Source organism: Devosia sp. (assembly GCF_039927955.1).
GTDB lineage: Bacteria > Pseudomonadota > Alphaproteobacteria > Rhizobiales > Devosiaceae > Devosia.
The window spans coordinates 1-56,265 of record NZ_JBDSUA010000004.1 but is presented as its reverse complement, the minus strand read 5'-3'; the positions used below and the strand labels follow the sequence as shown (position 1 = coordinate 56,265).

The following is a 56,265-nucleotide window of genomic DNA, read 5'->3' as shown; positions in this document are numbered from 1 at the left end:
CAGGAAGGCCTCAAGGGCATAAAGGGGGATGTCCCAGAGGGTCATGCGCGGGTCCCAAAATTGAAGCGGTCAATATAGGCGCAGATCGTGGCGGGACAAAGGGCCGCGCTATTCATGGCCGTCAGTGCGCTCGCCTTTGCGGAACGGAGTGAACTGGTCGAGCATTTCCTGCTGCCGTTCGACAGATGCCCGTTCCTGCTCCAGATAGTCGGCGATGGCCCGGCGTAGCCCAGCATGGGCGATCCAGTGGTTGGAATAGGTGGTGGACGGGGCATAGCCACGAGCCAGCTTGTGTTCGCCCTGCGCGCCTGCTTCGACGACGGCCAGCTTATGTTCGATGGCGAAATCGATAGCCTGGTAATAGCACAGCTCGAAATGCAGGAACGGCACTTCGCGGACCGCTCCCCAGTTGCGACCATAGAGCCGGTCCTTGCCGAGGAAGTTGATGGCGCCGGCTATCGGGGTCGGGCCATCATAGGCCAGCATCAGCACGATCCGGTCGGCCATGGTCTGGTTGAGCAGCGAGAAGAATTTGCGATTGAGGTAGGGCTGGCCCCATTTGCGGGCGCCGGTGTCTTCGTAAAATTCGTAGAAGGCATCCCAATGGTGTTCGCGCAGATCGGCGCCGGTCAGCCATTGCACCGTCAACCCATCGGCGAGCGCATCGCGGCGTTCCCGGCGGATCGCCTTGCGCTTGCGCGAGGCAAGGGTTTCGAGGAAGTCGTCAAAGCTTGCATAGCCGTCGTTGTGCCAGTGAAACTGGGTATCGAGGCGCTGCAGCCAGCCGGTGGCTTCGATGAGCCTGGCCTGATCCTCGGGCACGAAGGTGGCGTGGACCGATGAGGCGTTGCGTTGCAGGGCGAGTTCCTGGGCGGCGGTGAGCAGGGCGGCGGTGATTTCCAGATCCCCACCGGGCACCAGCAGTTTTGGGGCGGTCACCGGGGTAAAGGGCACCGAGCATTGCAGCTTGGGATAATAGCTGCCGCCAGCCTGTTGATAGGCGTTGGCCCAGCCATGATCAAAGACATATTCGCCCATCGAATGGGATTTCAGGAACATTGGCATCAGTCCCAAAGGCGTGCCGGTATCATCCTGCAGCAGGATGTGCTGCGGTTGCCAGCCGGTGCGCTTGTCGGCGCAGCCGGATTGTTCCAGCGCCAGGAAGAAGGCGTGGTCAAGGAACGGGTTATCGGGTTTTCCTGCGGTGGACGGGACAAGACTGTTCCAGACGTCCGCCGGGATATCGGCGGTCGCGGTGTGGATGACGGCCCTGAGGGTATTGGCGGAAGTCACAGCGTTCCGGACGGTTCAGCAATGCTCGTAGAAATAGGCCGCATTGCCCGGCATTGAAAGACCGCGGTCGCGCCTGATCACAGAGATTTGCCTGCCGCGGATGGCGCAGGCGGTGATGAAATCCGGAGCTGGCGTGTCGGTGTATTCGATTTCAAGCACGTGGCGGCCGTATGGGCCGGTATAGGCGTCGCATTCATCGTAAGTCTGGCACGATTCCACGATGGCGAAATCAAAGCCGATGTCGCGGCCCCTTTGGCCGAGTTCCGCGCCGTTCTTCTGGCCAAAGGCCAGACCAAGCGCATGGGCCCGGTCGATGAGCGATTCAGCAAAGGCGAGGTTTTCGGCGATGGTCAGCGCACCATCCGAGCGGGAATAGGTATCGAGATTGTCGGCTTCGATGGCGCTGAACCCATCCTGCGCGCATTGGTCGATCCAGGCGCCAACAATGGCGGTGAGCGCGGCCCGCTTGGTGGCAGTGCTGGTATCGAGCAGGATTTCCCCGGGCCAGTTGGTGTCTTCCAGCCAGTTTCCGGAGCGTTGTTTGAGTAGCAAATCTGGATGATTGGCCTTCCACCAGGCCGCTTCCTGCGGCTGGGTCTGGAAGGCATTGACATAGCAGATGGAGTAGCCGCCCTTGAATGGCGGGTTGCTGCGGTCGCGGCTGACGATGGTGGTTCCGGCAGAGGGCGCGTAGGCGCCGGCGAGCTGGGGGTCATACTGGCCGCCTGCGGGCGGTAGCGCGATATCTGTCGCCAGCGCGGGACCGACCAACAATAGCAGCGCCGCCGCCCAGCCAAGCCGCATCAAGCGGCAAACCCCTCGAAGACGATCTGGTCGGCCTGACCCAGCGCACTTTGCGCCTCTTCGGCCGAGCGGATGGTCCAGGCGGTGATCGGCTTGCCGAGCGCGCGCCAGAAATTGACTGCGGGCAGGTTGAGCGCCGACTTGTCACAGGAGATGAAATCGAACTGGGTTTCGTGCCAGTGCAGCAAATGGCGCAGGGTGTAGCGCTGAGCTTCGGTGAGGCCGGTGTCCTCGTCTGGATCGGCATAGTCGTAGGCGATGATGCCGCGCGGACCAGTGAAGCCGAACTGGCGGATCTGGGTGATCAGGTTGGGATCGAACGATTCGATGGTCGCCGGGCCGGTGTAGGATTTCAGCGCCTCGGCGGTGGCGCGGGCGAGGAACTGGGTGTTGGTGGCGTCGCGCTGGTGCTTGAGTTCGATCTGCAGCAACACCCGGCCATCGACTTGGGCCAGGAACTCGGTGAGGCGTTGCGGACGATCACCAGCAGCGCTGCCGAGCAGGGGTAAAGTGTTGATTTCAGAAGAGGAAATGTCGGCTACAAGGCCGTCGCGGCCGAGCAGGCGCTGCATGTCATCGTCGTGGAAGACGACCGGTACGCCGTCGCTGGTGATCTGCAGATCGCACTCGATGGCGTAGTTGCCGGCGATGGCGCCGGCAAAGGCTGAGGCGCTGTTTTCGATGATTCCAGCGGCGCGATTGTGCAAGCCGCGGTGCGCGATGGGACGAGGGAACAGGGCGTCGGTCATGGCATTGGCCTCGTTTGTTGTGCGCACTGAATGACAGCGCAATGTGACGAAACGGTAACCGATGGTTAGCGCCGAGGTAGCATTAGACCTCGAAAACAGCCTCAATCTCGACGGCCGCGCCAAAGGGCAGGGCGGCGACGCCGAACGCCGCGCGGGCGTGTTTGCCCTTGTCACCCAGAATGCCGACCAGCAGATTGGAGGCGCCATTGGCGACCAGATGCTGCTCGAAAAACTCGGGGGTGGAGGCGACCAGCACGGTCAGCTTGACGATGCGCTTGACCTCGGAGAGCGGGATGCCGGCGCTGTAAACGACATGAGCCAGCACGTTGAGAACGGCGAGTTCGGCGGCATTGCCACCCTGAACCACGTTCATGTTGTCACCCAAAAGGCCAGCAACGACGCCTTGTTCATTGCTGGAAATCTGGCCGGAGACGAACAGCAGGTTGCCGGTGCGCACGACGGGCACGTAGCTGGCGACCGGCGGCTTGGGCGCTGGCAGTTCATAGCCATATTCGCGGAGCTTTTCGATCGGGTTGGTCATCGTGTCTTACCTTCGGTTTCGTCATCAGGTGTGGCCGGCCTCGCCGCTTCGGGCTTGGGCCGGTAGAGTTTGCCGCGAACCACCGCCTCGCGCCCAAAGCGGGTGCGGACGCGGTCCATGGCCCGTTCGGCGGCCGCCTTGCGGGCAATCGCCGGCTCCAGCAGATCGGATGGATCCTCGCCGGTGGCGGCATCGATACCCGAAACGCCGATTCCCAGCAGCCGAAAAGCCGTGCCGTCAATTTCGCGGGCCAGCAGATACTGACCTGTCTCATACAGCGTATTGGCCAATTGTGTCGGGATCATCAAATGCCGCGCCCGGGTGCGCAAGCGAAAATCGGTGGATTTGAGTTTTAGCGTCACCGTGTCGCCGACAATGTTCTTGGCCTTGAGCCGTTCGGACAGCCGTTCGGAGAGCCGCAGCAATTCAACCGAGAGCTGGTCGAAGTCCTTGATGTCGGTATTGAAGGTGGTTTCCGAGGAGACGGATTTTTCTTCGCGGTTGCTGGAAATCGAGCGCGCGTCTTCGCCGCGCGACAGGCGGGCGAGGCGGGCGCCGGTTTCGCCATAGCGGCGCATCAGGTCTTCGGGTGGATGCTGTTGCAACTGGCCGATCGTGGTGAAGCCATCCTTGCGCAGGGTTTCGGTGAAGACCTTGCCGACGCCATAGATCAGGCTGATCGGGCGCGGCGCGAGAAAGCCGAGCGTTTCCGCAGCGCCGATGATGGCAAAGCCACGTGGCTTGTCGAGATCGGAGGCGATCTTGGCAAGGAACTTGTTGTGGCTGAGGCCAACCGAAACGGTGATGCCCAGTTCGGTCTCGATGCGCCTCGCGAGGCGTGCCAGCACGACGGCAGGGGCGGCACGGTGCAGCGCCTGAGTGCCGGAGAGATCGAGGAACGCTTCATCGATCGACAGCGGCTCAACCAGAGGCGTCAGCGTATCCATCAGGGCGCGAATCTGCCGGCTGACACCGACATATTTGGCCATGTTCGGCTTGATGATCACCGCATTGGGGCAGAGTTCGCGGGCCTTGAACATCGGCATGGCCGAACGGACGCCGCTTTGGCGGGCGATGTAGCAACAGGTGGAAACCACCCCCCGCACACCGCCGCCGATGATCAGCGGCTTGTCGGCCAGCGTGGGATCATCGCGCTTTTCGACCGAGGCGTAGAAGGCGTCGCAATCGATATGGGCGATATCGAGCGTGAACAGTTCAGCATGACTGATGATGCGGGGCGAGCCGCATTGCGGGCAACGCGAAGGGGCATGGGCCGCGGTGCCGCTGGCGATGCAGTCCCGGCAGAGGTAGCCCAGCGCTGCCATGGTTCAGCCTGCGGGATTGAGCTTGTGCCAGACGCGCATGAAGGATTCGGGCTTGAGCTGCGCGTTCGCGCACAAAGCGAGTAGAATCGTTTCATTTGAGGCAAAGTAGTCGATGAGCCCGTTGCTGAGCTGCGTGCTGCCCATGGCGGCGCGCAAGGCAGCGGGATCATAGCCGGCGTAGCCCATGAAACTCACCAGTTCCGCAGGGTTTTCGGCAAGGTAGCCCATGCACAATTCGGCCAGTGAGGCGGGCTGCAATTCGGATCGGTCGGGGGTCTTCAAACCGCTCTCATTTCAGGTTTTGTAACGGATTGCATGCTAGCTGAAACAGTCGGCAAAGCGAAGTGCCGGCAGCGCCAGGACGGCGCAAGCGAGGACCAATGCCCAAGACCGTCATGATCGTTGAAGACAATGAGCTGAACATGAAGCTCTTCAACGATCTGCTCGAATCGCGCGGTTATTCGGTGATTCAGACCCGCAGCGGGCTGGAAGCACTCGATCTGGCCAAGGCGCATCATCCCGACTTGATCCTGATGGATATCCAGCTTCCCGAAGTCTCGGGCCTGGTGGTGACCAAATGGCTCAAGGACGATGACGAGGTGGCCCATATTCCGGTTATCGCCGTCACCGCGTTTGCGATGAAGGGCGACGAAGAGCGCATTTTGCAAGGCGGCTGTGAGGGTTACATCTCCAAGCCGATCTCGGTGCATCACTTTTTGGAAACCATTGCGCGATATATTGGGCCAGCCTGAGCGTCAGCGGATTTCGGTTTTGCGAGCTGATGTGGTTGCCCGTTGGGACGGGTCGCTGGTGTATCTCTGCGCAATAGTGGACGAGGCCGATAGTGACAGCGCGTGTTTTGATCGTTGACGATATTCCGACCAATGTGCGGCTGCTCGAAGCGCGGTTGACCGCTGAATATTTCGACGTGGTTACGGCAAGCTCGGGCCAGCAGGCGCTCGACATCTGCAACACCTCCGACGTCGATATCGTGCTGCTTGACGTGATGATGCCGGAAATGGACGGCTTCGAAGTCTGCAAGCGGCTCAAGGCCAGTTCCAAGACGCACCATATTCCCGTGCTGATGATCACGGCGCTCGACCAGCCTTCGGACCGGGTCAAAGGGCTCGAAGTCGGTGCCGACGACTTCTTGACCAAACCTGTCGATGACGTGCAGCTGATGGCCCGCGTGAAGAGCCTGGTGCGGCTGAAGGCGCTGACCGACGAACTGCGTGCTCGTGCGCTCACCGGCCAGCAGATCGCTATCGAAGACGCCATTCGCGCCATGGACAAGATCAGCGCCGAAGGTGGCTCGATCCTGATCGTGGATACCGATGCGCGGCATGCCGAGCGCATCAAGAATTATCTGGGCACGACCCATAAGGTGGATGTGCTGACCCAGCCGGCCGATGCGGTGTTCCAGGTGACTGGTGCGCATTACGAGTTGGCGCTGGTGTCGATGGCGCTGGAAGATTTCGATCCGCTGCGGGTCTGTTCGCAAATTCGCACACTGGAGCACACTCGCACGCTGCCGATCATCTTGATGGCGGACGAGGCGGATCGTCCGCGCGTGGTGCGAGCGCTTGACCTCGGCGTCAACGATTTCATCTCCCGTCCCGTAGAGCGCAATGAGTTGGCGGCGCGGGTGAAGACCCAGATTCGCCGGCAGCGCTATGCCATGGAACTGCGCGAAAGCGTCAACAGCACTATGGCCATGGCGGTCACCGACGATCTGACCGGGCTGTATAACCGGCGCTATTTCGACCGGCATCTGGCGATGATGCTGGGCAAGTCGCAGAGCCAGGATCGCGATATGGCGGTGATGATGCTCGATATCGACCATTTCAAATCGGTCAATGATGCCCATGGGCACGATGTTGGCGATGCGGTGCTGCGCGAATTCGCGCTGCGGGTGAAACGCAATATCCGTGGCGTGGATCTGGCCTGCCGGTTTGGCGGCGAAGAATTTGTGGTGTTGATGCCCGATACCGATTTCCGCCAGGCGGAGAGCGTGGCGGAACGTGTGCGCGCGGCCGTTGCCGATCACGGGTTCGACATCGCACCGGGCAAGGCACTGGGCGTGACCGTGTCGCTGGGCGTAACGCTCAATGAGAGCCTGTCCGATACGCCGGAGAGCTTGCTGAAGCGGGCCGATGTGGCGCTGTATCGGGCCAAGCGCGAAGGCCGCAACCGCGTGGTGTTCGACGCCGCCTAAGCAGATGACCGCACGAGATTGCCGTCTCGGCGTTAGGGTTATTTCTTATACTTAACAAGTGATTAGCCGCCGCAAAGGGCTGGATTTGCTTGTGTTTGCGGGCTGCCGGAGTAGGGTCTTTTCAACGGACAGCGGAAAATACTCAGGCCGATGTCCAAAAGTTCCCTACGGCTTTACCCAGGTCCGCCGCAACGCCTGGGTCCGTAGGGCGGCTGATCCGGCAGTGGACAGAGTGGCCTCTTCGACATGCCACTTCGGATCAGCCACTCATTGCCGTGCTTACGTCACCCCAACGCCCGTTCCGCTTTCGCGGTGCGGGCGTTGGCGTTTTGATGGCTGATGTTTGCGCCAGCACTGCCAAGCACGCGATGTCATCGAGGGTGGGGATGATTCATCGAAAATCTCGAGCGTTTTGGATCGAGCAAAAGAAAATCCCCGCGTCAGGGACGCGGGGATAAAATTCTCAGAACTCGAAAGGCGCTAGATTACTTGATCTTGGCTTCCTTGAATTCGACGTGCTTGCGCACAACCGGATCATACTTCTTGTACGAAAGCTTTTCGGTCTGGGTGCGGGCGTTCTTCTTGGTGACGTAGTAGAAGCCAGTATCAGCCGTCGACACGAGCTTGATCTTGACGGAAGCGGCTTTGGCCATCTTGGTATCCTCTAAACAGCAACAAGCGCGGCGAAATCCGCAGCGCTGGAATTTGGGCGCAACCTACGGATTTGGCGCCGATTGTCAACTCATAGTTGAACAGGAACCGGCTTGCTGAGAAAGCGCGAGCCCACCTGGCAGAAGCGCCAGGGAAGCTCGGCAGCCTTGGTGATACCAATGCGGGCGCTGGTGACGAAAGGATGGGCTGCCGACGGGAGCGTGAGGCTGAATGGCACCTGATCGAGCCGCAGGCCATCGTGGGATTTATCGATTCCCATCGCCTGGGCCAGCTTGCCGGGGCCGCTGGCGAGCGCGCGGATCGGTTCGAGGTTGCGCCGCAGGCGCATGGTGCCGACGCCCGAGGTGGGTTCGATGGCGCGGATCAGCACCGCGTCGCCACGGCGGCACACCATGTTGAAGCACCAGTGCAGGCCATGGGAGCGGTAGACGTAGGCGTGGCCGACCGGGCCGAACATCGAGGCATTGCGGGTGGTGGGGCCTTTGAAGGCATGCGAGGCGGGTTCGAGGCTCGAATAGGCTTCGGTTTCGACAATGATGCCGCCAATGCCGTCGACCAGCAGTGTCACCCCGATCAGGTCGCGGGCGACTTCGAGCACGTCGCGGTCGAAGAAGGCTGGTTCCAGCATCAGCCCCGATGGGCTGGATCGAAACCGAACATGCGGTTGGCCCATTGCAGGCCGACAATGGCGCCCTTGACCGACGGCAGCATGGCCAGCGGCAGGATGACGGCCAGCGGCACCAGCGTGTAGAGATAAACCTGCGGGTTGACGTGCCAGACCATTTCCAGATGCAGCATCAGGCCGATCAGCAGGTGACCGACGATCATGATGACGACGTAGGGTGGCAGGTCATCAGCGCGGTGATGCGACAGCACCTCGCCGCAATTGTCGCACTCGTCGGCAACCTTGAGATAGGCGCGGAACATGTGGCCCTTGCCGCAATGCGGGCATTTGAGTGACGCACCGCGCCACATCGCCTGGCCAACTTCGCGAACTTCAAGGGTTTTCACCTTTACGCCCATCACGTCACCTCTTTTTGCGGCCACGCGGGCCGTAGGACACAGGTGGGCGCTTTCCGCCCCGTCTTGAAGATGACGGATTGACGCGGCTGCCCTCGGACAGCAGTTCAAACCGCAGCGCACCAGCCACGGGCGCCGCTTCAAGCAGCCGCACCTGGACATTGTCGCCCAGCGCGAACTTCTCGCCGGTCTTGTCCCCGATCATCGCCTGCTGTTCCTCAACATAGCGATAATAATCCTGGCCCAAAGTGGAGGCCGGGATGAAACCGTCGGCACCGGTTTCGCGCAACCGCACGAACAGGCCGGAACGGGTAACGCCGGAAATGCGGCCTTCGAAGCGCGCGCCGATCTGGCTGGCGAGAAACTGCGCCAGCAGCCGGTCCGAGGTTTCGCGCTCAGCGATCATGGCACGGCGTTCGGTGGATGAGATGTGCTGGGCGATGCCCGGCAGTTTCAACGCTTCGTTGTCGCTCAGGCCATCGTCGCCAAAGCCAAGCGCCTTGACCAGAGCGCGGTGTACGATCAGATCGGCATAGCGGCGGATGGGCGAGGTGAAGTGGGCATAGCGGTCCAGGTTGAGGCCGAAATGGCCATAGTTCTCAGCCGAATATTCGGCCTGCGCCTGCGAGCGCAGCACCATTTCGGAGACCTGCTGGGCGTTTCCGGCCTTTTTGGCCTGCGCCAGAATGCCGTTGAAATCGCTGGGTCGCACCGAGTCGGACTTCTTGACTGAGATGTCGAGCGAGCCAAGAAATTCTCGCAGCGCCATCAGCTTTTCGCTGCTGGGGGCATCATGGGTGCGATAGAGCAGGGGTGTGGACTTCTGCTCCAGCGTTTCGGCGGCGGCGACGTTGGCGGCGATCATCATTTCTTCGATCAGCCGGTGGGCATCGAGCCGTTCGGGAATATGGACGCGGGCGACCATGCCCTTGTCATCAAGGATGATCTTGCGTTCGGGCAGGTCCAGATCGAGTGGGCCACGCTGATCGCGGGCCTTGGCCATGGCGCCATAGGCCTTCCACAGCGGCTTCAGGATCGGTTCGAGCAGCGGGCCGGTCTTGTCGTCGGCCATGCCATCGATGGCGGCCTGGGCCTGTTGATAGCTAAGCTTGGCGGCGGAGCGGATCAGCACACGGTGGAAGGTGTGGGATTTCTTGTGGCCGCCGGCATCGAAGACCATGCGTACCGCCAGCGAGGCGCGAGCAACCCCTTCCTTGAGCGAACACAGATCATTGGAAATGCGCTCGGGCAACATCGGCACGACCCGGTCCGGGAAATACACCGAATTACCGCGGAGGTAGGCTTCGCGGTCCAGCGCGGTGCCGGGGCGGATATAGGCGGCCACGTCGGCGATGGCGACATAGACGATATAGCCGCGCTCATTGGCCGGATCAGTGTCCGGTTCGGCATAGACGGCGTCGTCATGGTCCTTGGCATCGGCCGGATCGATGGTGACAAAGGGCACGTCGCGCCAGTCTTCGCGGCCCTTGAGCGTGGCGTCCTTGGCCTCTTCGGCCTCGCGCTCGACGGCAGCGGGGAAGCGATACGGAATTTCCAGATTGTGGATGGCGATCATGCTGACCGCGCCTTCCGACATCGGATTGCCGATGACGCCGATGACCTTGGCGCGCGGAATCATCAGGCGGCCGGAGAGCTTGACCTCGACTTCGACCAGATCGCCATCCTTGGCTTCCAGCAGATCGCCAAGGGGGATGCGCATTTCCTTGCCCTTGCGATCCACCGGGATCAGGCGGGCGCCATCGTCGTCCATGCGGACAATGCCGATCTGGCCGCGCCGGGGCTTGTCGAGGATTTTCATCGCCCGGCCGGTATAATGCGGCACGGCGCCTTCGCCGGGGTCAACGCGCGCGAGGATACGATCACCGGGGCCGGGGGCGACGCGGGCGTCCTTGCCCTGCAGTATGGTGACGCGCGGGCGTTCGCCTTCTTCCTCGTTCCACTGGGCAGGGAAGGCGTGCAGGTTTTCCGGATCGGCATCCGAGGGAATATCGAGCACGGTGACGGCGGGCAGGGTGGCGGTGCGGCGCAGGGCCTTGCGGGTGCGGGTGATGATGCCCTCGCCCTCAAGCTCCTTCAGCATGGTCTTGAACGCAGTGCGCTGATCGCCGCGGATGCCAAAAATCTTGGCCAGGTCGCGCTTGCCCTTGATATCGGGCTGAGTCGCCATGGCTTCGAGCAATTGTTCGCGCGTCGGCAATTCGCCGCCATTGGCAATGCGCGGGCGGCGCGGGCCGGAAGTATTGCGGGATTTGACGGGCGTTTTGGGATTGAGCGGTTTTTTAGCGGGCATGTTGACTAGATAGGGCATCCGGGGCGGATTCGCCAATTTTGGTGGAATCGAGGTTGCGGCGGTGAACCCCCAACCCTCGATCCCTCCCCACAAGGGGATCAAGGGTGGGGGTGGGGCGGCAGACACCTGGGTTTGTGTATAGTTCAGCTTTGTCGATTCCCGCACCAGGCAGGCCTGATGACCCCTATTCCCTTCTTCGATGGCCACAACGATACGTTGCTCAAACTGCTGGAGGCCCAGGGCCCGAACCAGGAGCGCCTGTTTATCGATGGGATGAGCGGGGCGCATATCGATTTGCCGCGCGCGAGAAGCGCCGGCATGGCTGGCGGATTTTTCGCAATTTTTCCACCGCCACTGAAGGGTAATCTGAGTTCGGTGATCGCCGGTGCCGGGCAGGCGTCGCCACTGCCGCCGGATCTGGCGCTGGCCGACGCTCAGGCGGTGACTTTGGGGATGGCGTCGATCCTGATGCGGATCGAAAAGGCCGGCGGCGTGGCGATCTGCCGGGATGCAGCGGCGGTGCGGGCGTCAATCGCCAGTGGCGTGTTGGCCGCAATCCTGCATATCGAGGGTGCCGAGGCGATCGATACGGAGTTTCGGTCGCTCGATGTGCTTTATGCCGCAGGCCTCCGCTCCATCGGCCTCGTCTGGAGCCGCGCCAATGCCTTCGGCACCGGCGTGCCGTTTCGTCACAATGTCGATCCCGATATCGGGCCCGGACTGAGCGATGCCGGCAAGCACCTGGTGCGGGCGTGCAATAGCATGGGCGTGATGCTGGATCTGTCGCATCTCAATGCCGCGGGGTTCCGCGACGTGGCAGCGATCAGCGACAAGCCGCTGGTGGCGACGCACTCCAATGTGCATGCGATCAGTCCGCACGCGCGCAATCTGACCGCATGGCAGCTGGCGGCGATTGCCGAGAGTAAAGGGATGGTCGGGCTGAATTTTGCCACCGGGTTTTTGCGGCCGGACGGGGTGATGCGGGCCGATACCGAGATCGAGCTGATGGTGCGGCACATCGATGCGCTGGTGGGGGCGCTGGGCGAGGATGGCGTCGGGCTGGGATCGGATTTCGACGGAGCGATGGTGCCGGCGGCGATTGCCGATGTCACCGGGGTGCCCAAGCTGCTGCAGGCTTTGCTCGACAAGGGCTATGGTGAGGCGCTGGTGCGCAAGATTGCGCTGGAGAACTGGGTTTCGGTGTTTGAACGGACGGTGGGGTGATCGCGCAGGGCTGAAAGTGGCCCTCGGGTCGAGCCCGAGGGAACGCGGTGGGGGTGGCGACGTACAGGCTAGAAGGGGACGTCTTCGTCGGCGACGGCTTTTTTTGCTGGAGCCTTTTTGGCTGCCGGTTTTTTCGCTGCGGTGGTTTTTGAGGCCGGCTTTTTAACTGCCGTTTTGGCAGCTGGCTTCTTGGCAGCGGCTTTCTTGGCCGGAGCCTTTTTCACCTTGGCGCCGGTGGCTTCGGCGCGGGCGGCGATCCATTCTACGGCCTGTTCCTGGGTCACGGCTTCGGGCGCCACGTCCTTGGGGATGGTGGCGTTGATCTTGCCTTGATTGACGTAGGGACCATATTTGCCGCCACGCACGGTGATCGGGCCGCCTGGTGCGTCGGCAAAGGTCTGGATGGCGGCGATAGCAGCGCCACCGCCGCGCTTGAAGCCGCCGGCGGCTTTTTGGGCCAGCAGGTCGACGGCGCGATTGAGGCCGACCGAGAACACCTCTTCGATGTCTGGCAGGTTGGCGTATTTGCCATCGTGCAGGATGAATGGGCCGTAACGGCCGAGGCCAGCCGAGATCGGCAGGCTATCGGCTGGATGCAGGCCGACTTCGCGCGGCAGCCTGAGCAGCTTGATGGCGTTGTCGAGCGTCAGCGCGGCCGGCTCCCAACCCTTGGGGAGCGAGGAACGCTTGGGCTCCTTGCCGTCGCCGAGCTGGACGTAGGGGCCGAAGCGGCCAGTCTTGAGGTGGACCTCTTCGCCGCTTTCCGGATCGGTGCCGAGGATGCCATCGCCGGCGGCCTGTTCGGATGACTGGCCGGTGGCGGCGTCCGAAAGCTGCATGGTGTGCTTGCATTCGGGGTAGTTCGAGCAGCCGATGAAGGCGCCGTACTTGCCCAGCTTGAGCGAGAGCTGGCCGGTGCCGCAGGTGGGGCAGAGGCGGCGATCGGAGCCATCGGCTTTGGGCGGGAAGATATGGTCCTGCAGCAGGTCGTTGAGCGCATCGAGCACTTCGGTGACGCGCAGGTCCTTGATTTCGAAGGTGTGGCGCGAGAACTCGGTCCAGAACTCGCGCAGCACGACCTTGTAGTCGAGTTCGCCAGCGGAAATCTTGTCGAGCTGTTCTTCGAGATTGGCGGTGAAGCCATATTCGACATAGCGGTTGAAGAAGCTCTCGAGGAAGGCAGTCACGATGCGGCCGCGATCTTCGGGGTGCAGCGCCTTGCCTTCGAGCTTGACGTAATCGCGGTCCTTGAGCGTGGTCAGCGTTGCGGCATAGGTGGAAGGACGGCCGATGCCGAGTTCTTCCATCTTCTTGATCAGGCTGGCTTCGGAGAAGCGCGGCGGTGGCTGGGTGAAATGCTGGTCGATATCGACCGATTTCAGGTCCGGCTGGTCGCCAATGTTGAGGGCCGGCAGTTCGCGGCTGTCCAGTTCGTCATCGCTGGCGTCGTCGCGGTCTTCCTTGGCTTCGACGCCGTAGAGGGCGAGGAACCCGGGGAATGTCACGACCGAGCCTACGGCGCGCAGTTCGATGGCGCGGCCGGGAGCGTTGACGTCGATATCGACGGTGGTGCGGTCGATTTCGGCGGACTTCATCTGGCTGGCAACGGTGCGGCGCCAGATCAGGCCGTAAAGTTTTGCCTGTTCGGGTTCGAGACGCAACTGGTCGGGATGCTTGAACATATCGGTGGGACGGATGGCTTCGTGCGCCTCCTGGGCGTTCTTGGCCTTGGTTTGATAGATGCGCGCTTTTTCCGGCAGGTAGTCATTGCCGTGGAACTTGGCGATGGCCGAGCGAGCCATGGCGATGCCTTCGGGAGCCATCTGCACGGCGTCGGTTCGCATATAGGTGATCAGGCCGTCTTCATACAGGCGCTGGGCGATCTGCATGGTGCGCGATGGGCTGAGGCCGAGACGCGATGAGGCGTCCTGCTGCAGCGACGAGGTGGTGAAGGGGGCGTAGGGATTGCGCTTGGTGGGCTTCTTGTCGACGCTGGAGACGACGAAATTGCCCTTGGCGATGGCGGCCTTGAGCGCTGCGGCTTCCTCGCCGTTGCGGACGCCGAGCTTGTCGGTCTTCTTGCCATCGGCGGAATAGAGCCGCGCCTCGAAGGTCTTGCCCTTCTGGCTGAGCTTGGCGGCGACCGACCAGTATTCTTCGGGCTTGAAGCGTTCGATCTCGTTTTCACGGTCGCAGACGATGCGCAGGGCAACAGACTGGACGCGGCCAGCCGAACGGGAGCCGGGCAGTTTGCGCCAGAGAATCGGGGAGAGCGTAAACCCGACAAGGTAGTCGAGGGCGCGGCGGGCCAGGTAGGCATCGACCAGCGGCTGGTCGATTTCGCGCGGAATCTTCATCGCCTCGGTGATGGCGTCCTTGGTGATGGCGTTGAACAGCACCCGGCGGACCGGCAGGTCCTTCTTGATCGCCTTTTTCTGACGCAGCACATCGAGCACGTGCCAGGAAATAGCTTCGCCTTCGCGATCCGGGTCAGTCGCCAGGATCAGTTCATCGGCGCCCTTGAGCGCAGTGGCGATGTCGGCGAGACGCTTGCGCGAGGCGGTGTCGACCTCCCAGGACATGGCGAAATCTTCGTCGGGACGGACAGAACCATCCTTGGCCGGCAGATCGCGGACGTGGCCGAACGAGGCCAGAACCTCATAGCCCGATCCCAGATATTTGTTGATTGTCTTGGCTTTAGCCGGACTTTCAACGATGACGACCTTCATACCGAACCCAATCCGCAACGCTACTCTTCAAGGTGGCGCAACATGGTGAAGGACTGGGGCAGTGTCAACGGGGCGGAAATCGGGTTTTGGTCCACGGTCGAGCACTCCCCTTTAGGGGAGGCGCCTTGCCTGCGTCATCGGTAGCTTGCAGAAATAGTGTAGCGCAGTTTCTGCGCCGCCGTCCGTTTACATGTCGGACCTTGATCGAGATGGCGCTGCGGTATTGCCGCAGCGCCCCGAAGCTATTTTGTGAACACGGTCCAGGCGAAAATGATGACGCCGGCAAAGGTGACCAGCGAACTGGCTGCGACAACCGGCTCAAGCGCGACATTGCCCTTGAGCAGCAGATACAGCGACACCGCCATGACGGCCACGCCCAGGGTGTACACATAGTAATGAATGGTCGCCAGAGGCCGACCGGCCTTGGCCGGATTGAGCGCGTAATAGCCGCCGAAGATGGCGCTGGTGACCCAGCCGAGCAGATTGATGTGCGCATGCGCGCCGATAACGTCGTGGTTCTGCGTGATCGACATATGCAAGCCAATGGCTATGCCGACAATCAGAAAGACCACGGCGGTTCTAAAAAACAGATGTGAAATTTTTGGCATTTGCCCCCTCAGACTGGCCGCGCTTGCCCCTCCGGCAAGTGATCACGGACTCGTGTAGTTTAGCCAGGTCGCGGGGATTTTCCAGATGGGTTGTTCAACTGTGGCGCAGGGCGACCAACTGGCCGCTGGACCACTCGATACGCCCGGCCAGATCGAGTTCGAGCAGCAGCATCTGGATGGTGCCGGCGGGCAGGCCGGACTGCTTGACGATCTCGTCGACTTCGACGGGCGTAGTACTCAGGGCACTGAGCAGGTTGGCGCGATCGTCGCCCGAGGGCGGAAGCGATTCGTCGGGAGCGAAGTCCGGCTCCCAGTCGGTGTCGAACAAGGCTGAGCGGGATGGATCGGCGACGCTGAGGGTTTCGATGATGTCATCGGCGCAGGTGATCAGCCTGGCGCCCTGCTGGATCAGCGCGTTGCCGCCTTCGGCACGCGGATCGAGCGGCGAACCGGGGACGGCAAACACATCGCGGTTTTGTTCCAGCGCCAGCCGCGCGGTGATCAGCGAGCCGGAGCGCCTGGCGGCTTCAACCACGACAATGCCCAGCGACAGGCCGGAAACCAGCCGGTTGCGGCGCGGAAAATCGCGGGCGCGCGGCTCCCAACCGAGTGGCATTTCGGTGATCAGCGCACCGCCATTGTCGAGAATCTCATGGGCAAGCGGGATGTTTTCATCGGGATAGATTTTGTCGAAGCCACCCGCCAGCACCGCGATGGTGCCGGTGGTGAGGCTGGCGCGATGGGCGGCGGTATCGATGCCGCGCGCCAGGCCGGAGACGACGGTGTAGCCCTTTTCGCCCAGGTCCAGCGCCAGGGTGCGGGTCATCTTGACCCCGGCTGAAGAGGCATTGCGGGCGCCGACGATGCCGACGGTGCGGTTCCAATCGAGATTTTCGCCGCCGGCAATGGTCAGCAATGGCGGTGAGGCCGGGATATGGTTGAGCAGATCCGGATAATCCGGTTCGCCGGTGGCGACGAGCCGGGCGCCGTACTTTTCGAGGCCCGCAAGTTCGTCTTCGGCTTCGGTCCTGGTGGTAATCCGCGGATTGGCGCCGGTGCGCCTGGTCAGGCCGGGCAGGGCCTCGAGCGCTGCATCGGCCGAGCCGAAGCGATTGAGCAATTGGCGAAAGGTGACCGGCCCGACATTTTCGGTGCGCAACAGGCGCAGCCAGGCGATTTTCTGCGGACGCGTCAGCGATGTTTCACCGAACCGCGCCGGCAATCACTTTGCCTGCTTTTCGGAACCGATCCTGGGTTCGGTGCCCTTGAGCAGGCGACCCAGATTGGCGCGGTGTTGAAAGAACAGCAGCAGCGCTAGAACGGCGGTCGTGCCGGCCAGGTTGACGCTATCGACCACATAGGCGAACAGCGGCGCGGTGGCAGCCGCCGTGAGCGCAGCAAGCGACGACATGCGCTGCGCGAAGGCGATGAACAACCAGACGGCGCAAAAGATCAGGCCGACTGGCCAGGACAGCGCCAACAGCACGCCGATAAAAACGGCGACGCCCTTGCCGCCCTTGAAATTGAGCCACGCGGGGAAGCAATGGCCCAGGAAAGCGGCGAGAGCGGCGACATAAAGCACCTGCGCACTGCCGGGCGCGGCGACCGAGGAAGGATCGGCCAGCAGCACGAACCGGGTCAACAATACCGCCGCTGCGCCCTTGCCGGCGTCGAGCAGCAGCGTGGCCGCTGCGAGACCGCGATTGCCGGTGCGCAACACGTTGGTGGCGCCGATATTGCCCGAGCCGATGGCGCGAATATCACCGAGGCCAGCAGCGCGGGTCAGGATCAAGCCGAAGGGGATGGAGCCGAGCAGATAGCTCAGCAGCACGGTGGCGATATATCCGGTCAAGGTGGCGCCGCCGAGCAGCCAGGGAGCAAAGATCAAAGCGTCGTCTCCTCGATATGCGTGTAGACGGTTTTTCCGCCGACGATGGTTCGCATCACCTTGCCAGCAAGTCGGGCGCCTTCAAAGCTGGTATTGCGCGAGCGTGACAGAATCTGGTTGGCGGTGACCTGCCACGGATATTCCGGATCGAACAGGATCAGGTCGGCCGGTGCGCCGTTTTGCAGGCGGCCGGATTCCAGCCCGAGGATTTCGGCGGGGCGGGAGGTCATGGCCTTTAGCACCGTGCGCAGGTCGACGTCGCCAGAGTGGACCAGACGCAGCGCGGCAGCCAGAAGGGTTTCCAGGCCGATGGCGCCATCCGAGGCCTCGGCGAAGGGCTGGCGTTTGACTTCGGTGTCCTGCGGGTCGTGGTCGGAGTGGATGGTGTCGATAGTGCCGTTGCGCAGACCTTCGATCACCGCCTGCCGCTCGTCTTCGGAGCGCAGCGGGGTCGAGAGCTTGAAGAAGGTGCGGTAGCGGCCGATGTCGTTTTCGTTGAGCGCCAGATTATTGATCGAAATACCCGCGGAAATGCGCTTCGAGCGTTTTTTGGCGGCGGCGATCAGTTCGACCGAATGGGCCGTGGAAATCTGCGCGGCGTGGTAGCGAACGCCGGTCAGCAGCGCCAGTTGCAGATCGCGGGCGAGGGGGATGGTCTCGGCTTCGGCCGGAATGCCCTTGAGGCCGAGAATGGTGGCGAACAGGCCCTCGTTCATCACGCCATCGCCGATCAGGCCATGGTCGGCCAAATGGTGGACAATGGTCATGTCGTAGTTGGCGGCATAGCTGAATGCGGTGCGCAGCATCGCGGTCGACTGGATGGAGTGGCGGCCATCAGAGAGGCAAACGGCGCCGGCTTCCTTGAGCAGGCCGACTTCGGTCAACTCGCTGCCGTTCAGGCCCCTGGTGATGGCAGCAGCGGGCAGCACATTGACCAGTGAGGTTGCCTTGGCGCGGCGGATCAGGAAATCCACCAACGCACTATCGTCCACAGTGGGCGTGGTATCGGGCATCATCACGAAGCTGGTGACGCCACCAGCGGCTGCGGCTTTGCCGGCGGTGGCGAGGGTTTCGCGATATTCCTTGCCCGGTTCGCCGGTAAAGACGCGCATATCGATCAAGCCGGGCGACAGGATATGTCCTGCGGCGTCGATGACTTCGGCGCCTTCCGGCACGCCGACCGGGCCACCCTTGGAGATATCGGCAATCCTGCCGTCTTCGATCAGCACCGCGCCGCGATGATCGAGGCCCGAAGCCGGATCGATGATGCGGGCGTTTTCAATCAGGATGGTGCCGGTCATCGGTTGTCTCCTGCCGGCAGCAGCGCATCGAGCACGGCCATGCGCACCGCGACGCCCATTTCGACCTGTTCGTTAATGACCGACTGTACGCCGTCGGCGATGGCGGGGTCGATCTCGACGCCGCGATTCATCGGGCCGGGATGCATGACGATGGCGTCGGGCTTGGCGTAGGCCAGCTTTTCGGCGTCGAGGCCATAGAAGTGGTAATATTCGCGCACTGACGGGATCATCTTGCCATTGGCGCGCTCATGCTGCAGGCGCAGCATCATCACCACATCGGCCCCTTCCAGACCCTTGCGCATGTCGGTGAACACTTCAGTGGCGAGGTGTTCGATGCCGGCTGGCAACAGGTTGCGCGGGGCGATGACGCGGGTGCGCACATTGAGCGCGCCGAGCAGCAGCAGATTGGAGCGGACGACGCGCGAATTGGCGATGTCGCCGCAGATGGCAACCGTAAGCCCGGAAATCCGGCCCTTGCGGCGACGGATGGTCAGGGCGTCGAGCAGGGCCTGGGTGGGGTGTTCGTGGGCGCCGTCGCCGGCATTGATCACCGAGCAGCCGACTTTCTGGCTCAGCAGCTCGACCGCACCAGCCGCCGAATGGCGCACGACAATGACGTCGGGTCGCATGGCATTGAGCGTCGCGGCGGTGTCAATCAGGGTTTCGCCCTTGGACACGGAGGACGATTTGACCGCCATGTTCATCACCAGCGCGCCGAGGCGCTTGCCGGCGATTTCGAACGAGCCCTGGGTGCGGGTGGAGGATTCGAAGAACAGGTTGATCTGGGTCTTGCCGGTCAGCGTTGGGTGGATCTTGCGCTCCTGGCGCGAGATGGGGACCATCAGCTCGGCGCGATCCAGCAGGTCGATGATTTCGTGCTGCTTGAGATCGGCAATGGACAGCAGATGCCGCTGGTTAAAAGGGGGAAAATCGCTGGACGAACCAGCCGTTGTGCCCGAGGCGTTGCGTGGCGTGCTTTTGGCCATGCGCTCCCATCCCTGATATTTGCTGCGGTCTAGCGGAGGGAGCGGCGAGGGGCAAGGCGGTTATGCGATTTTCGTACAGTTTATGCGCGGCGCAGCCGGTCCAGCGCGCCCTGCAGAATGTAGCTGGCGGCGAGTTTGTCGACCACTTCAGCGCGTTTGTCGCGGCGCACATCGGCCTGGATCATCATGCGGGTGACGGCACTGGTGGAGAGGCGCTCGTCCCAGAACACGATAGGCAGCGTGATGCGTTGGGCCAGACTGCGGGCGAAGGCCCGGGTGGACTGGACGCGGGGGCCTTCGGAGCCATCCATATTGAGCGGCAGACCGAGCACGATGCCAACGATGGCATTTTCGGCGATCAGCTGATCAAGACGGATGGCATCGGCGGTGAACTTGGTGCGCCGGATGGTTTCCAGCGGCGTGGCCGAATAGCGCATGCCGTCCGATACCGCGATGCCGATGGTCTTGGTGCCCAGATCAAGGCCCAGCAGCTTGCCGCTAGGTGGCAAGGCGAGCAGGGGATTGGCTGGAATGTCGTCGGTCATGCGGGACTGCCTTGAGTTATCCGGCCCGTCCTATAGTTTCCGCGCCAGTTTGGCGAGGCATTGCAATGAAACTGACCTGGTTCGGCGGCACGACGATCCGCATTCATATTGGCGGGGCGATTCTGGTGGGCGATCCGGACGGGGCGCCCGGCAATATTGATAGCAACGAGCTGATTTCGGGGGCTGACCGGGTGTTTGCCAAGGATGATCCGTGGCTGACCGAGGTGGACGCGGCCAGCTGGAAACCGCGCAAGCCGCCGACAGCGCTCGATGATGACACCACACCGGCCGACATTGCGTTGCGCCGGGTGGAGACGGATTCGGTGTTGATCGACGCGCTGGGCGAGCCACCATTGCTGCTGGTGGGCGAGGATCTGCCCGGACTTGGTCGGTGGTCGCGGGATGCGGTGATCGTGTTGTTTGGCACTGGCGGGGTGATGGCCAAGCAGGGGTTGGCGCTGCTCAAGGATGCGCCACCCCGACTGATCGTGCTGGCAGGCGATGAAGTGGCGATCGAGCACGCGGTTGCGGCGCTGCGCGAGCATCTGGATGGCACTGGTTTGATGGCGCTGGAGGCCGGGTTGGCGCTGGAGGCGTGATGTCAGGCGACGCTGGTGTTGCAACTTGGCGCGCCGCGTTGTTAAAAGCCCGTAACCAATCATTCCGCTGCCAAGGATTTTCTCATGTCGGTCGATGCCGCAACCGTCAAGCGTATCGGGCGTCTCGCTCGCATCCGGATCGAGGATGGCGAGGTGGCCGCCTATCAGGACGAGCTCAATGCCATTCTGGGCTTTGTCGAGCAGCTCTCCGAAGTTGATGTGACCGGCATTGAGCCGATGACGTCGGTGACGCCGATGACGCTGCGACGTCGCGATGACGTGGTGACCGATGGCGGCTATGCGGAAAAGATCGTGGCCAATGCGCCGTTGAGCGAAGACAATTTCTTCATGGTGCCGAAGGTGGTGGAGTAGGCCATGGCGGTTTCCGTCGCCATCGAGACGCCCTTGCAGGATGATGTGCGCCGGCTTGTCGCCGCGCTGAATGCGCATCTGTTGCCGCTGTCGCCGCTCGAATTCCAGTTCAAGATGACGGTCGAGCAGATGGCGGGTAGCGATACCACGCTGTTCGTGGCGCGCGATGAAACCGGTAGGGCGGTGGGCATGGGAGCCCTCAAGGTGCACGGCGACGGCCTGGCCGAGGTCAAGCGGATGTATACGGACCCGACCGTTCGCGGACAGCGGGTCGGCTCGTCGCTGCTGGCCGCAATCGAGCACGTGGCGGCCGAGCGCAAAGTGAAGACGCTGATGCTGGAGACCGGGACGGGCGACGGCATGGCGGAGGCCCATCGGCTTTATACGCGCGCGGGTTACGCCGTCCGCGGGCCATTTCTGGATTATCCCGACAGTGAGTGGTCGGCGTTTTTTGAAAAGCCAATCTTGAGTGAGCAAACCGCATGAAATCGATTCTCGTTGCTGCCGTGATGCTTGCTTCTGTCGGTTCGGCCATGGCGGCCGATGTCTATGACGCGGTTTATGTTTCGGACATGAAGCTTTGCGAACAGGCAAAGACCAAGGGCGCCGACATTCATCAGGCGCTGTTTGATCTCAAGGCTCGCGCCGTGGCACCCAGGCTGGGCGTGTGGATGAGCGAATCGTATTGCTCGTTCCTCAATCAGACGACGGGCGTGTCGCCGATGGCGGATAACGATCCGACCGATGTCGATCTCTATTCGACGGCGCGCTGCATTGGCTACGATCTCGATTTTCTCGATCAGGTCGTGGTGAGCCATGATTCCATGGGTATCAACGAAAGCAATGGCGATACGGTCGAAACCCCGCCGGCCAAGGTGCAGATCATTTCCCTGCGTGAAGGCATGACCGGTTATGTGCCGGACACCGACAGCATTGCCGGCATTTACACGCTATGCGAAGCGATCAAGCCGAAGGATCTGGTCTATGGCGACTAGCATCCGCATCAGTGTCGCGGCTTTGGCATTGAGCCTGACGGCTGGTCCGGCTTTGGCCCAGACCGATCCAGTGCCGCAGGACAAGGTTTACGTGTCGGACCCGGCTGCCTGCAAGGCGCTGGAGACCAAGGGGCTCGACGCCTATAACGACATGGATTTCCTGACGCTGACCTTTGATGGCGGCATCCAGAGCCTGGAATATCACTGCAATTTCTTTGACGTGAAAACCAAGCCGGGCAATGCGTTCACGCTGGTGCAGGCGGTGTGCGAAATTCCGGGGCAGGTGTATCCCGATCTCCTGGCCATCGGCGCTTATAATGACGACACCATCCAGGTATCGTCGATGAGCGATGCCATGTATGCGCAAAAGGGTGGCGGCGAAGTGTCTGACGCCGATCTGCCTGCTGATGCGCCGGCGCAGGATGTTGCGACTGCCCCCATTCCGATGCCTGCCGGCATTACGCTTTACCACCGCTGCGATAATCTGAGCGAGTTACCCCGTTGACCGAACTGAACAAACTGAGCCTGGCCGCCGCCCGCAAGGGCCTGAAGGCCAAGGACTTTACCTCGACCGAGCTGACCAAGTCCTATCTGGGCGCGATCGCTGCAGCTAATCCCAAGCTCAACGCCTATGTGGCGGTGACCGAGGAGCAGGCGCTCGATATGGCCAAGGCCAGCGACGCCAAACTGGCCGCTGGAACCGGCGGTTCGCTGGAAGGCGTGCCGCTTGGCATCAAGGATCTGTTCGGCACCAAGGGCGTACACACGCAGGCCGCGAGCCACATTCTGGATGGCTTCAAGCCGGAATACGAATCCACCGTTACCGCCAATCTGTGGCGCGACGGTGCGCTGATGCTGGGCAAGCTCAACATGGATGAGTTCGCCATGGGCTCGTCCAATGAAAGCTCGTATTACGGCCCAGTGATCAGCCCGTTCAAGGCTGAGGGTTCGAACATGGACCTCGTGCCGGGCGGCTCGTCCGGTGGTTCGGCGGCGGCAGTTTCAGCCTGGCTGTGTGCCGGGGCCACCGCAACCGATACCGGCGGTTCGATCCGCCAGCCGGCGGCGTTCACCGGCACCGTGGGCATCAAGCCAACCTATGGGCGTTGCTCGCGCTGGGGCGTGGTGGCGTTCGCGTCATCGCTCGACCAGGCCGGGCCGATTGCCCGTACGGTCGAGGATGCGGCGCTGATGCTGACCTCGATGTCCGGATTTGATGTCAAGGATTCCACCAGTGTCGATCTGGCAGTGCCGGATTTTGCCGCGGCAGTCGAACGCGGCGTCAAGGGCCTGACCATTGGCGTGCCGCGCGAATACCGGATGGACGGCATGCCGGCCGAGATCGAAAAGCTGTGGCAGCAGGGTCTGGATTGGCTGCGTGCCGAAGGCGCGACGATCAAGGACATTTCGCTGCCGCACACCAAATATGCGCTGCCGGCCTATTACATCGTGGCGCCGGCCGAAGCCTCGTCCAACCTCGCCCGTTATGACGGCGTGAAGTATGGCCTGCGGGTTTCGGGCAAGGATATCACCGACATGTACGAACTCAGCCGTGCGGCTGGCTTCGGTCGCGAAGTGAAGCGTCGCATCATGATCGGCACCTATGTTTTGAGCGCCGGCTATTTCGACGCCTATTATGTGCAGGCCCAGAAAGTGCGCACGCTGATCAAGCGCGACTTCGAGCTTGCCTTCAATGATGGGGTCGATGCGGTGCTGACGCCGGCGACGCCATCGGCGGCGTTCGGCATCGGCGACGAGGACATGAACTCCGATCCGGTCAAGATGTACCTCAACGACGTGTTCACCGTGACGGTCAACATGGCGGGTCTGCCGGGCATTGCAGTTCCTGCGGGCAAGGACGGCAAGGGTCTGCCGCTGGGGCTGCAACTGATCGGCAAGCCGTTCGATGAAGAGACGCTGTTTGCCGCTGCCCGCGTCATCGAGCGCAGTGCCAATATGGACTTTTCGCCCAAGCAGTGGTGGTAACCCTGCTGCTGCCCGCCACTTGATTAGCGGGCAGTTCCGCATTACGTGGCGGACATGCATAAATTGAAACTGGTTGTGATGCCGCCACGGGCGGCATCCGGGCCGACAGGAAATTCACCGATGGCCACCGATATTTTCACCACGCTCGACTGGTCCGAGCCGCCCAAGGATTTGAGCAAGCCGCTGCAGGCGCTGTGGTGGCTCAAGAAGGGCGGCCTGCGCGTCGGCCCCGAATGGGAGCAGGCGCACACCATCGTGCAGGCGATGGAAGGCGTGCAGCAGTTCGACTGGATCCACGCACTGATGCACTGGATCGAGGCTGATATGGGCAATGCCGACTACTGGTATCGCCGCGCCGGCAAGAAGCGGGCAACCGCCAGCGTGTCGCAGGAATGGGAACACATCGCAGCGGCGCTCAGCGAAGTGACCAAGCACTGATTGGCCGCATTCTCGATCTGGCTCCTCTTGGTAGACGCGGGCTCTCGTCCCCCTCCCTTGATCCCTCCCGGCAAGGGGGAGGGTGTCGACTGCAAAATCAGGTGGTGGGCCTTAGACCTCCTGCCAAGATCAGCGCGCCAGTGACCATGTACCAGACCGTATAGGGCCACGCGGACAGGCGCTCGATAGTCCCGCGCCCGATTCCCAGATAATTGCCTGAGGCATAGAGCAGGAATGCCACCAGCGCGATGACGCCGGTGAGCACGGTGCAGATGGCAAAAGTCCGGTTGGTGTTCCACATCACTTTCGCCAGCACGAAGAAGCCGGGTGCGGCAACGCCGAGCGCCAGCAGCGCGCCGATGACGTGCAGCAGCAGGATAGTATTGAGTGGGAAAATGCCCGCCAGCATGGAGCCGTCGCCGCCGATGGCTATCAGCCAGAGCGCCAGCGTCGTCAGCCTGCCTCTGGGCCAGAAGCGGCGCGTGAGCAGGGCGCCGAGCACCACGAGCAGGCCATTGATCGCCATTCCGGCGTTGAACACCAGGCTGAGCGGCGAACAGACCGGCATGATGCCGGCTGGAGCGGGATTGATGTAAGTGCCGCAGGTGGTGACACCGAGCAGGCTGATGTCATTGGTTAGCATCGAATAGCCCGGCCACGCCGCCTGGGCGATGAACTGGGCAATGAAAAATTCGACTGTCAGCAGCCAGAAGAGAGCGCCGAGGCGGTAATTGCTGGTCATGCTTGGCCCATCCCGACCCAAAATGGGTTGATGCATGAACGTAACGGCGTTCGCCAAAGTTTCGGAATCGTGCGGGGCGGTTCAGGCGGCATCATGTGCTGCCCAAACCGCCGAGTCCGATCAGCGATTGTCGGTTTCGCTACGTACCAGTTCCAGCCCCCGGCGCGTGATGCGATAAGGCTGGCCGCCGGAGGACTTGATCGCCTTTTTGGCCTTGAGCTTCTTGAACAACGCCAAGTCGCAATTGCTCATCAGCCAGCCTTCGCGGTTGAAAAATTCAAGGCCGATGGCTTTGCCCTGATCGTTCTTGAGCAGCGCAATGCGGCCGCCCTGGGCGAGGGCGTGCAGCACCCGCTGTTCGTTTCTGGAAATATCCATTTGACTGTAGGCCCGATAGGCGGGCGGCCAAAGTCTGGCACAGACCCGCGCACAAACACGAGCAACCGCCAGCATCGCGCTTGGCAGAAGCCTGGTTCGTCATGCCCCGTCGCAATTGGACGGGGCGCTAAAGGGTCTCGGACTTGCTAGACATGGCGCAAGGATAGCGCTGTTGATCGTGCCGATCCAGATCGCGCCAAGGTTGGTGTTGAAAATGGCCGCCAGCCGGTGCAAACCAGCAACAACGATATGCTAGCTTGAATGGACCGAACCGTGAGCAAATTGCCTGCCGAATGCATTTCCAAGGATGACGTACGGGTCGAAATCGACCGGGTCGATCAGGCACTGCTGGCGCTGTTTGCCGAACGGCACCGCTACGTGACGCGGATGGCAGAGATCAAGACCGATCCGCACGAGGCGCGCGACGTGGCGCGGATCGAGGCGGTAATTTCGCGGGTGCGCGAACGCAGTTTGGCTCTTGATCTCGATGAAGATCAGGCCGAACTTGTGTGGCGGACCCTGATCGACTGGAACGTCAATTACGAGAAGGGCATCATTGCGGCGCGGCGCGCCAAATAGCGGAGGATTGCATGCAGGCGGTCAGTATCCGTAAGGCGGAACAGGGCGATGCGAGGCGCCTGGCCGAGATCGGCTTCCGCGCCTGGGAGACCAGCATTCTGCCCATGTTGACCGAACGGGCGGGCATGCGGCAGGCCGAAGCGACGAGGCTTTCGCAGGCGATTGCTGAAACGCTCAACCGCATCATCGTCGCCGAAGTGGGCGGCGTGGTGGTCGGCTGGTGCTCGCGTGCTGGCGGGCGGGCCTATATCCCGTTCCTGTTCGTGGTGCCCGAACTGCAGAGCCACGGCATCGGTTCGATGCTGCTGCGCCGGATGGAATCAATGATCGAGCTGGCGGGTGCCGACCGGGTGCAGCTCGAAACCCCGGCCGACAATGTCCGGGCGGTGAAGTTTTACGAAAAGCAGGGCTACCACATTCTGGCGATGCGCCCCGATGGGCGGAGCAGCCACGAGGCGTTCACGAGCGTGCGGCTGGAAAAGCTGTTGTCGCCGTTTCTGGGCGCCATTGCCGACGACGAGTAGGGCAGGCTGCGCCACCCGGAATGAAGCCTAACCCATTGCGTCCGGCTGCCCTTCGCACTATGCGTTTACGCATATTCCGCCGAGCCCAAGGACCATCAATTGAGCCTCATCGATACGCGTACGCCCAACCCCAAGAGCTTCATCAAGGGATCGACCGGCGACTGGGAAGTTGTCATCGGCATGGAAGTGCACGCGCAAGTGACCTCGGAGAGCAAACTGTTCTCCGGCTCCTCGACCAAGTTCGGCAATGCCCCCAATTCCAACGTGTCGTTCGTTGATGCAGCGATGCCCGGCATGCTGCCGGTGATCAACGAGGAATGCGTACGGCAGGCCGTGCGGACCGGATTGGGTCTGAAGGCGGTGATCAACAAGCGCTCGGTGTTTGACCGCAAAAACTACTTTTATCCCGATCTCCCGCAGGGGTATCAGATATCCCAGTTCAAGGATCCGATCGTGGGCGAGGGCAAGGTGTTCCTCGACATGGGGGCCGATGGCGAGATCGAGATCGGCATCGAGCGGCTGCATCTGGAGCAGGATGCCGGCAAGTCGATCCACGACCAGCACCCGAACATGAGCTTTGTCGATTTGAACCGCTCCGGCGTGGCGCTGATGGAAATCGTCAGCAAGCCGGACCTGCGCTCGTCCGAGGAAGCCAAGACCTATTTGAGCAAGCTGCGCACTATCCTGCGCTATCTGGGCACGTGCGACGGCAATATGGAGCAGGGCTCGATGCGCGCCGACGTCAACGTTTCGGTGCGCAAGCCGGGCGGCGAGTTCGGCACGCGCTGTGAAATCAAGAACGTCAACTCGGTGCGGTTTGCCGGGCAGGCGATTGAATACGAAGCCCGTCGCCAGATCGATATTCTCGAGGATGGCGGCAAGATCGATCAGGAAACCCGGCTGTTCGACCCCAAGTTGGGCGAAACCCGGTCGATGCGCTCAAAGGAAGAGGCGCACGATTATCGCTACTTCCCCGATCCCGACCTGCTGCCGCTCGAATTCGACGACCAGTTCATCGCTGATCTGGCCGCGCATATCCCGGAATTGCCGGACGAAAAGCAGGCCCGGTTCATGAGCGAATACGGCGTGTCCGCCTATGACGCGATGGTGTTGACGCTCGATCGAGAGGCGGCTGACTGGTACGAAACTGCGGTGAAGTTCGGCGGCAAGTCGCGTGATGGCAAGGCGATTGCCAATATCATCATGGGTGACCTGTCGGCGTTTGCGAACACCACCAACGTGTCGTTTGCCGAAACCCACGTTACCCCAAGCCAGATCGCCGGCCTTGTCGATCTGATTGCCGACGGCACGATTTCGAGCAAGATCGCCAAGGACGTGCTGGCGCTGATCATCACCGACGAGCAGGCGGCCGATCCGGCTGAGCTGGTCGAGCGGCGCGGCCTGAAGCAGGTGACCGATACTGGCGCCATCGAGGCGATCATCGACGAAATCATCGCCGCCAACCCGGATCAGGTGGCCAAGGTGCTGGCCAAGCCCACGATGATCGGCTGGTTTGTCGGTCAGGCGATGAAGGCTTCGGGTGGCAAAGCCAACCCGCAGGCGCTCAACGATCTGATGAAGAAGAAGCTGGGGATCGAGTAGCGCGGCATTTCCTTCCACGGCGTTATTCTCGCCTGCGCGGGAATGACGCCGCGGGTGTTTCTTAGGCCGGCGCCCGCCGCAGGCCTTTGACCAGGCGCCCATCGATGAACACCAATCCCAGGAAAATCACCAGAATGCCGGCCATGTGGACGGGCAGGAAGCCTTCGTGCAGCACCAGCACGCCGAGCAGGATCGCCGAGATCGGGGTGATGAAGGTGTTGAGCGACAGGTTGGTGGCGCCGACGCGGGGCAGCAGCCAATAGACCAGCAGGAAGCTGAAGCTGGTGGAGAAGATGCCGATGCCGAACAGCGCCCCCCAGGTTTCGACGCGCGTGATCACCGGCATGCCCGAGAACAGGAAGGCGATCGGGATCATCACCAGCGCCGCGCCGGTCAGCGAACTTGAGGCGATGGTGGCGGAATCGACGCCCTTGAAGCGGCGGGCATAGTTCAGGGTCAGGGCGTAGCAGCAGGTGGCGAGCAGAGCCGCGAGCAGAGCGATGATTTCGGTGGAACCACCGGTGCCGAAGGATGGCGACGCCAGCAGCATGGCGCCAGCAAAGCCGATCAGCACCCCGATGATCTTGTTCCAGGTGGCCTTTTCACCACCGGGCCAGAACTGGGAAATGATCACCGTGGTCATCGGCGTCAGCCCGTTAATGACGCCGATCAGCGAGCTGGCGACATGCTGTTCGGCGAACGGGAACAGAGCGAACGGGATGGCATAGTTGAGGATGCCGAGCAGCAGCAACTGCGGATACAGTTTTGGATCGCGGGGCAGGGTGCGGCGGGTCGCGGCGAAATAGACCCAGCAGATCGCAGCGCCGATGGTGACCCGGCCAGCCGACACCCAGAGCGGGCTGATCTCGCGGATCAGTACGGCATTGAACATGAACGAGCAGCCCCAGACTGCGCCCAGTCCGATGATCAGCGCCCAATATCCAAATTTCATCTGATTCCCCTGTTTTCAACCGCACGCTAGGGCGAAGGAGAACAAAGGTCGAACCGATTTTGACAATGGCTGCGATCAAGATTGGTTATGGCCATGAAGATTGGGGGCACGGCGGGACATTAATCAACGCGGTGGGTGTGTTTAGCCGGTCGGAATGCCGCTAACCTGACCAAGGGCCAGCATCCGCAGCGCCTGCGGGTAGATGCGGTGCTCCTCTATCAGGATACGCGCGGCCAAGGTGTCGGATGTATCACCGGCCAGCACCGGCACTTCGGCCTGCAGGATCGGTGCGCCTTCATCGAGCCCGGGCGTAACGAAATGCACCGTGCAGCCGCTGACCTTGGCGCCATCCGCGATTGCTCGGGCGTGGGTATCCAGGCCCTTGTACAGAGGGAGAAGCGATGGATGGACATTGATCATCCGCCCGGCCCAGCGGTTGACGAAATCGTCGCCCAGAATGCGCATGAAGCCGGCAAGGCAGACCAGATCGACGTCCCAGCTTTCCAGCGTCTGGGTCATCACATCCTCGAACATGTCGCGGCTGGGAAACTTGCTTTGGGCCAGTGCGGCGGTGGCGATGCCATGGCTGGCAGCGACCGCCAGGCCCGGCGCCGCCGCGCGATTGGAGAGGACGCCAACGATTTCTGCCGGGTAGTCAGGTGCTTTGGCGGCGTCGATCAGCGCACTCATATTCGAGCCGCGTCCGGAAATCAGGATGGCGACGCGCTTCTTGATCACAGGTTGAGCGCGCCTTCGAAGGTCACCGGCTCGCCGGTGCGTTCGGTGAGCTTGCCGACAATCGAGGCGGTTTCGCCATTGGCTGTCAGACTATCGACGAGCTTTTGCGCGTCTTCAGGCGACACGGCGACCAGCATGCCGACGCCACAGTTGAAAGTGCGCAGCATTTCGCGCTCTTCCATGCCGCCGACGCGGGACAGCCAGCCGAACACTTTTGGAACGGTGAGGGCATTGAGATCAACGTGCGCGGCGAGATGATCGGGAAGAACGCGCGGAATATTGTCGATAAAGCCGCCGCCGGTGATGTGGGCCATCGCTTTGATAGCGATGCCAGCCTTGAGCGCGGCGAGCAGCGGCTTCACGTAGATGCGAGTTGGGGTGAGCAGCGCTTCGGACAGGGTGCGACCGGGCGCAAACGGCGCATCCATGTACCAATCAACGCCCGAGACTTCGACGATCTTGCGGACCAGCGAATAGCCGTTGGAGTGTACGCCCGACGAGGCGACGGCGACCAGTGTGTCGCCGGCGGCGATATCGGCGCGGGGCAGCAAGGTGCCGCGTTCGGCAGCGCCGACGGCAAAGCCTGCCAGATCATAATCCTTGCCGTGATACATGCCGGGCATTTCAGCGGTTTCGCCGCCCAGCAGGGCACAGCCGGCAATGCGGCAGCCTTCGGCAATACCGGCGACGATGGCGGTGCCCTGTTCGACATCGAGTTTGCCGGTGGCAAAATAATCGAGGAAGAACAACGGCTCGGCGCCCTGCACGATAATGTCATTGACGCACATCGCGACCAGGTCCTGGCCGATGGTGGAATGATTGCCGGTATCGATGGCGATTTTCAGCTTGGTGCCGACCCCGTCATTGGCCGCAACCAGCACAGGATCGATAAAGCCTGCCGCCTTGAGGTCAAACAGTCCGCCAAAGCCGCCGATTTCGCCGTCGGCGCCTGGCCGGCGCGTCGAGCGCACGGCGGGCTTGATGGCTTCAACCAGCGCATTGCCGGCATCGATGTCGACACCGGCCTGCTTGTATGACAGGCCGTTTGATGGCAGGTTTTGCGGGTCGGACATGGGCCTCGATGCCAATTGGGAAACATGGAGCTGGCCGGAACGGAAAGACTTTAAGCGGTTGAACTTTCCGGAACTGACCGATAACAGGCCTGATAGCTTCTCCACTACACCGACGCAAGGGTCGCCCACTGCATGACACTGCGAAATCAAGTCCTGATCTGGATCGCGTTCTTTGTGGTGCTGGTCCTGCTGCTCTGGCTGTTCCGCGGCATCCTGCTGCCGTTCGTGGTCGGGGCGGCGCTGGCCTACCTGCTCAACCCGCTGGTCAATCAGCTGCAGCGCTGGAAATTCGGCCGAGGCCTGGCCACCGCCGTGGTGCTGCTCAGCGTCATCACCATTATCTTCAGCCTGTTCTTCATGCTGGTGCCGCTGATCGGCCAGCAGATCATCGGGCTGATCCAGCGCCTGCCGGGTTATGTCACGGCCTTGCAGGCGTTGATCACCAAATGGTCGCCAGAGATCAATGCCTGGCTCGGCCCTGAACGGGCCGCACAACTGCAAACCAGCATTACCGGGATTACCACGCAGGCGCTCGGCTTTATCGCCACGCTGCCGGCCGAACTGGTCAATATCGGTCTGACGGGCGCGGGGGTGATCGGCTTTACGCTGCTGACGCCCGTTGTGGCATTTTACCTGCTGCTGGAATGGGAGGGCATGGTCCGGGGCCTGCAGGAATTGATTCCGCCGCAGTACCGCAACGAGGTCAACGGCATTCTCGGGGACATCGACAAGTCCATGGCCGGCGTGCTGCGCGGGCAGGGCGGCGTGCTGCTGATCGACGCGGCGTTTTATGCAACGGCGCTGAGTATTCTCGGGCTCAATTTTGGTCTGGCGGTCGGCCTGATCGGCGGCCTGCTCAGCTTTATTCCCTTTGTTGGCTTTGCCGTCGGGTTTGCGCTGTCGGTGGGTATCGCCATCGTGCAGTTCTGGCCCAATTACTGGATGGTCGTGGCCGTCTGCGCCATTTTCATGGGGTGGCAGTTCATTGAGGGTAATATCCTCTATCCCAAGCTGGTCGGCTCCAGCATCAACATCAACCCGGTTTGGCTGATGTTCGCACTGCTGGCGTTCGGGGCCTTGTTCGGCTTCGTCGGACTGCTGCTGGCGGTGCCGCTGGCGGCGATCGGCGGTGTGCTGGTTCGCTATGGCCTGGGCAAGTACAAGGCAAGTTCGCTCTATATTGGACAGAATGGTGGCCAGGGTGGCAGCGGGATCTGAGGCGCGCAACGACGAAGCGGCGCCCGTCGGGGCGCGCGGTCAGCTCGCGCTTGAGCTTGGGCATACGCCGGCGCTGGCGGCGGCCGATTTTCTGGTGGGTGAGGGCAATCGGCTGGCGCACGGAAGGGTGCTGGGCTTTGCCCATTGGGCCGATCCGATCACGTTGATCGTTGGACCGGCCAAATCGGGCAAATCGCATCTGGCGCGGATTTTCGCTGATCTGTCGGGCGCGGTGTTTCTGGCAGCCAATGACCTCGAAGCACTGGCGACGCAGGGCGGCAGCGCTCCGGCCATTATCGAAAATGTGGATGGCCCGGGCTATTCCGAAGCGGCGCTGTTTCATCTGCTGAACCAGAGCATGCGCGACGGGCGCAAGCTGTTGCTGACGGCGCAGCAGGATATTGCCCAGTGGCCCTATCAAACCGACGACGTGCGCTCCCGTGCCCGCCGTGCGGCCATGTTCAACGTGGCCATAACCGACGACATTCAATTGTCACAGATGTTGGTGAAGTTGTTTGCGGATCGTCAGGTGGCCGTCGATCCCAAGATCGTGGCCTATGTGGTGGCGCGCATGGAACGGTCTGCCGAGGAGGCCGCTGGTCTTGTCGATTTGATGGACCGGCTGGCGCTTTCGGAAAAGACCGCGATTACCCGCAGCATTGCAGCAGAAGCGCTGGGCCGCCGCAGGGTAGCGCGCGGCGATACGAAGACAGAGTTTGAGAGCGAAGACGATGAATGAGATGAGCGAGATTGGCGATGGTGATGTGAGCGTCCCTGATATCGAGGCGCTGCGCAGCAGCCCGGCACGCTTCGTCAACCGCGAGGTGAGCTGGCTGCAGTTCAATATGCGCGTGCTCGAAGAGGCCGGCAACGAGGCGCATCCGCTGCTGGAGCGGCTGCGATTCGTATCGATCTCGGCCAACAATCTCGATGAATTCTATATGGTGCGGGTGGCTGGCCTGAAGGGCCAGATGCGCGCCGGCCTGACCAAGCAGAGCGCCGACGGGCTGACCCCGACCGAACAGGTTGATGAGATCGCCACGCTCGCCCAGCACCTGCAACTGGAACAACAGGACCAGTGGCAAACGGTGCGCGAGGCGCTGTTCGAGCAGAACGTGGTCATCCACGAGGAAAACGACCTGACGGTGGATCAGGTCAATTATCTGCAGCGCCTGTTCCGAGAGGAAATCTTCCCCGTCCTGACCCCGATTGCCGTCGATCCGGCGCATCCGTTCCCGTTCATTCCCAATCTCGGGCTGGCACTGGCCTTCGAAATGAAACGCCCGAACAGCGATTTGCCGCTCACGGCGCTGGTGCGTATTCCGGGCAATCTCGACCGGTTCATCAATCTGCCCAACGGGTTGGTTTCGGAAGGCCGCTCGGAAGTCGTGACCATCGACACGCTGGTCAAGCTGTTCTTCCACAAGATGTTTCCTGGCCATGAAGTGGTCGGTTCGGGTGCATTTCGGCTGATCCGCGACAGTGAAATCGAAATCGACGACGAAGCCGCCGATCTGGTGATCGAATATGAAAGTGCGCTACGCCAGCGTCGCCGCGGCCAGGTGATCAGACTGGAAATCGAAAGCTCGATGCCGCGTGCGCTCAAGCGTCAGATCAGCGAGCAATTGCGGGTCAAGGATGCCGATATCTTTGAAGTACATGGCTTTCTTGGCCTCGCCGATGCCAGCAAGATTTGCGACATCGACCGCCCGGATTTGAAGTTCCCGCCCTATCACGCGCGCTTCCCGGAGCGTATCCGCGATTACAACGGCGATTGCTTTGCCGCCATCCGCGCCAAGGATCTGCTGGTCCACCATCCATTCGAAACCTTTGACGTGGTGGCGCAATTCCTGATGCAGGCGGCGCGCGACCCCGAGGTGGTGGCGATCAAGCAGACGCTGTATCGCACGTCCGCCGACAGCCCGATTATCAAGGCATTGGTGATTGCGGCAGAAGCCGGCAAGTCGGTGACGTGCCTGGTCGAGCTCAAGGCGCGGTTTGACGAAGAGGCCAATATCCGCTGGGCGCGCGATCTGGAGCGGGCCGGGGCGCAGGTGGTGTTCGGCTTCATCGAACTGAAGACCCATGCAAAGCTGAGCCAGGTGGTGCGGCGCGAAAAGGGCAAGCTGGTCAGCTATTGCCATATCGGCACCGGCAATTATCATCCGATTACCGCCAAGGTTTATACCGACCTCAGCTATTTCACCATCGATCCGTCGATCACGCGCGATGTTGCCCGCGTGTTCAATTTCATCACCGGCTATGCCCGTCCGACGGAGCTGGAAACCATCGCCGTATCGCCGGTGAACCTAAGGCAAACGCTGATCGACAACGTCAATCGCGAGATCGGGTTCGCCAAAGAGGGCAAGCCAGCCAGCATTCTGTTGAAGATGAATTCGCTGGTTGATCCCGAAATCATCGATGCGCTCTATGGCGCCAGCCAGGCCGGGGTGCAGATCGATCTGATCGTGCGTGGCATCTGTTGCCTGCGGCCTGATATTCCTGGTTTCTCCAGCAATATCAGGGTTAAGTCGATCGTTGGCCGTTTCCTTGAGCATAGCCGTATTTACTGCTTCGGGAGTGGCGCGCCGATGCCGTCGCCACAGGCGCGGGTCTATATTTCCTCCGCCGACCTGATGCAGCGGAACCTGGATGGCCGCGTCGAGGTGATGGTGCCGATCCTCAACAAGACCGTGCATAAGCAAATTCTCGACCGCATCCTCGTTGCTTATCTGCGCGACAATCAGCAAAGCTGGGAAGTGCTTCCGGATGGCAGTTCGCATCGGGTGCGGCTGAAGGATGGCGAGGAGCCGTTCAACGCGCACGACTATTTCATGACCAACCCCTCCTTGTCTGGCCGCGGCAGCGCTGGCACGCATGAGGGCGACGAGGGTATCGATTGAATCAATTCTGGGGCGTAGATGCCGATCCAACGGCACAGGGGCGAATCAAGGGAGCCAAGCCTGTCGCCGTGCTCGATATCGGCTCAAATTCGGTGCGTCTGGTGGTTTATGAGCGTCATGCGCGATCATTGACGCCGCTTTACAACGAAAAGGCCGCGTGCGCGCTGGGGCGCGGCATGGCGGCCACCGGGCGGCTGGCTGACGACAACGTGGCGCGGGCGCTGACCTCGATCAAGCGGTTCGAGCTGGTGGCGCGGATGATGCGCGCCGGCAAGGTGCATATCCTGGCCACCTCCGCGGTGCGGGAGGCGAGCAACCGGCAGGAATTCGTCGACGCCGTCGAGGCGATCATGGATTCCAAGGTGCATGTGCTGAGTGGCGAGCAGGAGGCCCATTTTGCGGCGCTTGGCGTGGTCGCTGGGATTCCCGATTTTGACGGCATGATTGGCGATCTCGGCGGCGGCAGCCTTGAGTTGTCCAGCATTCTGGATCAAGCCGATACCGATGGCGAAACCCACGAGTTGGGGGTGATCCGGCTGCAGGACGATACCGGTGGCGCGGCTTCCAAGGCGCCGGCGATCGTCCGCGACCGGCTCAAGGGCTCGGCGCTGGACAAGGGCCGGGCAGGCGGCTCGTTTGCGGCCATTGGCGGCACCTGGCGCTCGCTGGCCAAGCTGCACCAGATCCAACGCGATTACCCGCTGCATATGGTCCAGCATTATATCGTGCCGGCCGATGACATGATCGCGCTCTGCGACGAGATCGTCGCTGGTGGCAATAAATATCCCGGCTCCGAAAACGTCAGTTCATCGCGCCGCGAGCTGGTGCCCTATGGCGCTGCGGTGCTCAGTGAAGTGCTCAAGATGGGCAAGTTCGGCAATGTGGTGTTCTCGGCGCTCGGCGTGCGCGAAGGCTACCTGTTCGGCATGCTCGACAAGCGCGAACAGACGATCGACCCACTGCTACAGGCGGCCGAAGAGCTTTCGGTGCTGCGGTCTCGCTCGCCAGCCCATGCCGGCGATCTGGTCGAATTCACCGCCGGCTATCTCGCTGCCGCTAACGTAGCCGAAACCGCCGCTGACAAGCGCCTGCGTGAAGTTGCGTGCATGCTGGCCGATATCGGCTGGCGTTCGCACCCCGACTATCGGGGGCCGCAAAGCGTTGATGCCGTGGCCTATGGCTCGTTGACTGGCGTTGACCATCCTGGCAGGGCATTTCTCGCGCAGGCAATCGCCGTGCGCTATGGCGGGATAAAGAGCAAGGGCGGCTTGTCGCCATTCCAGGCTCTGGCGGGTGCCGAAGGCAATGCGCGCGCTCGCCTGATCGGGGCGCTGTTCCGTGTCGCCTACCCGATGTCGGCCGCCATGCCCGGCATCTTGCCGCGCATCAGCTTCAAGGTTGATGGCCCTGCACTCATGCTCTGCCTGCCGCAGGACCTGGCTTTTCTGGATGGCGAACATCTGCGTGGCCGGCTGGACCAGTTTGCTGGCCTCGCTGGGTTCAAGTTCTCATCAATCCAGGTGTTCAACTAGCCCTCAGGCGGCTTAGCGACGGCCAAAAGCATCGCGTCGATCGATTCTTCGAGCGGCGTAAGGTCATCTTCATAAACTGACCAAAGTGCTTGGGCGTCAGTACGATGATAGGCGTGGCGCAAAACATTGCCAAGATCGGCTATTTGACGCCAAGGTATATCAGGGCCGTGGGACGCTTTCAGATCATCGGGCACATGGCGCGATGCCTCGCTCAGAATCTCCAGAAAACGCTCAAATGCTGCCCGAGTCGCAGCGTCCTCGTACATTGAAGCAAACGTCTTATGACGCAGCAATGTTCTGATGTGGACGATGCTCTGCTTGATGTCTTGCAGGCGATATGTTGCGCGGTCTTCCATCAGAAAACCGTCACCAAATCGGAACGCATGGATGACAAGAAGTCCGGCGTCAGGCTGCGACGCATGAATATGTTGGCAGGTAGACCAAGCCGGTCTTCGATACTTTGGCCAACGCCTACGATATCCAGAAGCGAGAATTTTTGATCGGGCTCGACTTCTATTATCAGGTCGATATCGCTGTCCGGTCGGTTGTCGGCTCTAGCGCGCGAGCCAAATAGGCTGACCCGAGTGATGCCCTGCTTCTCAAGATCGGGCTTGAGCGCGCGCAATTCAATGAGCAATTCGTTGCGGCCAAGATTAGGCATGTCGGTCCCGGTTCTGCGGCCCATTCAGTTTATGCTGATCCGAAGGGGAGTACCAGTTGCTTGTCAGCCAAACGAACGTTACTCGGCCGCTTCGGCTTTCACCGCAAATTCGATAATGCCCTTGCGGGTTGCCACGAGGCCGACACGACCGTGCTTGATGTCGAGCGCCTTGTCGCCAAACAGCTTGCGGCGCCAACCCTTGAGCGGGGCGACGTCGGCCTCATCATCGAGCACCAGCGCGTCGATATCGTCCGAGGTGGCGATGATGCGAGCAGCGACGCCGTTCTGCTCGGCCACCGACTTCAACAGCACGCGGATCAGATCGCCGACTGCGCCCTTCGGCGAGGGGCCGCGATAGCGTTCGGGCAGCACTGGCAGGTCGGTTTTGCCGAGGCCCTCGACGACGCGCATCAGGCCCATGACTTCAGCAGCCGCCGAACTGCGGCCATAGCCGCGCGGCACCGCGCGCAGCGTCTCAAAGGCTTCCGGTGTGGTCGGGCGCTGCATCGCCAGTTCAAACAGCACATCGTCCTTCAGCACGCGACTGCGCGGCTGGTCGCTGTCCTGCGCCCGCTTTTCGCGCCAGGCGGCTAGCGCCTTGAGCGCCGCCAGATCGCGCGGCCGGTTGATCTTCATTTTCAGCCGTTCCCAGGCCTGTTCAGGCTGGACCACGTAGGTATCAATGCTGCGCAGCACGACCAGTTCGTCTTCGACCCAATCCCAGCGCTTGGTGGCATCGACCTGCTTGCGCAGCTCGCGATAGATATCGCGCAGATGGGTGACGTCGGCGGCAGCATAGGTGAGCTGCTTGTCGGTCAGCGGGCGGGTCGACCAATCGGTAAAGCGCGAGGACTTGTCGAGTTCGACATTGCTGATGGCACGCACCAGATTGTCATAGGAAATGCTGTCGCCGAAACCGCAGACACTGGCCGCAACCTGGGTGTCATAGATATTAAGCGGCACTTTGCCGGTCAGCTTGACGAAAATTTCGATGTCCTGCCGGGCGGCGTGGAACACCTTGGTGACCTTGTCATTGGCCAAGAGGACGAAGAAAGGGCTGAGATCGAGCGAGGATGCCAGCGGATCGATCAGCACGACTTCGTCGTCGGTCGCCACCTGGATCAGGCAGAGCTTGGGCCAATAGGTGGTTTCGCGCAGGAACTCCGTGTCGACGGTCACGAAATCAAATCCGGCGGCACGCGCGCAAAATGCAGCCAGCGCGTCGGTCGAGGTCATCAGGTCCATGCGGGGCGTCCGTCCCAAAACATCCATATTTGTTCCTAACAGGTGCGACGTGCGCACTCCAGAAGGGATTTGTTAAGGAATGTGAATTGGTTAGACGCGCGGTTTTGACGTAGCGTTTCAGATCGACCGGCTCTGCTTGACAAGCCGGGCAACGCATGCGCTTTTCGCGCCGATTATTTCCGCCTTTTGCAACGGTTTCGCCATGACATCACATCTGTATCGGTCCCATACCTGCGGCGCTTTGACGGCGGCAGACGCGGGGCAAAATGTGCGCCTGAGCGGCTGGGCGCATCGCATCCGTGACCATGGCGGCTTGTTGTTCATCGATCTGCGCGACCATTACGGCCTGACGCAAGCAGTGATCGACCCCGATTCTCCGGCATTCAAGGACGCCGAGAAGGTGCGTTCGGAATGGGTGATCCGCATCGATGGCGAAGTGAAGCTGCGCGACGCGGCAGCGATCAACCCCAACCTGCCGACCGGCACGGTTGAAGTGTATGTCCGTGCCATCGAGGTGCTTGGTGCCGCGACAGAGTTGCCCATGCCGGTGTTTGGCGAGCAGGAATACCCCGAGGATGTGCGCCTCAAGTACCGTTTCCTCGACCTGCGTCGTGAACGGCTGCACCGCAATATTGTACTGCGCTCCAAGGTGATCTCGTCGCTGCGCAACCGCATGGTGCAGCAGGGCTTCATGGAATATCAGACGCCGATGCTGACTGCGTCGAGCCCGGAAGGCGCCCGCGACTTCCTGGTGCCGTCACGCGTGCATCCCGGCAAGTTCTATGCGTTGCCGCAGTCACCCCAGCTGTTCAAGCAGTTGCTGATGATTGCCGGTTTTGACCGCTATTTCCAGATTGCTACCTGCTTCCGTGATGAAGATGCGCGCGCCGACCGCGCCGTCGAATTCACCCAGCTCGATATTGAGATGAGCTTTGTCGAGCAGGAAGACATCTTCCAGGCGATCGAGCCGGTATTGCGTGGCGTGTTCGAGGAATTTGCCAATGGCTGGCGCGTGACGCAGAAGTTCCCGCGCATTCCCTATGCCGATGCCATTCGCAAGTATGGTTCGGACAAGCCGGACCTGCGCAACCCGATCGAGATGCAGGCCGTGACCGAGCATTTTGCCGGTTCCGGCTTCAAGGTGTTTGCCGGCCAGATCGAAGCCGATTCCAAGGTTCAGGTCTGGGCTATTCCAGCCAAGAACAAGGCCGGTGCCGAGCCGATCGGCCGCGCCTTCTGCGACCGCATGAACGCCTGGGCACAGGGCGAGGGCCAGCCCGGCCTTGGCTACATCTTCTTCAAGGAAGGGGCAGGGTCCGGCCCGATCGCCAAGAATATCGGCGAAGAACGCACGGCTGCGCTCAAGGCCCAACTGGGTCTCGACGATGGCGACGCGGTATTCTTCGTCTGTGGCCGCCCCGAGAAGTTCTACAAGTTTGCCGGCGAGGCCCGCACCAAGGCTGGTACCGATCTGGGACTGGTCGATGTCGAGCAGTTCGCATTCTGCTGGATCGTCGATTTCCCGATGTTCGAGTGGATGGAAGAGGAAAAGAAGGTCGACTTCTCCCACAACCCGTTCTCGATGCCACAGGGCGGGCTGGAGGCGCTGCAGACGCAGGACCCGCTGACCATCAATGCCTATCAGTATGACTCGGTCTGCAATGGCTATGAGCTGTCTTCGGGCGCCATTCGTAACCACCGCCCCGATATCATGCGCAAGGCGTTCGAGATTGCCGGCTATACCAATGAAGACTTGGAAGACAAGTTCGGTGGCATGCTGCGCGCCTTCGAGCTGGGCGCGCCGCCGCACGGCGGCATTGCACCGGGCGTCGATCGCATCATCATGTTGTTGGCGCACGAGGACAATCTGCGCGAGGTGACCGCGTTCCCGATGAACCAGCAGAGCGAAGACCTGCTGATGGGCGCGCCGACCCCGGCTTCGGCCAAGCAGTTGCGCGAGCTGCACATAAGGCCAAATCTGGCGGAGAAGTAAGCGCGTCTAGAGGGCAGGCTTGATCTGCCTGCCCTTGAACTTTGTGAGCATGCATAGGCCCTCCCGCTTGAACCACGCGTCGGCCTCGGGCCCATCCACCAGTTCGCCTTTCCTCAGCCAGTCCGCGGCGGACGTGCAGGGTTCCTCCGGGCTTATCGAGTAGGCAGCCGCCCTGTAGAATGCGTCCGCGCGGACATACCAGAGCGGCTGGTACTTCGGATCGTCCTCGTCAGGCAAGCCGGCAAGGCGATTGATTTCGATGCCGTAGTTCATCAGCTTGCGGAAATCCTCGATGTAGTGAGGCGCAATCTCTTCGTCGTGCCAGAAATGCTGAAAGGCTTCGGCTTCACACAGTTCGTACATCCAGATGATCCAACTGGCGTAAACGTCGTGGGGAACGATATTTTCCTTGCGAAAGCGGTAGGCCATTTCGAACAGATTGAGGATCTGGCAGATATACTGTTCCAGCATATGCTTCTGAATCTTGTCCGCAGGCGGATGGTAGAGACCGTCCTGAAGTGTGGGAAACCATAGCGCCTCGACGAGTTCTGGGTTGGCGATGTCAAACCGGAAGAGTTCGACGGAAGCAAACTCAAGTCCTTGGTAGGTTTCCTGTCCCTTGGCCCGAGCCGCCTGATCAGCAGAGAAGCGGTTCGACAACACGACCATGACAGCTGCAATCAGGATGCCGATGAACTGGGACACCGGTCCTGCAAACGCGATGATCTTGTCGGCGTTGAAGCCCGGCGCTCCCAGGCTGGTTCGAAACTGCAGGCCGACCACTGTCAGCAGGATGCTCATCGTCGCAAGAACCGCCGCCAACCACATGATGATAGCCTGCCGGACGGCATTGTCCTCGATGAGTTTGGTAATCCTGGTAAAATACAGCACGGCCGACAATGAGAGGCCGACGACCAACACCAGGAAAGTGACAAAGGCCTCGAAGCGCCATGACACCACCAGGGCGATCAGTTCAGTCAGGATGACGGTGACAATCAGGGCGCCAACCTGAAACCATTGCGAGGAGTTCAGGTCGTCCAGATCATGCCATAGCGATATCCGTCGCTCGATAACTCTGCCAAACCGGAGATACACAATGAACAGGCCGGCCAGAAACGTGATGACTGCAATGGAAACGACAGACGATTCGGCAACAAATCGCAGGTTTTCACTCATCGGTCCATCACGGTCGCTTGGTTACAGTTCCTTCATCAGTACAACAGATGCCGGCTTAAATCCAACACGCTCAAACAAGCGATGTGCATTGTGATTGTGATGTCCGCTCTCAAGAAAGGCCCGCTGAATTGAAGATTTCTTCATGTCGTCCAGCAGCCAGTTGATGAGCAGCGTGCCGTAACCTTTGCCACGGACCGCTTGATCCACCACAACGTCCTCCAAGATGCCAAACGTGTTGGGCAGATCGTGCTGGTAAAGCACGATCGCCAGCCCAACGAGGCGGCCGGCATCATGCATCTGGATGACGCCATTCCAGTTCTGCGACGATCGCAATTCCGCGGGCTGGGCCAAGCACGCGGCGATCTCATCGGTAATCTGTTGTTCGATGTCCGGCGCCCACTTATCAGGGGCGAGAGCGCGGATGCTCTGCAACTCGGAATGCGAAATGTATTGCGACGACAGGTTCGCACAGAAAAACCGCGCCAGTTCAGCGGCATCGGCCCCTTGCGGTGCGATTGAAATAATCACGGACATAGGCGCCTCCAATCAATGGCGGATATCGCATCTTTGCCCGCCAGCGGCAAGAACGCGCGCTCGCTGTGCCGGCCCGGCAAACTCTGCCGCCGTACCGTTTAGAGCGGGCTGAACCCGGCAAGATTTGCCGTTTGGTTAACCGGCATTAACAATCCATTAAATGCTGACTGCTACTTCAAGGGGGAAGTCTTAGCATTTTGGATTCGCGCATTGAGGTCCAGATACTCCCATATCCTGATGTTGCTGGGCGCCATTCTGGCGTTCCTGCCGATTCTCGGGGTGGATTACCTGCTTGATGGATATGTCCGCGAGCGCGAAAAAAATCAAATTCAACAAGCTGTTGCTACAGTAACCGGACAAATTGAATTAACGACGCAGGATGCGATTGGGGCGCTGCGGCGGATTTTGGCCGATAGCCCGTCGCTGTGCACGCCAACCTTTACCGCCAATGTGCAGCGCGAGATCGAATCCAGTCTCAATATGAAGCAGGTTTTGGTCGAGAACGCCGACGGCGTGCAATATTGCGACGCTTTCGGCCGGCAGGTGGTTTATTCGCCGCTTTCCGAAAGCGTGCCGATCCCCGGCCATACCGAAACCATTACCGTGGTGAAATTCGGCGACATGGCCATGCCGGCGCTCAAGATCACCCAGGCCTTCGGGCAAAGCCGCCGGGTATCAACGTTCATTCCGCTGCTGCAGCAAGATCCGCAGACACTGGCCGGCAGCTTGCAGGTGGCGACGCTGGTGCGGATCATGCTGACCAATGGCACGCCGATCCTGACGGTGGGCGACCCGGGGCCGTTTGATCGGCGCAGTTCCAGCGCCGATTTCATCTATGGGCAGTCGTTTGCCGGCGAGTTGCCGTTACGGGCCGAGGCGGCGGTGCCGTTCGCCATTGCCCGTGCTGGCTACTCCGATCTCGACATCAGCTTCACCGTGGTGGCCTGCCTGATGAGCGGCGGCTTCCTGTTCCTGGCGCTGCAATATGTGCGCCGGTCGCGGGTGCCGGCGTTCGATCTGGAGCGGGCTATCGCCCGCGGCGAACTCAAGCCGTATTACCAGCCGGTGATCAATCTCAAGACCGGCGAATTGATGGGCTGCGAAGTGCTGTGCCGCTGGGAGAAAAAGAGCGGCGAAGTGGTGCCGCCGGGTGCCTTCATCGATTACGCCGAGGTCACTGGCCTGGCCATTCCGATGACGCTGTCGCTGATGCAGCAGGTCAAGTTCGACCTGCAGGATCTGTGCCGCCAGATGCCGACCCTGAAAGTGGCGATCAATCTGTTCGAGGGCCATTTCCGCGATGGCACCATCGTTGAAGACGTTCAGGCGATCTTTGGCGGTTCCCATGTCAGCTTCCGTCAACTGGTGTTTGAAATCACCGAGCGTCGCCCGCTGGCCAATTCGATCCAGGCCAATAGCGTGATCGCCGGATTGCATGCGCTGGGTGCGCGGTTGGCGATGGACGATGCCGGCACCGGCCACTCGAACCTTGAATATATGCAGACGCTTGGCGTCGATATCATCAAGATCGACCGGGTGTTCGTGAACATGATCAAGGAGGGCACCACACAAGTGCCGGTGCTGGACGGCCTGATTGCGATGGCGCGCGATCTGGGCACGGAAATCGTGGCCGAAGGCGTCGAAACCGAGGCGCAGGCGCTGTATCTGCGGGCCCATGGCGTGGTGCAGGCGCAGGGCTTCATCTTCGCACCGGCGCTCAAGGCGCCAGCATTCCGCGAACTGGCGATTGCGCTGCACGCCACGCACGCGCCGCGCCAGCGCATCGAAGGCATTATCGGACAGGCCGCTTAGACTTTAGTCGCACCAGCGGGCCGACATGTGCCCTTTATTTCTCCCCGATTTGATGGCACGAACGCACAGCGCTGCGACGTTGCGGGTTTCCGCGACAGGGCGCCAAAAGCCGGTTGGGGAGACTATCTGTGTCATCTGATGTGAACGAGCAGCGCAAGGCCTTGCGCGAAGCGGCGCTGCATTTCCACGAATTTCCCAAGCCCGGCAAGCTCGAAATCCAGCCAACCAAGCCATTGGGCAATCAGCGCGATCTGGCATTGGCCTATTCGCCCGGCGTCGCCGCGCCGTGCGAGGAAATCGCCCTGAACCCGGATGACGTGTTCAAATACACCTCGCGCGGTAATCTGGTGGCGGTGATCTCCAACGGCACCGCCGTGCTCGGCCTGGGCAATATCGGCGCGCTGGCCTCCAAGCCGGTGATGGAAGGCAAGGCGGTTCTGTTCAAGAAGTTTGCCGGCATCGACGTGTTCGATCTGGAAATCGACGAGATCAATCCGCAGAAGTTCATCGAGGCGGTGGCGCCGCTGTGGCCGACCTTTGGCGGCATCAATCTGGAAGACATCCGCGCGCCCGATTGCTTCGAGATCGAGGAAGCGCTGCGCGAGCGGATGCCGATCCCGGTCTTCCATGACGATCAGCACGGCACGGCGATCATCGTTGGCGCGGCGGTGCTCAACGGGCTGGAACTGACCGGCAAGAAGATCGAGGATGTCAAGATCTGTACCTCCGGGGCAGGGGCCGCGGCCATTGCCTGCCTCAACGTGCTGGTGGCACTTGGCGCGAAGTACGAAAACATCTGGGTCGCCGACAAGGACGGCCTGGTTACCCACAAGCGCAATGACGTCAACGACAAGTGGCGCGGCCAATTCCGCCGCGAGTCGGAGGCGACGACGCTGGCGGAAGTTATCGACGGCGCCGATGTGTTTCTGGGCCTGTCGGCTGCGGGCGCGCTGAAACCCGAAATGCTGGTCAAGATGGGGCCACGGCCGCTGATTCTAGCGCTGGCCAATCCCAATCCGGAGATCATGCCGGAGGTTGCGAAGGCGGCGCGTCCGGACGCCATGGTCTGCACCGGTCGGTCCGACTATCCGAACCAGGTCAACAACGTTCTCTGCTTCCCGTTCATCTTCCGCGGCGCGCTCGATGTCGGTGCGACCACGATCAATGAGGAAATGAAGCTGGCAGCCGTCCGCGCCATTGCCAAGCTGGCGCATGAGCCGGGGCTGGAAGTGTCGCCGTCGGGCGCGCCGGCGGTGTTCGGTGCCGATCACATCATTCCCAATCCGTTTGACCAGCGGCTGATCCTGCGCATTGCGCCGGCTGTGGCGCGAGCGGCAATGGACTCCGGCGTCGCCAAGCGGCCGATTGCCGATTTTGACGCCTATAACGATAGCCTCAACCGCTTCGTGTTCCGCTCCGGCCTAGTGATGAAGCCGATCGTGGATCGGGCGCAGGGCCAGAACAAGCGCATCGCCTTCTCCGATGGCGAAGACGAACGCGTGTTGCGCGCCACGCAGGTGCTGCTCGAGGAACGCATTGCCCGGCCGATCCTGATTGGTCGCCCGCATGTAATCGAGGCGCGCATCGAGCGCTTTGGCCTGAGTCTCAAGCCCGGCATCGATTTTGAGGTCATCAACCCCGAAGACGATCCGCGCTACCGCGACTATGTCTCGCTGTTCCATTCGCTGGTCGGCCGCAACGGCGTGACGCCGGATACGGCACGCCAGGTCGTGCGCACCAATACGACGGTGATCGGCGCACTGGCGGTGAAGCGTGGCGAGGCCGATGCGCTGATCTGCGGCCTGCAGGGACGGTTCATCAAGCATGTGCGCGATATCCGCTCGATCATCGGCCTGCAGGATGGGGTCAGCGATGTTTCGGCACTGTCGCTGCTGATCATGCCCAAGGGGGCGTTCTTCCTGGCTGATACTTATGTCAATATCGATCCGACCCCCGACGAAATCGTCGGTATCGCCTTGCAGGCGCGCAACCATCTCAAACGCTTCAATATCGAGGCGAAGGTGGCGCTGTTGAGCTATTCCAACTTCGGTTCACGCGATGGCGACAGCGCCTACAAGATGCGCGAAGCCTACAAGAAGCTCAAAGCCGTCGCGCCTGACATGATCGTCGAAGGCGAAATGCAGGGCGATCTGGCGATGAACCAGGAACTGCGCGAACGCTATATTCCGGACACGATCCTGAGCGGCGAAGCCAACCTGCTGATTTTCCCGAACCTGGATGCAGCCAACCTGTCAATGACGCTGCTCAAGGAAATGAACAACGCGCTCTCCGTCGGGCCAATCCTGATGGGTCCGCGCCAGCCGGCCCATATCCTGGCGCCATCGACCACCAGTCGCGGCATCGTCAACGTCGCCGCCATTGCCGCCACCGAATCCTTGAGCATCGAAGGCTGAACCATGATCCGTCATTCCGTCATCTTTTCGCTGAAGCACGCCAAGGGTTCTGCCGAGGAACAATCCTTCCTGCGCGATGCCAAAATTCTGGCGACGATTCCAGGTGTCGAAAAGTTCGAGCAGCTCAATCAGGTCAGCCCGAAGAACGACTATGCCTTCGGCTTCTCGATGGAATTCGCTGATCAGGCGGCCTACACGGTCTATAACGATCACCCGTTGCATGTGGCTTTCGTGCGGGACCGCTGGGTGCCGGAAGTCGGCAAGTTCCTTGAAATCGATTACACGCCGATCGCCTAATTTTGCTCGCGGAAACCGGGTGTTAAACCCTTGGGCGGTATAGTGCCGGGGTTCAACTCCGGTTATTGCCCATGCCCACGCGTCTCAAACGTCCTGCTATCTGGCGCCCGCTGGCGCTGACTGTAGCGCTGCTGGGGTTCCAGGGCTATCTGGGCTTTTCGGCCATCGGGGGCCAATATGGCACCGAAAGCCGCAAGACCATGCTGGTGGATATCGAGGCGCTCAAGGGGCAATCTTCGGCCTTGCAGGCGGAAATCGACGCCTACCGTCATCGTGCCGCATTGTTCAGCGCCGATCGTATCGATCCGGATATCGTCACCGAGCGGGCCAGGGCGCTGCTCAACATGGCGAACGCCGACGACATCATCATCATGGTCGATCCGGCTACTGGTAAACCAAAGTCCAGTTCACTTCCAGAATTACCCAAAGATCAGTTAAACGCAATTATCGATGAATCTACGGACCTTTAGGGTCTGATTTGTCTGTCGCATGGCGGATGTTCATCTGCCAAGCCTTGCGCTATGGTGGGACCAGAGGCCAGATTGGCCGTAGCGGCAAATCTCATCGATACGGAGCGTGACTCATGGCGCGTAAAGCGGTGGCCACCAAGGCCAAAACGCAGACGAACTCTCCCGAATTCACCAAAGAGCAAGAGCTGGAAGCGTATCGCGAGATGCTGCTGATCCGCCGGTTCGAAGAAAAGGCCGGCCAGATGTATGGCATGGGCCTGATCGGTGGATTCTGCCATCTGTATATCGGCCAGGAAGCTGTCGTTACCGGCGTCACCATGGCCTCGAAAAAGGGCGTCGATGCCCAGATCACCGGCTATCGCGACCACGGCCACATGCTGGTCATGGGCCTTGATCCCAAGGGCGTGATGGCCGAGTTGACCGGGCGCTCCGGCGGCCTGTCGCGCGGCAAGGGCGGCTCGATGCACATGTTCTCCAATGAGCATCGCTTCTATGGCGGCAATGGCATTGTGGGCGCACAGGCCTCGCTGGGTACGGGCCTGGCCTTCGCCGCCAAATACAAGGGTGATGGTTCGGTATCGATTGCCTATTTTGGTGACGGCGCGGCCAACCAGGGCCAGGTCTATGAGAGCTTCAACATGGCCAAGCTCTGGAACCTGCCCGTCGTCTACATCATCGAAAACAACAAATACGCCATGGGCACCTCGATCGAGCGCGCCTCGGCTACCACCGATTTCAGCCAGCGCGGCGCGTCGTTCAACATTCAGGGCGAACAGGTCGACGGCATGGACGTGCGGCTGGTCCATGATGCTGCCGAACGCGCCATCGAGCATGCCCGCTCGGGCAAGGGCCCGTACATTCTTGAAATGCTGACCTACCGCTATCGCGGCCACTCGATGTCCGACCCGGCCAAGTACCGCTCCAAGGACGAAGTGACCAAGTACCGGCAGGAGCGCGACCCGATCGAACAGGTCAAGGCGCGGATTATCGAAGCCAAGCACGGCACCGAAGAAAGCCTCAAGGCAATCGAAGCGGAAATCCGCGCGCTGGTGACCGAGGCCGCCGATTTTGCCACCAACGATCCGGAGCCCAATGCTGCGGAACTTTGGACCGACATCACGATCAGCGCGTAGGGCAGGGCCATGGCGATCCTGCTTGGGGTCATTGGCGTCTTTGCGCTGTTCTCGCTGGTGCTATCGGTGCGCGAAGCGGTGGCGATGGTGAAACTGTCGCCCAAGGCCGATAAGCTGGGGCAGTTGTTCCTGTTCGGCTGGCTGCGGTTTGGCACGCTGGAAAGCATGGTTTCGGCCGAGGCGCTGCCGCACCTGCAGATCTACAAGCGGACGGTGGTGGCGTTCATCGTGCTGATCACGCTCGGGCTGTTGCTGAGCGGTTATGCAAATAGCCTGAAGGGTTGAGGCGGCTTTGAAACTGTTCCGGCGCATCATTTTAGTTGTTGTCGTGCTGCTTTGCGGCGCGATCGGCTATTTTGCCTGGACGGTACAGACCAAGGATTTGCCGGAAGGAACGCTGGTCAGCGCCAGCAATATCAAAGTGTTGCCGACCAGTTACGGTTATCTCGTGGATCCGATCCCCGAGACGGCCTTGACCGGCATGGTATTTCTGGCTGGTGCGTTTATCGGTGCTGATGCCTATGTGCCGTTTGCGCGCAGTCTGGCTGCGGCTGGTCATCCGGTGCGGGTGATCGGGCTGGAAAGTGGCGTGGCGCAGTTGCCTGGCCAGCAGGCGCGGCTCAATGGCACGATTTCGAGCCTGATGAGCGGCGAACGGGCGTGGGTGATCGGCGGGCACTCGCTGGGTTCGGCCTATGCGGCGATGTTTGCGGCGGCCAATGAAAGCCAGATCAAGGGCCTGTTCATGGTTGGCACGGGCAATCCCTATACCGATCTATCGGCGCTGAGCGTGCCGGTGACCATTCTGGGCGCCACCAACGACAATGTCGCCAATGGGCGCAATGACGATGATCGGGCCAAAAACCTGCCGCCGCGTTTGACCATGAGCCAGATCGAGGGCGGTAATCATGCCCAATTTGGCTATTATGGTCCGCAGATCATGGATGGCACGGCCTCTCTTTCACGCCAAGCGCAGCAGGCGCAGATGACCGACGCGGCGCTCAATCTGCTGGACCGCATCGACAATCGTTCTGCCGTCGCAGAGCGCAATGACTTTACGACTATGCCGCGCCAGCGCGCGGTTCGCTACGCCACCCAATTTGCGGTTCCCGCTCGTCTGCAGGGCTTGATGCCCCAGGCGTTTCGGCAGGAGAGTTGAATGCCCAATATCTTGATGCCTGCGCTTTCGCCCACGATGGAAGAAGGCAAGCTGTCCAAATGGCTGGTCAAGGAGGGCGACAAGGTCTCCCCCGGTGATGTGCTGGCGGAAATCGAAACCGACAAGGCAACGATGGAAGTCGAGTCGGTGGACAGCGGCGTGGTCAGCAAGCTGCTGATCGCCGAGGGCACCGAGGGCGTGAAGGTCAATACGCAAATCGCGCTGGTGCTGGGCGAAGGCGAGACTGCCAGCGAAGCGCCGGTTGCCAAGACAGCGCCGGAGCCGTCCGAAGCGCCGGTCGTGGCCGCCGAAAAGGCCGCTGCCGCTGCGCCCTCGCTGTCGGTTCCGGCAGCGCCGAAGTTTGTCGCTGACAATGACCCCGATCTGCCGGCCGATGTCGAAATGGTCGAAATGACCGTGCGTCAGGCGCTGAACGAAGCGATGGCGGAAGAGTTGCGCCGCGACAAGGACGTGTTCGTGATCGGCGAAGAAGTCGCTGAATATCAGGGCGCCTACAAGATCACCCAGAACCTGCTGCAGGAATTCGGGCCGGAACGCATTATCGACACCCCGATCACCGAGCATGGTTTTGCCGGCTTGGCTGTGGGCGCGGCGTTCGCCGGGCTGAAGCCGATCGTGGAATTCATGACCTGGAACTTTGCCATGCAGGCAATCGACCAGATCATCAACTCTGCTGCCAAGCAGCTTTATATGTCGGGTGGCCAGGTCAAGGCGCCAATGGTGTTCCGTGGCCCGAATGGTGTCGCCTCGCGTGTCGGCGCCCAGCATAGCCAGGATTATTCGGCCTGGTATTCGCATATTCCTGGCCTGACCGTCATCGCGCCCTATAGCGCGGCTGACGCCAAGGGCCTGCTCAAGGCGGCGATCCGGTCGCCCAACCCGATCATTTTCCTCGAAAACGAAATCCTCTACGGCTCGACGGGCATGGTGCCCAAGGTCGATGATTTCGTGCTGCCGATCGGCAAGGCGCGTATCGCCCGTACCGGCAAGGACGTCACCATCGTGTCGTTCTCGATGGGCATGCGCTACGCCACCCAGGCCACCGAAAAGCTGGTGGCTGCCGGCGTCGATGTGGAACTGATCGACCTGCGCACGCTGCGCCCGCTCGATATCGACACCATCATCGCCTCGGTCAAAAAGACCGGGCGCCTGGTGACGGTGGAAGAAGGCTGGCCGCAGGGCGGCATCGGTTCGGAAATCTCGGCCCGGGTGATGGAGCAGGCGTTCGACTATCTCGACGCTCCAGTGCTCCGTGTCACCGGCAAGGACGTGCCGATGCCATACGCCGCCAATCTCGAAAAGCTGGCGCTGCCGCATGTCGATGACGTCATCGCGGCGGTCAATGCCGTGACGTACCGGAGCTAGGCGATGGCCAATCAGGCAGAGCTCGACCAGAAATTTCTCGATGCAGCCTATGAGGAGGCCCAGCAGGGCCTGCGCGAGGGCGGCATTCCGATCGGCTCGGTGCTGGTGCGCAATGGCGAAATCATCGGGCGTGGGCATAACCGGCGCGTGCAGAAGGGTGATCCGATCCTGCATGGCGAAATGGATGCGATCCAGAACGCCGGCCGGCAGCGCACCTATAAGGACGTCACCTGCTACACCACGCTGTCGCCCTGCATGATGTGTACTGGCACCATCATCCAGTTCGGTATTTCGCGGGTCGTGGTGGCCGAATCCAAGAATTTCAAAGGCTTCCAGGACGTGCTGTCGCTGGCGGGCGTATCGGTGACCGATGCGCACGAGCCGCGCTGCGAGCACATGATGGCCGACTTTATCGAACAGCATCCAGAGCTCTGGAACGAAGACATAGGCGAGTGAGGCACCAATGAGCATCAATATTACCATGCCGGCGCTGTCGCCCACGATGGAAGAGGGCAAGCTCGCCAAATGGCACGTCAAGGAAGGCGACACCGTCTCGTCCGGCGACGTGATTGCCGAGATCGAAACCGATAAGGCGACGATGGAAGTCGAAGCCGTCGATGAGGGCAAGATCGGCAAGATCGTGGTGCCGGAAGGCACCGAGAACGTAAAGGTCAACGCGGTGATCGCCGTGTTGCTGCAGGATGGCGAGGCGCTTGGCGCCGCGCCCGCTGCTGCACCTGCGCCCAAGGCGGAGGTTGCTCCGGCCGCTGCGCCGGTTCCGGTTGCTGCGCCTGCTGCTGTAACACCTGCTCAAGTGGTTGCTTCTCCCGTTGCGGCCGCTCCGGCAAAATCCGAGGGCGGCAAGACTTTTGCTTCGCCGCTGGCGCGCCGTCTGGCAAAAGAGGCCGGCATCGACGTTTCGGGCATTGCTGGCTCCGGCCCCAAGGGCCGCGTGGTCAAATCTGACGTGGAAGCTGCTAAAGCCGGGAAGGGCGCTGCCAAGGCATCCGCCGCCGCTCCAGGCGCTGGCGCGTCGGCACCAACCGGCGGCATGACCAAGGCGCAGGTGATCGCGCTTTATCCGGAAGGGTCGTACGAACTGGTGCCGAACGATGGGATGCGCAAGGTGGTGGCCGCGCGCCTCACCGAGAGCAAGCAGACCGTCCCGCATTTCTACCTGACGCTTGATTGCAAGATCGATGCGCTGCTGGCGGCGCGCGAACAGATCAATACCGCCGCGCCCAAGGGCAAGGACGGCAAGCCGGGCTACAAGCTCTCGGTCAATGACTTCGTGATGAAGGCCTGGGCCGTGGCGCTGCAGCGTGTGCCGCTGGCCAATGCCACCTGGGCGGGGGACTCGATCCTTTACCACAAGCGCTCGGACGTCGCGGTTGCGGTGTCGGTGCCGGGCGGGCTGTTCACCCCGGTGGTCAAGAGCTGCGATACCAAGTCGCTGCGCGAAATCTCCGAAGAGGTCAAAGACCTCGCCACCCGCGCCCGCAACAAGAAGCTGGCGCCGCATGAATACCAGGGCGGGGCGTCGTCGGTGTCCAACCTGGGCATGTTCGGCATCAAGCATTTCTCGGCCGTGATCAACCCGCCGCACGGCACCATTCTGGCGGTCGGGGCGGGTGAAGAACGCGTCTATCCGGAAAATGGGCAGATCAAGATCGGCCAGTTCATGACCGTGACGCTGAGCTGCGATCACCGGGCCGTCGATGGCGCGCTGGGGGCGGAGCTGCTCGGCGTGTTCAAGGGGTTGATCGAGAATCCCGTGATGATGCTGGCTTGAGGGCAGGGCGGTGAAAACCATCCTCGCCTATGGCGATAGCCTGACCTGGGGTTACTCCCCAGAAGGGGGCGGCATACGCCACCCCTTTGTGGACCGCTGGCCCAGCGTGCTGGAAGCCGGGCTGGCCGGGCAGGCGCGCGTTATCGCCGAGGGGCTGAATGGCCGCACCACCGCGTCGGACGACTTTACCGCGGCATCCGACCGCAATGGCGTGCGAGTGCTGCCGACACTGCTGGACAGCCATCGACCGCTCGATCTGGTGGTGATCATGCTGGGCAGCAATGATATCAAGACGTTTGTGACTGGCTCGGCATTCGCCGCTGCCAATGGCATGAAGCGCTTGGCTGAGATCGTCCGGACATTTCCCTATGGGAGTGGTGAAGTACCCCAGGTCCTGCTGGTGGCGCCGCCGCTGACGGCAAAGTCCCCGCGCAATGATCATCCGGCCAGCGTGTCACCGCGAACCGCGGACGATCAGCTATTCGACCATTATTATGCACTGGCGGCCAAAGAAATCGGCGCCGGCTACTTCAATGCGCGTCGGTGGCCACGGCTTCGTCGCTGGACGGCGTCCACCTCGATGCCGCCAATACACGTGCGATCGGCGAGGGGTTGGTCCCCGTTGTTAAATCCCTGCTCGGCCTCTAGGCCGGGCTCACAGTTTATTTCTGGAGGCCCTCATGGCTGACCAATACGACCTTCTCGTCATCGGCGCCGGCCCCGGCGGATATGTTGCCGCCATTCGTGGTGCGCAACTGGGCATGAAGGTGGCCATTGTCGAGCGCGAGCACATGGCGGGCATCTGCTCGAACTGGGGCTGCATTCCGACCAAGGCGCTGCTGCGCACCGCTGAAGTCTATGGTCACATGAGCCATGCTTCGGCCTATGGGCTGACCGCCGAAAAGTTCGGCTTTGACATGGACGCCATCGTCAAGCGCTCGCGCGGCATTGCCGCGCAGATGAACAATGGCGTGCAGTTTCTGATGAAGAAGAACAAGGTCGATATCATCTGGGGTGAAGCCGTTATCACCAAGCCGGGCGAGGTCAAGGTCGCCCCGACCAAGAAAGCCATTGTGCAGCCGCAGGGCCCGGTGCCCAAGAATGCGCTGGGCGAAGGCACCTATAAGGCCAAGAACATCATCATCGCCACTGGTGCGCGGCCGCGCGTGCTACCGGGCATCGAGCCGGATGGCGACAAGATCTGGACCTATTTCGAAGCCATGAAGCCGGCCGCCATGCCTAAATCGCTGGTGGTGATGGGTTCGGGCGCCATTGGCGTCGAGTTTGCCTCGTTCTATCGCTCGATGGGCGCGGAAGTGACCATTATCGAACTGCTGCCGCAGATCATGCCGGTGGAAGACGCCGAGATTTCGGCGCTGGCGCGCAAGCGGCTGGAAAAGCGCGGCATCAAGATTTTGACCGATACCAAGGTCGCCAAGGTCGAAAAAACCAGGGACGGGGTCATTGCCCATGTCGAACTCAAGGACGGCTCCAAGCAGCAGATCGCTGGCGAAAAACTGATCTCGGCGGTTGGCGTGCAGTGCAATACCGAGAACCTCGGCCTTGAGGCGCTGGGTGTGAAGATCGAGCGCGGCGCTATCGTCATCGATCATTACGGCGCGACCAATGTCTCCGGCGTCTGGGCGATTGGCGACGTTGCCGGACCGCCGATGCTGGCGCACAAGGCCGAGCATGAAGCGGTGATCACCGTCGAAAAGATTGCCGGCATGAAGGTGCATGGCCTCGACAAGCTCAAGGTGCCGGGTTGCACCTATTGCGAACCGCAGGTTGCCAGTGTCGGCCTGACCGAAGCCAAGGCCAAGGAAGCCGGGCGCGAGATCAAGGTCGGCCGCTTCCCGTTCGTGGGCAATGGCAAGGCGATTGCACTGGGCGAGCCTGACGGTCTGGTGAAAACCATTTTCGATGCCAAGACCGGCGAACTGCTGGGCGCCCATATGGTCGGCGCGGAAGTGACCGAACTGATCCAGGGGTTCGTCATCGCCATGAATCTCGAGACCACCGAGGAAGATTTGATGCACACTATCTTCCCGCATCCGACACTGTCGGAATCGATGAAGGAAAGCGTGCTTGATGCCTATGGTCGGGCACTGAACATATAGGAGAGCATAATGGTCACGCAGGAACTGCTGATTTTTCTGGGTATCGGGTTGGCCGCTGGTTGGCTGGCGGGGCTGGTACTGGGCGGCGGCGGATTGCTGCGCAACCTGATCGTTGGGGTGATCGGCTCGTTTGTCGGCGCCTATCTCCTCAAGCTGGCGGGAATTTCGCTGCCGGTGGGCAATGCCTTGCTGAGCCAGGTCTTGACCGCGACGATTGGGGCCATCGTAGTGATCGTGGTGGCGCGGGTTATCGTAAAGTAGGGTTGAACCTGTCGCCGGGGAGGGCGATATGGGAGGCAATTGACCGGTAGGGGAAATTCCTTTGGCGGTGCAGATAGGACAGATCGTGGTTACTCTGATCGATAACAGCGTCGTTCGCCCTCGCCATCCTGAAAAGGAGCACAAGCCCGATAACGGCATTGTGCTGCGTAAGCCGGACTGGATCCGCGTCAAGGCGCCGGGTTCCCCGATCTACAAGGAAACCCAGCAGATCGTGCGCGAGCACGGCCTGGTGACGGTGTGCGAAGAAGCCGGCTGCCCCAATATCGGGGAGTGCTGGAGCAAGAAGCACGCCACCATGATGATCATGGGCGAGATCTGCACGCGGGCCTGCGCCTTCTGCAATGTGCGCACCGGCATGCCCGGGCCGCTCGATGCCAACGAGCCCGAAAACGTGGCCAAGGCCGTCGAGAAGCTTGGCCTCGAGCATGTAGTCATCACGTCAGTGGATCGCGACGATCTGGCCGATGGCGGCGCGCAGCATTTTGCTGACGTGATCCGGGCCATCCGGGCGCGCAATCCGAAGACGACCATCGAAATCCTGACGCCGGACTTTCTGCGCAAGGATGGGGCGCTGGAGATCGTGGTGGCGGCCAAGCCGGATGTGTTCAACCACAATCTCGAGACGGTGCCGTCCAAGTATCTGAAGGTCCGTCCGGGTGCCCGCTACTTCCATTCGATCCGGCTGCTGCAGAAGGTCAAGGAACTCGATCCGACCATGTTCACCAAATCGGGGATCATGGTTGGGCTTGGGGAGGAGCGCAACGAAGTGCTGCAATTGATGGACGACCTGCGCTCCGCCGATGTGGATTTCCTGACCATCGGGCAGTATCTGCAGCCGACCAAGAAGCACTATCCGCTGCAGCGCTTTGTCACCCCGGACGAGTTCAAATCCTACGCCACTGTTGCAACAGCCAAGGGATTTGCCCTGGTGTCGTCAAGCCCGCTGACC

Annotated in this window: 59 protein-coding genes and 1 pseudogene (1 of these 60 only partly in view); 32 read left to right on the top strand and 28 right to left on the bottom strand. The window is 61.3% G+C overall.

All coding sequences use genetic code 11. The features are described 5' to 3' along the window. The 7 genes from ABIT12_RS01465 to ABIT12_RS01435 all read right to left on the bottom strand — a co-directional run. On the bottom strand, window positions 1–45 hold the start of the coding sequence (locus ABIT12_RS01465; protein WP_348041681.1) for a hypothetical protein. 1,080 nt of this gene lie to the left of the window's left edge; only the first 45 of its 1,125 coding nucleotides appear in the window; its start codon is at window positions 43–45; its stop codon lies beyond the left edge, outside the window. Window positions 46–108: 63 nt separating this feature from the next. Beyond that, complete coding sequence (locus tag ABIT12_RS01460) at window positions 109–1,293, bottom strand: GNAT family N-acetyltransferase (RefSeq protein ID WP_348041679.1); 1,185 nt, start codon at window positions 1,291–1,293, stop codon at window positions 109–111. 15 nt (window positions 1,294–1,308) lie between these two features. Beyond that, window positions 1,309–2,097, bottom strand: coding sequence for an endo alpha-1,4 polygalactosaminidase (locus tag ABIT12_RS01455; protein WP_348041677.1), 789 nt, complete (start codon window positions 2,095–2,097; stop codon window positions 1,309–1,311). Further along, a complete protein-coding gene (locus ABIT12_RS01450; protein WP_348041675.1) occupies window positions 2,097–2,846 on the bottom strand; it encodes a glycerophosphodiester phosphodiesterase family protein in 750 nt (249 codons plus the stop codon). The genes ABIT12_RS01455 and ABIT12_RS01450 overlap by 1 nt, the downstream gene beginning before the upstream one ends. Before the next feature lie 82 nt (window positions 2,847–2,928). Next, window positions 2,929–3,387: a RidA family protein gene (locus tag ABIT12_RS01445; protein WP_348041673.1), complete on the bottom strand. Its 459-nt coding sequence runs from the start codon at window positions 3,385–3,387 to the stop codon at window positions 2,929–2,931. Next, window positions 3,384–4,712, bottom strand: a complete 1,329-nt coding sequence (locus ABIT12_RS01440; protein WP_348041671.1) for a DNA polymerase IV — start codon at window positions 4,710–4,712, stop codon at window positions 3,384–3,386. The genes ABIT12_RS01445 and ABIT12_RS01440 overlap by 4 nt, the downstream gene beginning before the upstream one ends. 3 nt (window positions 4,713–4,715) lie before the next feature. Continuing rightward, window positions 4,716–4,994: a DUF3572 family protein gene (locus ABIT12_RS01435; RefSeq protein WP_348041669.1), complete on the bottom strand. Its 279-nt coding sequence runs from the start codon at window positions 4,992–4,994 to the stop codon at window positions 4,716–4,718. Window positions 4,995–5,092: 98 nt separating this feature from the next. On the opposite strand from ABIT12_RS01435, the gene ABIT12_RS01430 reads away from it, so the two are divergent. Next, the gene (locus ABIT12_RS01430; protein ID WP_348041667.1) at window positions 5,093–5,464 is read left to right on the top strand and encodes a response regulator; all 372 of its coding nucleotides are present in this window, start codon (window positions 5,093–5,095) and stop codon (window positions 5,462–5,464) included. A 92-nt stretch (window positions 5,465–5,556) separates the two neighbouring features. Further along, window positions 5,557–6,927, top strand: a complete 1,371-nt coding sequence (locus ABIT12_RS01425; RefSeq protein ID WP_348041665.1) for a PleD family two-component system response regulator — start codon at window positions 5,557–5,559, stop codon at window positions 6,925–6,927. A gap of 485 nt (window positions 6,928–7,412) precedes the next feature. Here ABIT12_RS01425 and rpmG read toward each other — a convergent pair whose 3' ends face one another. The 4 genes from rpmG to rnr form a co-directional block, all read right to left on the bottom strand. Next, on the bottom strand, window positions 7,413–7,580 hold the full coding sequence (gene rpmG, locus ABIT12_RS01420) for a 50S ribosomal protein L33 (protein WP_299723999.1): 168 nt from the start codon (window positions 7,578–7,580) through the stop codon (window positions 7,413–7,415). 89 nt (window positions 7,581–7,669) lie between these two features. Then, complete coding sequence (locus tag ABIT12_RS01415) at window positions 7,670–8,227, bottom strand: DNA-3-methyladenine glycosylase (protein WP_348041663.1); 558 nt, start codon at window positions 8,225–8,227, stop codon at window positions 7,670–7,672. Next, window positions 8,227–8,622, bottom strand: coding sequence for a DUF983 domain-containing protein (locus ABIT12_RS01410; protein WP_348041799.1), 396 nt, complete (start codon window positions 8,620–8,622; stop codon window positions 8,227–8,229). Before ABIT12_RS01410 ends, ABIT12_RS01415 begins: the two co-directional genes overlap by 1 nt. A 4-nt stretch (window positions 8,623–8,626) precedes the next feature. Continuing rightward, on the bottom strand, window positions 8,627–10,948 hold the full coding sequence (gene rnr, locus ABIT12_RS01405; protein ID WP_348041661.1) for a ribonuclease R: 2,322 nt from the start codon (window positions 10,946–10,948) through the stop codon (window positions 8,627–8,629). Window positions 10,949–11,107: 159 nt separating this feature from the next. Here rnr and ABIT12_RS01400 point away from each other — a divergent pair, with 159 nt between their 5' ends. Next, the gene (locus tag ABIT12_RS01400; RefSeq protein ID WP_348041659.1) at window positions 11,108–12,154 is read left to right on the top strand and encodes a dipeptidase; all 1,047 of its coding nucleotides are present in this window, start codon (window positions 11,108–11,110) and stop codon (window positions 12,152–12,154) included. A 68-nt stretch (window positions 12,155–12,222) separates the two neighbouring features. On the opposite strand, the gene topA is transcribed toward ABIT12_RS01400, so the two are convergent. The 7 genes from topA to ruvX form a co-directional block, all read right to left on the bottom strand. Beyond that, window positions 12,223–14,883 (bottom strand): type I DNA topoisomerase, encoded by a 2,661-nt coding sequence (topA, locus tag ABIT12_RS01395; RefSeq protein ID WP_348041657.1) that lies wholly within the window; start codon window positions 14,881–14,883, stop codon window positions 12,223–12,225. Window positions 14,884–15,125: 242 nt separating this feature from the next. Then, window positions 15,126–15,491: a hypothetical protein gene (locus tag ABIT12_RS01390; protein ID WP_348041655.1), complete on the bottom strand. Its 366-nt coding sequence runs from the start codon at window positions 15,489–15,491 to the stop codon at window positions 15,126–15,128. Window positions 15,492–15,585: 94 nt separating this feature from the next. After that, window positions 15,586–16,713 (bottom strand): DNA-processing protein DprA, encoded by a 1,128-nt coding sequence (dprA, locus tag ABIT12_RS01385; RefSeq protein WP_348041653.1) that lies wholly within the window; start codon window positions 16,711–16,713, stop codon window positions 15,586–15,588. Then, complete coding sequence (plsY, locus tag ABIT12_RS01380; protein WP_348041798.1) at window positions 16,714–17,343, bottom strand: glycerol-3-phosphate 1-O-acyltransferase PlsY; 630 nt, start codon at window positions 17,341–17,343, stop codon at window positions 16,714–16,716. A gap of 32 nt (window positions 17,344–17,375) precedes the next feature. Then, the gene (gene pyrC, locus ABIT12_RS01375; RefSeq protein ID WP_348041651.1) at window positions 17,376–18,680 is read right to left on the bottom strand and encodes a dihydroorotase; all 1,305 of its coding nucleotides are present in this window, start codon (window positions 18,678–18,680) and stop codon (window positions 17,376–17,378) included. Then, complete coding sequence (locus tag ABIT12_RS01370; protein WP_348041649.1) at window positions 18,677–19,666, bottom strand: aspartate carbamoyltransferase catalytic subunit; 990 nt, start codon at window positions 19,664–19,666, stop codon at window positions 18,677–18,679. Before ABIT12_RS01370 ends, pyrC begins: the two co-directional genes overlap by 4 nt. A gap of 80 nt (window positions 19,667–19,746) precedes the next feature. After that, complete coding sequence (gene ruvX, locus ABIT12_RS01365; protein WP_348041648.1) at window positions 19,747–20,211, bottom strand: Holliday junction resolvase RuvX; 465 nt, start codon at window positions 20,209–20,211, stop codon at window positions 19,747–19,749. Between the two features lie 65 nt (window positions 20,212–20,276). Between ruvX and ABIT12_RS01360 the strand changes: the two genes are divergently transcribed. From ABIT12_RS01360 to ABIT12_RS01330, 7 genes are all read left to right on the top strand, one after another. Then, window positions 20,277–20,810, top strand: a complete 534-nt coding sequence (locus ABIT12_RS01360) for a hypothetical protein (protein WP_348041646.1) — start codon at window positions 20,277–20,279, stop codon at window positions 20,808–20,810. Window positions 20,811–20,894: 84 nt separating this feature from the next. Further along, on the top strand, window positions 20,895–21,182 hold the full coding sequence (gatC, locus tag ABIT12_RS01355; RefSeq protein ID WP_348041644.1) for an Asp-tRNA(Asn)/Glu-tRNA(Gln) amidotransferase subunit GatC: 288 nt from the start codon (window positions 20,895–20,897) through the stop codon (window positions 21,180–21,182). Between the two features lie 3 nt (window positions 21,183–21,185). Continuing rightward, window positions 21,186–21,668 carry a GNAT family N-acetyltransferase gene (locus tag ABIT12_RS01350; RefSeq protein WP_348041642.1) on the top strand — a complete coding sequence of 161 codons (483 nt, stop codon included), beginning with the start codon at window positions 21,186–21,188 and terminating at the stop codon, window positions 21,666–21,668. After that, complete coding sequence (locus ABIT12_RS01345; RefSeq protein ID WP_348041640.1) at window positions 21,665–22,177, top strand: hypothetical protein; 513 nt, start codon at window positions 21,665–21,667, stop codon at window positions 22,175–22,177. The genes ABIT12_RS01350 and ABIT12_RS01345 overlap by 4 nt, the downstream gene beginning before the upstream one ends. Beyond that, the gene (locus tag ABIT12_RS01340) at window positions 22,167–22,682 is read left to right on the top strand and encodes a hypothetical protein (RefSeq protein WP_348041638.1); all 516 of its coding nucleotides are present in this window, start codon (window positions 22,167–22,169) and stop codon (window positions 22,680–22,682) included. Before ABIT12_RS01345 ends, ABIT12_RS01340 begins: the two co-directional genes overlap by 11 nt. Further along, a complete protein-coding gene (gene gatA, locus ABIT12_RS01335; RefSeq protein ID WP_348041636.1) occupies window positions 22,679–24,163 on the top strand; it encodes an Asp-tRNA(Asn)/Glu-tRNA(Gln) amidotransferase subunit GatA in 1,485 nt (494 codons plus the stop codon). Before ABIT12_RS01340 ends, gatA begins: the two co-directional genes overlap by 4 nt. 120 nt (window positions 24,164–24,283) lie before the next feature. Beyond that, window positions 24,284–24,601 carry a hypothetical protein gene (locus tag ABIT12_RS01330; RefSeq protein ID WP_348041634.1) on the top strand — a complete coding sequence of 106 codons (318 nt, stop codon included), beginning with the start codon at window positions 24,284–24,286 and terminating at the stop codon, window positions 24,599–24,601. 97 nt (window positions 24,602–24,698) lie between these two features. On the opposite strand, the gene ABIT12_RS01325 is transcribed toward ABIT12_RS01330, so the two are convergent. Further along, window positions 24,699–25,343, bottom strand: a complete 645-nt coding sequence (locus tag ABIT12_RS01325) for a DUF998 domain-containing protein (RefSeq protein WP_348041632.1) — start codon at window positions 25,341–25,343, stop codon at window positions 24,699–24,701. Window positions 25,344–25,463: 120 nt separating this feature from the next. Beyond that, entirely contained in the window at window positions 25,464–25,721 is a 258-nt protein-coding gene (locus tag ABIT12_RS01320; RefSeq protein ID WP_348041630.1) for a YjhX family toxin, read from the bottom strand. A 273-nt stretch (window positions 25,722–25,994) separates the two neighbouring features. On the opposite strand from ABIT12_RS01320, the gene ABIT12_RS01315 reads away from it, so the two are divergent. The 3 genes from ABIT12_RS01315 (at window position 25,995) to gatB (ending at window position 28,426) form a co-directional block, all read left to right on the top strand. Further along, window positions 25,995–26,300 carry a chorismate mutase gene (locus tag ABIT12_RS01315; RefSeq protein WP_348041628.1) on the top strand — a complete coding sequence of 102 codons (306 nt, stop codon included), beginning with the start codon at window positions 25,995–25,997 and terminating at the stop codon, window positions 26,298–26,300. A gap of 11 nt (window positions 26,301–26,311) precedes the next feature. After that, entirely contained in the window at window positions 26,312–26,824 is a 513-nt protein-coding gene (locus ABIT12_RS01310; RefSeq protein WP_348041626.1) for an N-acetyltransferase, read from the top strand. Between the two features lie 99 nt (window positions 26,825–26,923). Beyond that, window positions 26,924–28,426, top strand: a complete 1,503-nt coding sequence (gene gatB / locus ABIT12_RS01305; RefSeq protein ID WP_348041624.1) for an Asp-tRNA(Asn)/Glu-tRNA(Gln) amidotransferase subunit GatB — start codon at window positions 26,924–26,926, stop codon at window positions 28,424–28,426. A gap of 61 nt (window positions 28,427–28,487) precedes the next feature. Here gatB and ABIT12_RS01300 read toward each other — a convergent pair whose 3' ends face one another. The 3 genes from ABIT12_RS01300 to purM form a co-directional block, all read right to left on the bottom strand. Then, on the bottom strand, window positions 28,488–29,378 hold the full coding sequence (locus ABIT12_RS01300) for a DMT family transporter (RefSeq protein WP_348041622.1): 891 nt from the start codon (window positions 29,376–29,378) through the stop codon (window positions 28,488–28,490). Window positions 29,379–29,519: 141 nt separating this feature from the next. Next, complete coding sequence (gene purN, locus ABIT12_RS01295; RefSeq protein ID WP_407065570.1) at window positions 29,520–30,068, bottom strand: phosphoribosylglycinamide formyltransferase; 549 nt, start codon at window positions 30,066–30,068, stop codon at window positions 29,520–29,522. 44 nt (window positions 30,069–30,112) lie between these two features. Further along, window positions 30,113–31,189 (bottom strand): phosphoribosylformylglycinamidine cyclo-ligase, encoded by a 1,077-nt coding sequence (purM, locus tag ABIT12_RS01290; protein WP_348041618.1) that lies wholly within the window; start codon window positions 31,187–31,189, stop codon window positions 30,113–30,115. Between the two features lie 132 nt (window positions 31,190–31,321). On the opposite strand from purM, the gene ABIT12_RS01285 reads away from it, so the two are divergent. Genes ABIT12_RS01285 through ABIT12_RS01270 form a run of 4 tightly spaced genes read left to right on the top strand, consistent with a single transcriptional unit; the run spans window position 31,322 to window position 36,842 of the window. After that, window positions 31,322–32,407: an AI-2E family transporter gene (locus tag ABIT12_RS01285; RefSeq protein WP_348041616.1), complete on the top strand. Its 1,086-nt coding sequence runs from the start codon at window positions 31,322–31,324 to the stop codon at window positions 32,405–32,407. Further along, a complete protein-coding gene (locus ABIT12_RS01280; RefSeq protein WP_348041614.1) occupies window positions 32,391–33,146 on the top strand; it encodes a hypothetical protein in 756 nt (251 codons plus the stop codon). Before ABIT12_RS01285 ends, ABIT12_RS01280 begins: the two co-directional genes overlap by 17 nt. Then, window positions 33,139–35,310, top strand: coding sequence for an RNA degradosome polyphosphate kinase (locus ABIT12_RS01275; RefSeq protein WP_407065568.1), 2,172 nt, complete (start codon window positions 33,139–33,141; stop codon window positions 35,308–35,310). The genes ABIT12_RS01280 and ABIT12_RS01275 overlap by 8 nt, the downstream gene beginning before the upstream one ends. Beyond that, entirely contained in the window at window positions 35,307–36,842 is a 1,536-nt protein-coding gene (locus ABIT12_RS01270) for a Ppx/GppA phosphatase family protein (protein ID WP_348041610.1), read from the top strand. The genes ABIT12_RS01275 and ABIT12_RS01270 overlap by 4 nt, the downstream gene beginning before the upstream one ends. Here the strand turns inward: ABIT12_RS01270 and ABIT12_RS01265 are convergent. From ABIT12_RS01265 to rnd, 3 genes are read right to left on the bottom strand one after another with little or no spacing between them, the layout of a single operon-like run. Next, window positions 36,839–37,198: a HepT-like ribonuclease domain-containing protein gene (locus ABIT12_RS01265; protein ID WP_348041608.1), complete on the bottom strand. Its 360-nt coding sequence runs from the start codon at window positions 37,196–37,198 to the stop codon at window positions 36,839–36,841. The two genes, ABIT12_RS01270 and ABIT12_RS01265, sit on opposite strands and share 4 nt — an antisense overlap. Next, window positions 37,198–37,527: a nucleotidyltransferase domain-containing protein gene (locus tag ABIT12_RS01260; protein WP_348041606.1), complete on the bottom strand. Its 330-nt coding sequence runs from the start codon at window positions 37,525–37,527 to the stop codon at window positions 37,198–37,200. The genes ABIT12_RS01265 and ABIT12_RS01260 overlap by 1 nt, the downstream gene beginning before the upstream one ends. 54 nt (window positions 37,528–37,581) lie before the next feature. Then, window positions 37,582–38,748 (bottom strand): ribonuclease D, encoded by a 1,167-nt coding sequence (gene rnd, locus ABIT12_RS01255; protein ID WP_348041604.1) that lies wholly within the window; start codon window positions 38,746–38,748, stop codon window positions 37,582–37,584. Window positions 38,749–38,950: 202 nt separating this feature from the next. Between rnd and aspS the strand changes: the two genes are divergently transcribed. Further along, window positions 38,951–40,741: an aspartate--tRNA ligase gene (gene aspS, locus ABIT12_RS01250; RefSeq protein WP_348041602.1), complete on the top strand. Its 1,791-nt coding sequence runs from the start codon at window positions 38,951–38,953 to the stop codon at window positions 40,739–40,741. A gap of 6 nt (window positions 40,742–40,747) precedes the next feature. Here the strand turns inward: aspS and ABIT12_RS01245 are convergent, their stop codons facing one another. After that, window positions 40,748–41,917, bottom strand: a complete 1,170-nt coding sequence (locus ABIT12_RS01245; protein WP_348041600.1) for a hypothetical protein — start codon at window positions 41,915–41,917, stop codon at window positions 40,748–40,750. Window positions 41,918–41,938: 21 nt separating this feature from the next. Next, window positions 41,939–42,451 (bottom strand): GNAT family N-acetyltransferase, encoded by a 513-nt coding sequence (locus ABIT12_RS01240; RefSeq protein WP_348041598.1) that lies wholly within the window; start codon window positions 42,449–42,451, stop codon window positions 41,939–41,941. Between the two features lie 210 nt (window positions 42,452–42,661). Here ABIT12_RS01240 and ABIT12_RS01235 point away from each other — a divergent pair, with 210 nt between their 5' ends. The 14 genes and pseudogenes from ABIT12_RS01235 to lipA all read left to right on the top strand — a co-directional run. Further along, entirely contained in the window at window positions 42,662–44,263 is a 1,602-nt protein-coding gene (locus ABIT12_RS01235) for an EAL domain-containing protein (RefSeq protein WP_348041596.1), read from the top strand. Between the two features lie 128 nt (window positions 44,264–44,391). Beyond that, a complete protein-coding gene (locus tag ABIT12_RS01230) occupies window positions 44,392–46,677 on the top strand; it encodes an NADP-dependent malic enzyme (protein ID WP_348041594.1) in 2,286 nt (761 codons plus the stop codon). Between the two features lie 3 nt (window positions 46,678–46,680). Then, a complete protein-coding gene (locus ABIT12_RS01225) occupies window positions 46,681–46,974 on the top strand; it encodes a Dabb family protein (protein WP_348041592.1) in 294 nt (97 codons plus the stop codon). A gap of 71 nt (window positions 46,975–47,045) precedes the next feature. After that, a complete protein-coding gene (locus ABIT12_RS01220; RefSeq protein ID WP_348041590.1) occupies window positions 47,046–47,444 on the top strand; it encodes a septum formation initiator family protein in 399 nt (132 codons plus the stop codon). A gap of 113 nt (window positions 47,445–47,557) precedes the next feature. Then, window positions 47,558–48,577, top strand: a complete 1,020-nt coding sequence (gene pdhA, locus ABIT12_RS01215; protein ID WP_348041588.1) for a pyruvate dehydrogenase (acetyl-transferring) E1 component subunit alpha — start codon at window positions 47,558–47,560, stop codon at window positions 48,575–48,577. 9 nt (window positions 48,578–48,586) lie between these two features. Continuing rightward, on the top strand, window positions 48,587–48,862 hold the full coding sequence (locus tag ABIT12_RS01210; protein WP_348041586.1) for a hypothetical protein: 276 nt from the start codon (window positions 48,587–48,589) through the stop codon (window positions 48,860–48,862). Window positions 48,863–48,869: 7 nt separating this feature from the next. Continuing rightward, window positions 48,870–49,736 (top strand): alpha/beta hydrolase, encoded by an 867-nt coding sequence (locus tag ABIT12_RS01205; RefSeq protein ID WP_348041584.1) that lies wholly within the window; start codon window positions 48,870–48,872, stop codon window positions 49,734–49,736. Next, window positions 49,737–51,122 (top strand): pyruvate dehydrogenase complex E1 component subunit beta, encoded by a 1,386-nt coding sequence (locus ABIT12_RS01200; protein WP_348041582.1) that lies wholly within the window; start codon window positions 49,737–49,739, stop codon window positions 51,120–51,122. It begins immediately after the preceding gene. Window positions 51,123–51,125: 3 nt separating this feature from the next. Then, entirely contained in the window at window positions 51,126–51,578 is a 453-nt protein-coding gene (locus ABIT12_RS01195; RefSeq protein WP_348041580.1) for a nucleoside deaminase, read from the top strand. Window positions 51,579–51,585: 7 nt separating this feature from the next. Further along, window positions 51,586–52,914: a pyruvate dehydrogenase complex dihydrolipoamide acetyltransferase gene (locus ABIT12_RS01190; RefSeq protein WP_348041578.1), complete on the top strand. Its 1,329-nt coding sequence runs from the start codon at window positions 51,586–51,588 to the stop codon at window positions 52,912–52,914. A 10-nt stretch (window positions 52,915–52,924) separates the two neighbouring features. Beyond that, a pseudogene (locus ABIT12_RS01185) lies at window positions 52,925–53,562 on the top strand (SGNH/GDSL hydrolase family protein). Between the two features lie 32 nt (window positions 53,563–53,594). After that, window positions 53,595–55,034 carry a dihydrolipoyl dehydrogenase gene (gene lpdA, locus ABIT12_RS01180; protein WP_348041576.1) on the top strand — a complete coding sequence of 480 codons (1,440 nt, stop codon included), beginning with the start codon at window positions 53,595–53,597 and terminating at the stop codon, window positions 55,032–55,034. A gap of 9 nt (window positions 55,035–55,043) precedes the next feature. Continuing rightward, window positions 55,044–55,295 carry a GlsB/YeaQ/YmgE family stress response membrane protein gene (locus ABIT12_RS01175; RefSeq protein WP_348041574.1) on the top strand — a complete coding sequence of 84 codons (252 nt, stop codon included), beginning with the start codon at window positions 55,044–55,046 and terminating at the stop codon, window positions 55,293–55,295. A gap of 85 nt (window positions 55,296–55,380) precedes the next feature. Further along, the coding region (lipA, locus tag ABIT12_RS01170; RefSeq protein ID WP_348041572.1) for a lipoyl synthase at window positions 55,381–56,265 on the top strand (885 nt) is incomplete at its 3' end.

Bases quoted from the DNA above. Each gene is read 5' to 3' on its own strand.
- ABIT12_RS01455 (WP_348041677.1), bottom strand. From the start codon at position 2,097: ATGCGGCTTGGCTGGGCGGCGGCGCTGCTATTGTTGGTCGGTCCCGCG.
- ABIT12_RS01450 (WP_348041675.1), bottom strand. From the start codon at position 2,846: ATGACCGACGCCCTGTTCCCTCGTCCCATCGCGCACCGCGGCTTGCAC.
- ABIT12_RS01445 (WP_348041673.1), bottom strand. From the start codon at position 3,387: ATGACCAACCCGATCGAAAAGCTCCGCGAATATGGCTATGAACTGCCA.
- ABIT12_RS01440 (WP_348041671.1), bottom strand. From the start codon at position 4,712: ATGGCAGCGCTGGGCTACCTCTGCCGGGACTGCATCGCCAGCGGCACC.
- ABIT12_RS01430 (WP_348041667.1), top strand. From the start codon at position 5,093: ATGCCCAAGACCGTCATGATCGTTGAAGACAATGAGCTGAACATGAAG.
- rpmG (WP_299723999.1), bottom strand. From the start codon at position 7,580: ATGGCCAAAGCCGCTTCCGTCAAGATCAAGCTCGTGTCGACGGCTGAT.
- ABIT12_RS01415 (WP_348041663.1), bottom strand. From the start codon at position 8,227: ATGCTGGAACCAGCCTTCTTCGACCGCGACGTGCTCGAAGTCGCCCGC.
- ABIT12_RS01410 (WP_348041799.1), bottom strand. From the start codon at position 8,622: ATGGGCGTAAAGGTGAAAACCCTTGAAGTTCGCGAAGTTGGCCAGGCG.
- rnr (WP_348041661.1), bottom strand. From the start codon at position 10,948: ATGCCCTATCTAGTCAACATGCCCGCTAAAAAACCGCTCAATCCCAAA.
- ABIT12_RS01400 (WP_348041659.1), top strand. From the start codon at position 11,108: ATGACCCCTATTCCCTTCTTCGATGGCCACAACGATACGTTGCTCAAA.
- topA (WP_348041657.1), bottom strand. From the start codon at position 14,883: ATGAAGGTCGTCATCGTTGAAAGTCCGGCTAAAGCCAAGACAATCAAC.
- ABIT12_RS01390 (WP_348041655.1), bottom strand. From the start codon at position 15,491: ATGCCAAAAATTTCACATCTGTTTTTTAGAACCGCCGTGGTCTTTCTG.
- pyrC (WP_348041651.1), bottom strand. From the start codon at position 18,680: ATGACCGGCACCATCCTGATTGAAAACGCCCGCATCATCGATCCGGCT.
- ABIT12_RS01370 (WP_348041649.1), bottom strand. From the start codon at position 19,666: ATGGCCAAAAGCACGCCACGCAACGCCTCGGGCACAACGGCTGGTTCG.
- ruvX (WP_348041648.1), bottom strand. From the start codon at position 20,211: ATGACCGACGACATTCCAGCCAATCCCCTGCTCGCCTTGCCACCTAGC.
- ABIT12_RS01360 (WP_348041646.1), top strand. From the start codon at position 20,277: ATGAAACTGACCTGGTTCGGCGGCACGACGATCCGCATTCATATTGGC.
- gatC (WP_348041644.1), top strand. From the start codon at position 20,895: ATGTCGGTCGATGCCGCAACCGTCAAGCGTATCGGGCGTCTCGCTCGC.
- ABIT12_RS01350 (WP_348041642.1), top strand. From the start codon at position 21,186: ATGGCGGTTTCCGTCGCCATCGAGACGCCCTTGCAGGATGATGTGCGC.
- ABIT12_RS01345 (WP_348041640.1), top strand. From the start codon at position 21,665: ATGAAATCGATTCTCGTTGCTGCCGTGATGCTTGCTTCTGTCGGTTCG.
- ABIT12_RS01340 (WP_348041638.1), top strand. From the start codon at position 22,167: ATGGCGACTAGCATCCGCATCAGTGTCGCGGCTTTGGCATTGAGCCTG.
- ABIT12_RS01330 (WP_348041634.1), top strand. From the start codon at position 24,284: ATGGCCACCGATATTTTCACCACGCTCGACTGGTCCGAGCCGCCCAAG.
- ABIT12_RS01325 (WP_348041632.1), bottom strand. From the start codon at position 25,343: ATGACCAGCAATTACCGCCTCGGCGCTCTCTTCTGGCTGCTGACAGTC.
- ABIT12_RS01320 (WP_348041630.1), bottom strand. From the start codon at position 25,721: ATGGATATTTCCAGAAACGAACAGCGGGTGCTGCACGCCCTCGCCCAG.
- ABIT12_RS01310 (WP_348041626.1), top strand. From the start codon at position 26,312: ATGCAGGCGGTCAGTATCCGTAAGGCGGAACAGGGCGATGCGAGGCGC.
- ABIT12_RS01300 (WP_348041622.1), bottom strand. From the start codon at position 29,378: ATGAAATTTGGATATTGGGCGCTGATCATCGGACTGGGCGCAGTCTGG.
- purN (WP_407065570.1), bottom strand. From the start codon at position 30,068: ATGAGTGCGCTGATCGACGCCGCCAAAGCACCTGACTACCCGGCAGAA.
- purM (WP_348041618.1), bottom strand. From the start codon at position 31,189: ATGTCCGACCCGCAAAACCTGCCATCAAACGGCCTGTCATACAAGCAG.
- ABIT12_RS01285 (WP_348041616.1), top strand. From the start codon at position 31,322: ATGACACTGCGAAATCAAGTCCTGATCTGGATCGCGTTCTTTGTGGTG.
- ABIT12_RS01275 (WP_407065568.1), top strand. From the start codon at position 33,139: ATGAATGAGATGAGCGAGATTGGCGATGGTGATGTGAGCGTCCCTGAT.
- ABIT12_RS01265 (WP_348041608.1), bottom strand. From the start codon at position 37,198: ATGGAAGACCGCGCAACATATCGCCTGCAAGACATCAAGCAGAGCATC.
- ABIT12_RS01260 (WP_348041606.1), bottom strand. From the start codon at position 37,527: ATGGGCCGCAGAACCGGGACCGACATGCCTAATCTTGGCCGCAACGAA.
- rnd (WP_348041604.1), bottom strand. From the start codon at position 38,748: ATGGACCTGATGACCTCGACCGACGCGCTGGCTGCATTTTGCGCGCGT.
- aspS (WP_348041602.1), top strand. From the start codon at position 38,951: ATGACATCACATCTGTATCGGTCCCATACCTGCGGCGCTTTGACGGCG.
- ABIT12_RS01245 (WP_348041600.1), bottom strand. From the start codon at position 41,917: ATGAGTGAAAACCTGCGATTTGTTGCCGAATCGTCTGTCGTTTCCATT.
- ABIT12_RS01240 (WP_348041598.1), bottom strand. From the start codon at position 42,451: ATGTCCGTGATTATTTCAATCGCACCGCAAGGGGCCGATGCCGCTGAA.
- ABIT12_RS01225 (WP_348041592.1), top strand. From the start codon at position 46,681: ATGATCCGTCATTCCGTCATCTTTTCGCTGAAGCACGCCAAGGGTTCT.
- ABIT12_RS01220 (WP_348041590.1), top strand. From the start codon at position 47,046: ATGCCCACGCGTCTCAAACGTCCTGCTATCTGGCGCCCGCTGGCGCTG.
- pdhA (WP_348041588.1), top strand. From the start codon at position 47,558: ATGGCGCGTAAAGCGGTGGCCACCAAGGCCAAAACGCAGACGAACTCT.
- ABIT12_RS01210 (WP_348041586.1), top strand. From the start codon at position 48,587: ATGGCGATCCTGCTTGGGGTCATTGGCGTCTTTGCGCTGTTCTCGCTG.
- ABIT12_RS01200 (WP_348041582.1), top strand. From the start codon at position 49,737: ATGCCCAATATCTTGATGCCTGCGCTTTCGCCCACGATGGAAGAAGGC.
- ABIT12_RS01195 (WP_348041580.1), top strand. From the start codon at position 51,126: ATGGCCAATCAGGCAGAGCTCGACCAGAAATTTCTCGATGCAGCCTAT.
- ABIT12_RS01190 (WP_348041578.1), top strand. From the start codon at position 51,586: ATGAGCATCAATATTACCATGCCGGCGCTGTCGCCCACGATGGAAGAG.
- lpdA (WP_348041576.1), top strand. From the start codon at position 53,595: ATGGCTGACCAATACGACCTTCTCGTCATCGGCGCCGGCCCCGGCGGA.
- ABIT12_RS01175 (WP_348041574.1), top strand. From the start codon at position 55,044: ATGGTCACGCAGGAACTGCTGATTTTTCTGGGTATCGGGTTGGCCGCT.